The 55976-nt window shown below is 60.0% G+C and carries 54 protein-coding genes and 2 pseudogenes (1 of these 56 cut by a window edge); 26 read left to right on the forward strand and 30 right to left on the reverse strand.

Annotated elements, in window-relative coordinates; all coding sequences use genetic code 11:
- Positions 1–93: 93 nt before the first annotated feature.
- A complete protein-coding gene (ppk1, locus tag ICA16_RS11605) occupies positions 94–2319 on the reverse strand; it encodes a polyphosphate kinase 1 (RefSeq protein ID WP_210700651.1) in 2226 nt (741 codons plus the stop codon).
- A gap of 18 nt (positions 2320–2337) precedes the next feature.
- Positions 2338–3351, reverse strand: coding sequence for a porphobilinogen synthase (hemB, locus tag ICA16_RS11610; protein WP_210700652.1), 1014 nt, complete (start codon positions 3349–3351; stop codon positions 2338–2340).
- Between the two features lie 207 nt (positions 3352–3558).
- Here hemB and ICA16_RS11615 point away from each other — a divergent pair, with 207 nt between their 5' ends.
- Complete coding sequence (locus ICA16_RS11615) at positions 3559–4209, forward strand: DedA family protein (RefSeq protein WP_150616821.1); 651 nt, start codon at positions 3559–3561, stop codon at positions 4207–4209.
- 30 nt (positions 4210–4239) lie between these two features.
- On the opposite strand, the pseudogene ICA16_RS28435 reads toward ICA16_RS11615, so the two are convergent.
- A pseudogene (locus ICA16_RS28435) lies at positions 4240–4400 on the reverse strand (sterol desaturase family protein); the annotation flags it as partial.
- 96 nt (positions 4401–4496) lie between these two features.
- Here ICA16_RS28435 and elbB point away from each other — a divergent pair.
- Positions 4497–5165 (forward strand): isoprenoid biosynthesis glyoxalase ElbB, encoded by a 669-nt coding sequence (gene elbB / locus ICA16_RS11620; protein WP_042561688.1) that lies wholly within the window; start codon positions 4497–4499, stop codon positions 5163–5165.
- Positions 5166–5307: 142 nt separating this feature from the next.
- Here the strand turns inward: elbB and ICA16_RS11625 are convergent, their stop codons facing one another.
- Both ICA16_RS11625 and ICA16_RS11630 read right to left on the reverse strand, forming a co-directional pair.
- Complete coding sequence (locus ICA16_RS11625) at positions 5308–5763, reverse strand: YaiI/YqxD family protein (RefSeq protein WP_150604779.1); 456 nt, start codon at positions 5761–5763, stop codon at positions 5308–5310.
- Positions 5764–5898: 135 nt separating this feature from the next.
- Positions 5899–7797: an FTR1 family protein gene (locus ICA16_RS11630; protein ID WP_210553404.1), complete on the reverse strand. Its 1899-nt coding sequence runs from the start codon at positions 7795–7797 to the stop codon at positions 5899–5901.
- Between the two features lie 167 nt (positions 7798–7964).
- Between ICA16_RS11630 and ICA16_RS11635 the strand changes: the two genes are divergently transcribed.
- From ICA16_RS11635 to ICA16_RS11655, 5 genes are all read left to right on the forward strand, one after another.
- Positions 7965–9338 carry a COG3014 family protein gene (locus ICA16_RS11635; protein WP_150604781.1) on the forward strand — a complete coding sequence of 458 codons (1374 nt, stop codon included), beginning with the start codon at positions 7965–7967 and terminating at the stop codon, positions 9336–9338.
- A gap of 203 nt (positions 9339–9541) precedes the next feature.
- Positions 9542–10936, forward strand: coding sequence for a COG3014 family protein (locus tag ICA16_RS11640; RefSeq protein ID WP_150616824.1), 1395 nt, complete (start codon positions 9542–9544; stop codon positions 10934–10936).
- 15 nt (positions 10937–10951) lie between these two features.
- Positions 10952–11326, forward strand: a complete 375-nt coding sequence (locus ICA16_RS11645) for a YcfL family putative periplasmic lipoprotein (RefSeq protein ID WP_042561692.1) — start codon at positions 10952–10954, stop codon at positions 11324–11326.
- Between the two features lie 36 nt (positions 11327–11362).
- Entirely contained in the window at positions 11363–11950 is a 588-nt protein-coding gene (gene lpoB, locus ICA16_RS11650) for a penicillin-binding protein activator LpoB (protein ID WP_007911129.1), read from the forward strand.
- Between the two features lie 3 nt (positions 11951–11953).
- On the forward strand, positions 11954–12697 hold the full coding sequence (locus tag ICA16_RS11655) for a penicillin-binding protein activator LpoB (protein ID WP_150616825.1): 744 nt from the start codon (positions 11954–11956) through the stop codon (positions 12695–12697).
- Between the two features lie 114 nt (positions 12698–12811).
- On the opposite strand, the gene rhtB is transcribed toward ICA16_RS11655, so the two are convergent.
- The 3 genes from rhtB to ICA16_RS11670 all read right to left on the reverse strand — a co-directional run bounded on the left by rhtB (position 12812) and on the right by ICA16_RS11670 (position 16061).
- Entirely contained in the window at positions 12812–13444 is a 633-nt protein-coding gene (rhtB, locus tag ICA16_RS11660) for a homoserine/homoserine lactone efflux protein (protein WP_150604785.1), read from the reverse strand.
- A 125-nt stretch (positions 13445–13569) separates the two neighbouring features.
- Positions 13570–14151: a mechanosensitive ion channel family protein gene (locus ICA16_RS11665; RefSeq protein WP_150593492.1), complete on the reverse strand. Its 582-nt coding sequence runs from the start codon at positions 14149–14151 to the stop codon at positions 13570–13572.
- On the reverse strand, positions 14151–16061 hold the full coding sequence (locus ICA16_RS11670; protein ID WP_150616827.1) for an ATP-binding cassette domain-containing protein: 1911 nt from the start codon (positions 16059–16061) through the stop codon (positions 14151–14153). The genes ICA16_RS11665 and ICA16_RS11670 overlap by 1 nt, the downstream gene beginning before the upstream one ends.
- A 50-nt stretch (positions 16062–16111) precedes the next feature.
- Between ICA16_RS11670 and ICA16_RS11675 the strand changes: the two genes are divergently transcribed.
- The gene (locus ICA16_RS11675; protein ID WP_150616828.1) at positions 16112–16573 is read left to right on the forward strand and encodes a TIGR02444 family protein; all 462 of its coding nucleotides are present in this window, start codon (positions 16112–16114) and stop codon (positions 16571–16573) included.
- On the opposite strand, the gene ICA16_RS11680 is transcribed toward ICA16_RS11675, so the two are convergent.
- Complete coding sequence (locus tag ICA16_RS11680; RefSeq protein WP_210700653.1) at positions 16570–17727, reverse strand: AlgP family protein; 1158 nt, start codon at positions 17725–17727, stop codon at positions 16570–16572. The two genes, ICA16_RS11675 and ICA16_RS11680, sit on opposite strands and share 4 nt — an antisense overlap.
- Before the next feature lie 192 nt (positions 17728–17919).
- Between ICA16_RS11680 and ICA16_RS11685 the strand changes: the two genes are divergently transcribed.
- On the forward strand, positions 17920–18585 hold the full coding sequence (locus ICA16_RS11685) for an FKBP-type peptidyl-prolyl cis-trans isomerase (RefSeq protein ID WP_150604789.1): 666 nt from the start codon (positions 17920–17922) through the stop codon (positions 18583–18585).
- Between the two features lie 57 nt (positions 18586–18642).
- Here ICA16_RS11685 and ICA16_RS11690 read toward each other — a convergent pair whose 3' ends face one another.
- The 8 genes and pseudogenes from ICA16_RS11690 to ICA16_RS28440 form a co-directional block, all read right to left on the reverse strand.
- On the reverse strand, positions 18643–19101 hold the full coding sequence (locus ICA16_RS11690; protein WP_042561701.1) for an Rsd/AlgQ family anti-sigma factor: 459 nt from the start codon (positions 19099–19101) through the stop codon (positions 18643–18645).
- Positions 19102–19284: 183 nt separating this feature from the next.
- Positions 19285–19836: a disulfide bond formation protein B gene (locus ICA16_RS11695; RefSeq protein ID WP_210553399.1), complete on the reverse strand. Its 552-nt coding sequence runs from the start codon at positions 19834–19836 to the stop codon at positions 19285–19287.
- A gap of 218 nt (positions 19837–20054) precedes the next feature.
- On the reverse strand, positions 20055–21293 hold the full coding sequence (locus tag ICA16_RS11700) for a heme biosynthesis protein HemY (protein WP_210700654.1): 1239 nt from the start codon (positions 21291–21293) through the stop codon (positions 20055–20057).
- Positions 21290–22432 (reverse strand): uroporphyrinogen-III C-methyltransferase, encoded by a 1143-nt coding sequence (locus tag ICA16_RS11705; RefSeq protein WP_210700655.1) that lies wholly within the window; start codon positions 22430–22432, stop codon positions 21290–21292. Before ICA16_RS11705 ends, ICA16_RS11700 begins: the two co-directional genes overlap by 4 nt.
- Positions 22433–22448: 16 nt before the next feature.
- Positions 22449–23234, reverse strand: coding sequence for a uroporphyrinogen-III synthase (locus ICA16_RS11710; RefSeq protein ID WP_210700656.1), 786 nt, complete (start codon positions 23232–23234; stop codon positions 22449–22451).
- Positions 23231–24172, reverse strand: a complete 942-nt coding sequence (hemC, locus tag ICA16_RS11715) for a hydroxymethylbilane synthase (protein WP_210553396.1) — start codon at positions 24170–24172, stop codon at positions 23231–23233. The genes ICA16_RS11710 and hemC overlap by 4 nt, the downstream gene beginning before the upstream one ends.
- 138 nt (positions 24173–24310) lie before the next feature.
- On the reverse strand, positions 24311–25057 hold the full coding sequence (locus tag ICA16_RS11720; RefSeq protein ID WP_042561707.1) for a LytR/AlgR family response regulator transcription factor: 747 nt from the start codon (positions 25055–25057) through the stop codon (positions 24311–24313).
- Positions 25054–25194, reverse strand: a pseudogene (locus ICA16_RS28440) (sensor histidine kinase); the annotation flags it as partial. The pseudogene ICA16_RS28440 and the gene ICA16_RS11720, both read right to left, overlap by 4 nt.
- Positions 25195–25528: 334 nt before the next feature.
- On the opposite strand from ICA16_RS28440, the gene argH reads away from it, so the two are divergent.
- Positions 25529–26923, forward strand: coding sequence for an argininosuccinate lyase (gene argH, locus ICA16_RS11730; RefSeq protein WP_210700657.1), 1395 nt, complete (start codon positions 25529–25531; stop codon positions 26921–26923).
- 118 nt (positions 26924–27041) lie between these two features.
- Here the strand turns inward: argH and ICA16_RS11735 are convergent, their stop codons facing one another.
- Positions 27042–27701: a glutathione S-transferase family protein gene (locus ICA16_RS11735; RefSeq protein WP_150593482.1), complete on the reverse strand. Its 660-nt coding sequence runs from the start codon at positions 27699–27701 to the stop codon at positions 27042–27044.
- A gap of 123 nt (positions 27702–27824) precedes the next feature.
- On the opposite strand from ICA16_RS11735, the gene ICA16_RS11740 reads away from it, so the two are divergent.
- The 3 genes from ICA16_RS11740 (at position 27825) to ICA16_RS11750 (ending at position 31590) form a co-directional block, all read left to right on the forward strand.
- The gene (locus ICA16_RS11740) at positions 27825–28109 is read left to right on the forward strand and encodes a hypothetical protein (RefSeq protein WP_150604797.1); all 285 of its coding nucleotides are present in this window, start codon (positions 27825–27827) and stop codon (positions 28107–28109) included.
- Between the two features lie 207 nt (positions 28110–28316).
- Positions 28317–28562, forward strand: a complete 246-nt coding sequence (locus tag ICA16_RS11745) for a TIGR02647 family protein (protein ID WP_150604798.1) — start codon at positions 28317–28319, stop codon at positions 28560–28562.
- A 184-nt stretch (positions 28563–28746) separates the two neighbouring features.
- The gene (locus ICA16_RS11750; RefSeq protein WP_210700658.1) at positions 28747–31590 is read left to right on the forward strand and encodes a class I adenylate cyclase; all 2844 of its coding nucleotides are present in this window, start codon (positions 28747–28749) and stop codon (positions 31588–31590) included.
- Positions 31591–31596: 6 nt separating this feature from the next.
- Here ICA16_RS11750 and rnk read toward each other — a convergent pair whose 3' ends face one another.
- The 3 genes from rnk to cyaY all read right to left on the reverse strand — a co-directional run bounded on the left by rnk (position 31597) and on the right by cyaY (position 32819).
- Positions 31597–32007, reverse strand: coding sequence for a nucleoside diphosphate kinase regulator (gene rnk, locus ICA16_RS11755; RefSeq protein WP_042561713.1), 411 nt, complete (start codon positions 32005–32007; stop codon positions 31597–31599).
- 257 nt (positions 32008–32264) lie between these two features.
- Positions 32265–32483 (reverse strand): DUF1289 domain-containing protein, encoded by a 219-nt coding sequence (locus ICA16_RS11760; protein ID WP_150604800.1) that lies wholly within the window; start codon positions 32481–32483, stop codon positions 32265–32267.
- Between the two features lie 3 nt (positions 32484–32486).
- Entirely contained in the window at positions 32487–32819 is a 333-nt protein-coding gene (gene cyaY, locus ICA16_RS11765) for an iron donor protein CyaY (RefSeq protein ID WP_042561714.1), read from the reverse strand.
- Between the two features lie 303 nt (positions 32820–33122).
- On the opposite strand from cyaY, the gene lptM reads away from it, so the two are divergent.
- The 6 genes from lptM to ICA16_RS11795 are packed head-to-tail and all read left to right on the forward strand — an operon-like array spanning position 33123 to position 37732.
- Positions 33123–33296 carry an LPS translocon maturation chaperone LptM gene (lptM, locus tag ICA16_RS11770; protein WP_150616837.1) on the forward strand — a complete coding sequence of 58 codons (174 nt, stop codon included), beginning with the start codon at positions 33123–33125 and terminating at the stop codon, positions 33294–33296.
- 9 nt (positions 33297–33305) lie between these two features.
- Positions 33306–34553: a diaminopimelate decarboxylase gene (gene lysA / locus ICA16_RS11775; RefSeq protein ID WP_150616838.1), complete on the forward strand. Its 1248-nt coding sequence runs from the start codon at positions 33306–33308 to the stop codon at positions 34551–34553.
- 3 nt (positions 34554–34556) lie between these two features.
- Positions 34557–35387 (forward strand): diaminopimelate epimerase, encoded by an 831-nt coding sequence (gene dapF / locus ICA16_RS11780; RefSeq protein ID WP_210553394.1) that lies wholly within the window; start codon positions 34557–34559, stop codon positions 35385–35387.
- A gap of 13 nt (positions 35388–35400) precedes the next feature.
- Positions 35401–36126 carry a DUF484 family protein gene (locus ICA16_RS11785; RefSeq protein WP_150604803.1) on the forward strand — a complete coding sequence of 242 codons (726 nt, stop codon included), beginning with the start codon at positions 35401–35403 and terminating at the stop codon, positions 36124–36126.
- A gap of 2 nt (positions 36127–36128) precedes the next feature.
- Positions 36129–37028, forward strand: coding sequence for a tyrosine recombinase XerC (gene xerC, locus ICA16_RS11790; RefSeq protein WP_042561719.1), 900 nt, complete (start codon positions 36129–36131; stop codon positions 37026–37028).
- On the forward strand, positions 37025–37732 hold the full coding sequence (locus ICA16_RS11795; RefSeq protein ID WP_150604804.1) for an HAD family hydrolase: 708 nt from the start codon (positions 37025–37027) through the stop codon (positions 37730–37732). Before xerC ends, ICA16_RS11795 begins: the two co-directional genes overlap by 4 nt.
- A 233-nt stretch (positions 37733–37965) precedes the next feature.
- Here the strand turns inward: ICA16_RS11795 and sutA are convergent, their stop codons facing one another.
- The 4 genes from sutA to glnK all read right to left on the reverse strand — a co-directional run bounded on the left by sutA (position 37966) and on the right by glnK (position 40747).
- Positions 37966–38292: a transcriptional regulator SutA gene (gene sutA, locus ICA16_RS11800; protein WP_042561721.1), complete on the reverse strand. Its 327-nt coding sequence runs from the start codon at positions 38290–38292 to the stop codon at positions 37966–37968.
- 100 nt (positions 38293–38392) lie between these two features.
- Positions 38393–38818 carry a secondary thiamine-phosphate synthase enzyme YjbQ gene (locus ICA16_RS11805; protein ID WP_042561722.1) on the reverse strand — a complete coding sequence of 142 codons (426 nt, stop codon included), beginning with the start codon at positions 38816–38818 and terminating at the stop codon, positions 38393–38395.
- Between the two features lie 215 nt (positions 38819–39033).
- The gene (locus tag ICA16_RS11810; protein ID WP_210553385.1) at positions 39034–40371 is read right to left on the reverse strand and encodes an ammonium transporter; all 1338 of its coding nucleotides are present in this window, start codon (positions 40369–40371) and stop codon (positions 39034–39036) included.
- Between the two features lie 37 nt (positions 40372–40408).
- Positions 40409–40747, reverse strand: coding sequence for a P-II family nitrogen regulator (glnK, locus tag ICA16_RS11815; protein ID WP_002555808.1), 339 nt, complete (start codon positions 40745–40747; stop codon positions 40409–40411).
- Positions 40748–41161: 414 nt separating this feature from the next.
- On the opposite strand from glnK, the gene ICA16_RS11820 reads away from it, so the two are divergent.
- The 4 genes from ICA16_RS11820 to ICA16_RS11835 all read left to right on the forward strand — a co-directional run bounded on the left by ICA16_RS11820 (position 41162) and on the right by ICA16_RS11835 (position 44198).
- Positions 41162–41422: an accessory factor UbiK family protein gene (locus ICA16_RS11820; RefSeq protein WP_008086041.1), complete on the forward strand. Its 261-nt coding sequence runs from the start codon at positions 41162–41164 to the stop codon at positions 41420–41422.
- Positions 41423–41792: 370 nt separating this feature from the next.
- Positions 41793–42329, forward strand: a complete 537-nt coding sequence (locus ICA16_RS11825; RefSeq protein ID WP_210700659.1) for an N-acetyltransferase — start codon at positions 41793–41795, stop codon at positions 42327–42329.
- Between the two features lie 34 nt (positions 42330–42363).
- Positions 42364–42534 (forward strand): hypothetical protein, encoded by a 171-nt coding sequence (locus ICA16_RS11830; protein WP_191624026.1) that lies wholly within the window; start codon positions 42364–42366, stop codon positions 42532–42534.
- Positions 42535–42704: 170 nt separating this feature from the next.
- The gene (locus ICA16_RS11835; RefSeq protein ID WP_150604808.1) at positions 42705–44198 is read left to right on the forward strand and encodes a YifB family Mg chelatase-like AAA ATPase; all 1494 of its coding nucleotides are present in this window, start codon (positions 42705–42707) and stop codon (positions 44196–44198) included.
- On the opposite strand, the gene ICA16_RS11840 is transcribed toward ICA16_RS11835, so the two are convergent.
- The 3 genes from ICA16_RS11840 to ICA16_RS11850 all read right to left on the reverse strand — a co-directional run bounded on the left by ICA16_RS11840 (position 44195) and on the right by ICA16_RS11850 (position 48713).
- A complete protein-coding gene (locus tag ICA16_RS11840; RefSeq protein WP_210700660.1) occupies positions 44195–45409 on the reverse strand; it encodes an aldose 1-epimerase family protein in 1215 nt (404 codons plus the stop codon). The genes ICA16_RS11835 and ICA16_RS11840 overlap by 4 nt on opposite strands.
- A gap of 219 nt (positions 45410–45628) precedes the next feature.
- Entirely contained in the window at positions 45629–47605 is a 1977-nt protein-coding gene (locus ICA16_RS11845) for a methyl-accepting chemotaxis protein (protein WP_210700661.1), read from the reverse strand.
- A gap of 187 nt (positions 47606–47792) precedes the next feature.
- Complete coding sequence (locus ICA16_RS11850) at positions 47793–48713, reverse strand: LysR substrate-binding domain-containing protein (protein WP_150604811.1); 921 nt, start codon at positions 48711–48713, stop codon at positions 47793–47795.
- A gap of 158 nt (positions 48714–48871) precedes the next feature.
- Here ICA16_RS11850 and ICA16_RS11855 point away from each other — a divergent pair, with 158 nt between their 5' ends.
- Positions 48872–50266: a NorM family multidrug efflux MATE transporter gene (locus ICA16_RS11855; protein WP_210700662.1), complete on the forward strand. Its 1395-nt coding sequence runs from the start codon at positions 48872–48874 to the stop codon at positions 50264–50266.
- Positions 50267–50336: 70 nt separating this feature from the next.
- Here the strand turns inward: ICA16_RS11855 and ICA16_RS11860 are convergent, their stop codons facing one another.
- Positions 50337–52007 carry a putative bifunctional diguanylate cyclase/phosphodiesterase gene (locus ICA16_RS11860; RefSeq protein ID WP_210700663.1) on the reverse strand — a complete coding sequence of 557 codons (1671 nt, stop codon included), beginning with the start codon at positions 52005–52007 and terminating at the stop codon, positions 50337–50339.
- A gap of 265 nt (positions 52008–52272) precedes the next feature.
- On the opposite strand from ICA16_RS11860, the gene rep reads away from it, so the two are divergent.
- On the forward strand, positions 52273–54282 hold the full coding sequence (gene rep / locus ICA16_RS11865; RefSeq protein ID WP_150604814.1) for a DNA helicase Rep: 2010 nt from the start codon (positions 52273–52275) through the stop codon (positions 54280–54282).
- A 53-nt stretch (positions 54283–54335) separates the two neighbouring features.
- A complete protein-coding gene (locus tag ICA16_RS11870; protein WP_042561733.1) occupies positions 54336–54908 on the forward strand; it encodes a xanthine phosphoribosyltransferase in 573 nt (190 codons plus the stop codon).
- A 131-nt stretch (positions 54909–55039) separates the two neighbouring features.
- Here ICA16_RS11870 and ICA16_RS11875 read toward each other — a convergent pair whose 3' ends face one another.
- On the reverse strand, positions 55040–55976 hold the end of the coding sequence (locus tag ICA16_RS11875; protein WP_210700664.1) for an acetyl-CoA hydrolase/transferase C-terminal domain-containing protein. 986 nt of this gene lie beyond the right edge of the window; the window shows 937 of its 1923 coding nt (coding positions 987–1923); its start codon lies beyond the right edge, outside the window; it ends in the stop codon at positions 55040–55042.

Consider the following 55976-nt stretch of genomic DNA (forward strand, 5'->3'; position numbering starts at 1 on the left):
GATCGCAGCCTCGTTTCACTCGACAGCTCCTACAGGGGATTTTGGCTACAAAAAAGGCGATCCCGTGGGATCGCCTTTTTATTTGGCTGAAAGTCAGCTGCTCACCGGCAAAATCGGGCTACCCAACCGCTCCAGCAACGTTGCCTGCGCACTGCGCGGGTTCTGGTTGCCGGTTGGTGTGTTGCGAATGTAGCGGCCATCCGACTGCAGGCTCCAGCTGTGGGTGTTGTCGGTCAGGTACAGCTCCAGCTCTTTCTTGACCCGGGTCAGCAGCTTCTTGCCCTCCACCGGGAAGCAAGTCTCGACGCGCTTGTCGAGGTTGCGCTCCATCCAGTCGGCGCTGGAGAGGAACATCTGCTCCTCGCCGCCATTGAGGAAGTAGAACACTCGGGTGTGTTCCAGGAAGCGACCGATGATCGAGCGCACGTGAATATTGTGCGAAACCCCGGTAATGCCCGGACGCAGGCAGCACATGCCACGCACCACCAGATCGATGCGCACACCGGACTGGCTGGCCTTGTACAGCGCGCGGATGATCTTCGGATCGGTCAGCGAGTTGAACTTGGCAATGATGTGCGCCGGTTTGCCTTCGAGGGCGAACTGGGTCTCGCGGGCAATCATGTCGAGCATGCCCTTTTTCAGGGTGAACGGCGCGTGCAGCAGCTTCTTCATGCGCAGCGTCTTGCCCATGCCGATCAACTGGCTGAACAGTTTGCCGACGTCTTCGCACAAGGCGTCGTCAGAGGTCAGCAAGCTGTAGTCGGTGTAGAGCTTGGCGTTGCCGGCGTGGTAGTTACCGGTACCCAAATGCGCGTAACGCACAATCTCGCCCTGCTCACGACGCAGGATCAACATCATTTTGGCGTGGGTCTTGAAGCCGACCACGCCATAGATCACCACCGCACCGGCCGTTTGCAGACGGCTGGCCAGTTGCAGGTTGGACTCTTCGTCGAAGCGTGCGCGCAGCTCGATGACCGCAGTCACTTCCTTGCCGTTACGCGCGGCGTCCACCAGCGCATCGACGATTTCCGAGTTGGCGCCGGAGCGGTACAGGGTCTGGCGCACGGCCAGAACGTGCGGATCTTTCGCCGCTTGGCGCAGCAGGTCGACCACCGGGGTGAACGACTCGAATGGGTGCAGCAGCAGGATGTCCTGCTTGCTGACCACACTGAAAATGTTCTCGCTGTTCTGCAGCAGTTTCGGGATCTGCGGGGTGAACGGCGTGTATTGCAGCTCCGGATGGCTGTCCAGACCGGTGATGCTGAACAGGCGCGTCAGGTTGACCGGGCCGTTGACCTGATACAGCTCGTTCTCGCTCAGGTTGAACTGCTTGAGCAGGTAATCCGAAAGCAGTTTCGGGCAGGTGTCGGCAACCTCAAGACGCACCGCATCACCGTAACGACGGGAGAACAGCTCGCCACGCAGCGCACGGGCCAAGTCTTCGACGTCTTCGGAATCGAGCGCCAGGTCAGCGTTTCGGGTCAGACGGAACTGGTAGCAGCCCTTGACCTTCATGCCCTGGAACAGGTCATCGGCGTGAGCGTGGATCATCGACGACAGGAACACATAGTTGTCGCCAGCGCCGCCAACTTCTTCCGGCACTTTGATAATCCGTGGCAGCAGACGCGGCGCCGGGATGATCGCCAGACCGGAATCGCGACCGAAGGCGTCGATGCCTTCCAGCTCGACGATGAAGTTCAGGCTCTTGTTCACCAGCAACGGGAACGGGTGCGTCGGGTCGAGGCCGATCGGGGTGATGATCGGCGCGATCTCGTCGCGGAAATAACGGCGCACCCAGGTCTTGATCTTGGTCGTCCAGTTACGGCGACGGATGAAACGGACCTGATGCTTTTCAAGCTCGGGCAAAAGAATGTCGTTGAGAATCGCGTATTGGCGATCGACATGGCCGTGCACCAATTCGCTGATACGGGCCAAGGCTTGATGCGGCTGCAAGCCATCGGCACCAGCCTGTTCGCGGGCAAAGGTGATTTGCTTCTTGAGACCGGCGACGCGAATTTCGAAGAATTCGTCGAGGTTGCTCGAGAAGATCAGCAGGAACTTCAGCCGCTCGAGCAACGGATAGGACTCGTCCAGCGCCTGTTCCAGCACGCGGATATTGAACTGCAATTGCGAGAGCTCACGGTGGATGTACAGGCTGCTGTCATCCAGGCCGGGAATGGCGATCGCCGGCACCGCCGCAGCGGTTTCGGTGACCGGCGCGGGTGGCGCTGGCTCCAGTTCCGGCGGGGTTTCGGTGATTTGTTCGACCACCGGCTGAGCTTCTTTTACGGCAACTTCAGTGAGTCCTTCGGTATTCATGGAATGTTCCTGGGAGGGCTATTTCTGCTCTCGTAACAATTGAGCGGCGCGGACAGCAAAGTAAGTCAGGATGCCATCAGCGCCGGCACGTTTAAAGGCGGTCAGTGATTCGAGAATCACCGCTTCGCTCAACCAGCCATTCTGGATCGCCGCCATGTGCATGGCGTATTCGCCACTGACCTGATAGACGAACGTCGGCACCTTGAAGGCATCTTTTACCCGGAAAAGAATGTCCAGGTATGGCATGCCTGGTTTGACCATGACCATGTCCGCGCCTTCAGACAAGTCCGCACCGACTTCGTGCAGCGCTTCGTCGCTGTTGGCCGGGTCCATCTGATAGGAGACCTTGTTCGCCTTGCCGAGGTTCGCGGCCGAACCCACGGCATCGCGGAACGGGCCGTAATAGGCGCTGGCGTACTTGGCCGAGTAGGCCATGATGCGTACGTTGACGTGGCCGGCAATTTCCAGCGCTTCACGAATCGCCTGGATGCGCCCGTCCATCATGTCCGATGGCGCAACAACCTGCGCGCCGGCTTCGGCATGGGACAGTGCTTGCCTGACCAGCGCATCGACAGTGATGTCGTTCTGCACATAGCCGTCTTCGTCGAGGATGCCGTCCTGACCGTGGGTGGTGAACGGATCGAGGGCGACGTCGGTGATTACGCCCAGCTCCGGGAAGCGCTCGCGCAGAGCGCGGGTTGCGCGCTGGGCAATGCCCTGCGGGTTCCAGGCTTGCGCAGCGTCGAGAGATTTCAGTTCCGGTGGCGTCACCGGGAACAGGGCCAACGCCGGAATCCCCAGCTCGACCCATTTGCCAGCTTCTTCAAGCAGCAGATCAATCGTCAGCCGCTCAACACCCGGCATCGACGCCACGGCTTCGCGGCGGTTTTCACCGTCGAGCACGAACACCGGCAGGATCAGATCATCGACCGTCAGCACATTTTCCCGCACCAGCCGACGCGAAAAATCATCACGACGGTTGCGACGCAGGCGGGTTGCAGGGAACAGACGATTGGCGGGGGTAAAGCTCACGGCGGACTCCTGAGCCCGCGCAAACGGGCGAGCGTGACAGTTATAGACGGCCATTATGACGAACAGATGACAGTTATGCGTACCCCGTGACATGTAGCCGCATTCCATTGTCTGTGTAGGAATTGTTCACGTCGAGACACATTTGGACACTTTCATGAATGTGTCCGAAGGGTTAGGCTGCGCGTTCATTTCGCCAGCACCCAGACAATGCTCCAACAATTTCTGCATGACTTTGGCTACTTCGCCCTGTTTCTCGGGACGTTCTTCGAAGGCGAAACCATTCTGGTGCTCGCGGGTTTTCTCGCGTTCCGTGGTTACATGGACATCAATCTGGTGGTGGTCGTGGCGTTCTGCGGCAGCTATGCCGGTGATCAGCTGTGGTACTTCCTGGGGCGCAAGCACGGGCGCAAATTGCTCGCGCGCAAACCGCGCTGGCAATTGATGGGCGACCGGGCGCTGGAGCACATTCGTAAGCATCCTGACATCTGGGTCCTGAGCTTCCGCTTCGTTTATGGCTTGCGCACGGTGATGCCGGTGGCGATCGGCCTGTCGGGGTATCCGCCGGGGCGTTATCTGTTGCTGAACGGCATCGGCGCAGCCATCTGGGCCACCGCGCTGGCGGCTGCGGCTTACCATTTCGGCGCAGTGCTGGAAGGTATGCTCGGCAGCATCAAGAAATACGAACTGTGGGTCCTCGGCGCCCTGCTGGTATTGGGCGTTGGCCTGTGGCTGCGTCGCCGCTTCAAGAATGCGCGTCTGGCGAAGAAAATCTACGCCGACGAGCAAGCTGCGAAAGCCGCGCAGTTGCAGCAAGCCGAACTGGCCAATCCCGCCGAACCCAAGACACCAGCCGAGTAACTCGCTGGCGGGCGGCGCTCGCCATCCCACACTGCGCACAGCAGTGTGGTCCCCCGAAATCATCAGTTCATCGTCGCCCTCTTCCTGGCACGAGTCGAACAGTCGCCCCAAATAATGAACACCCCGCCGTCGTTGCGATCCATGTAGAGAGCGCTCCGTGCATGCTGTGTCCGATGATTGGACGGCGTGAGTCCTGAGACTGACCGTAGGGGTCGCCACCCATAAACCCTATGGCAACGCGCGATAAATTAGTGGACATTTAGCGCTATGAATCTGGAGAGAAAACCATGAGCAAAAAAGTTGCAGTGATCCTGTCCGGCAGTGGCGTTTACGACGGCGCCGAGATCCATGAAAGCGTCATTACCCTGCTGCGCCTCGATCAACGCGGCGCGCAGGTGCAGTGTTTCGCCCCGAACATCTCGCAATTGCATGTGATCAATCACCTGACTGGCGAAGAAATGCCCGAGTCGCGCAACGTGCTGGTGGAATCGGCGCGCATTGCTCGCGGCAACATCAAGGACATCCGCGAAGCCGACGTCGAAGACTTCGATGCGCTGATCGTGCCCGGCGGTTTTGGCGCGGCGAAGAACCTCTCGAACTTCGCCATCGAAGGCGCTGGCTGCACCGTGCAGCCAGACGTGCTGGCCTTGGCCGAAGCGTTTGCCGAAGCGGGCAAACCGGTGGGGCTGATCTGCATCTCGCCGGCACTCGCGGCGAAAATCTACGGCCCGGGCGTAACCTGCACCATCGGCAACGATGCCGACACCGCCACGGCGATGAACAAGATGGGCGCGACCCACGAAGACTGCGCCGTGACCGACATCATCGAAGACAAGGCGCGCAAACTGGTGACAACCCCGGCGTATATGCTGGCGCAGAACATCAGCGAAGCGGCTTCGGGGATCAACAAACTGGTCGACCGTGTGCTCGAATTGACTCACGAGAACGACGCCTGACCCGGTCTTGCTGCCAAGCTTTTGTGGCGAGGGGATTTATCCCCGATGGGCTGCGAAGCGGCCCTGTTTTTTTACTGAAACGCCGGGGCCTGCTGCGCAGTCCATCGGGGATAAATCCCCTCACCACAGGATCCGCGTTGAATCACGGTTTGCGAGTAAGGCGAGTCAGGATGCGGTCCAGCGCATTGGCAAACGCCTGTTTCTCGCGGTCACCGAATGGCGCAGGGCCGCCGCTCATCTGGCCCTGTTCGCGCAGATCGGTGAACAGGTTGCGTACTGCCAACCGGTCACCCATGTTCTTCTCGTCGAACTCCTTGCCACGCGGATCCAGCGCTGCCACGCCCTTCTTCACTAGCCGATCGGCCAGCGGAATATCGCTGCAAATCACCAGTTCACCGGGCACCGCGTGCTCGACCAGATAATCGTCCGCCGCATCCGGGCCGCTCGGCACCACGATCAACTTGACGATGGCCAGCCCCGGCTTGATCTGCGGCTGCCCGGCCACCAGCACCACTTCGTACTGTCGCTTGAGGGCAAACTTCACCACCAGATCCTTCGCCGCCCGCGGACAGGCGTCGGCATCGATCCATACACGCATTTTGTTTACCTCTTAAAAGCAAAAGATCGCAGCCTTCGGCAGCGCCTACAGGGTTTTCGGTGGTCACAAACAGTGTGATCACCTCAATCCCCTGTAGGAGCTGCCGCAGGCTGCGATCTTTTCAGGATCACACAATCAAGCAGCAGAAACCCGCTTCTTCTCCGCCACCCAACTACGCCCATACAACACAACAATCGCCAGAATCGCCACTGCCTGCGCCGCCAGCGAATACGCGTCGGCGTGAATCCCCAGCCAATCGAAATCGAAGAACGGCACTGGCCGTGTGCCGAAGATCCCGGCTTCTTGCAGCGCCTTGACGCCATGCCCGGCAAACACCACCGACAGCGCACACAGCAGCGCCGCGTTGATGCTGAAGAACAGCGTCAGCGGCAGTTTCGCCGAACCGCGCAAGATCACCCATGCAAGCCCGACCAGCAGCACCAGCGCAGTCGCGCCGCCGGCCAACACGGCGTTGTGCCCGGCAGGACCGGCCTGCAACCAGAGGGTTTCGTAGAACAGGATCACTTCGAACAGCTCGCGGTACACCGAGAAGAACGCCAGTATCGCGAAGCCGAAACGCCCGCCGCCGCCAACCAGACTGCTTTTGATGTAATCCTGCCAGGCGGCGGCGTGCCGACGGTCGTGCATCCACACGCCCAGCCACAGCACCATCACGCTGGCGAACAGCGCCGTGGCGCCTTCGAGCAATTCGCGCTGCGAGCCGCTGACGTCGATCACGTACGCCGCCAGCGCCCAGGTGGCGAGGCCGGCCAGCAACGCCAGGCCCCAACCGACGTTGACGCTGCGCACGGCCGACTGCTGGCCGGTGTTGCGCAGGAACGCGAGGATCGCTGCCAGCACCAGAATCGCTTCAAGACCTTCACGCAGCAAAATAAGCAGGCCGGAGATGTAGCTCAACGACCAGCTCAAACCATCGCTGCCGAGCAACCCGGCGGACTCTTTCAGCTTCGCCTTGGCCGCATCCAGACGCTGCTCGGCTTGGGCAACCGGCAGGCCATCCTGCAACGACTGCCGATAGGCCATCAGGGATTTTTCGGTGTCCTTGCGTACGTTGGCGTCGACGTTATCCAGCGAACTCTCGACCAGCTCGAACCCTTCCAGGTACGCCGCCACCGACAGGTCGTAGGCCTGATCGTGCTCACCCGCGCGGTAGGCCGCGAGGCTCTTGTCCAGCGTCGCAGCGGTGTAGTCGAGCAACTGCGCGGGGCCACGTTTGACCTGCGGCGGCTGCGCACGCTGGGCGCGGAAGGTCGCGGCGGCTTGCGCGCCTTCGGCGGCCTGCACTTCCGTCGGTGTCTGGCGCGCCAGATCTGCGATGTTGTAACTCTTTTCGGATTTGGCCGCCGCTGCATCGGCACTGAACCCAGCGATGTAAGTGGCCAGATCCCAACGCTGGCGATCATCGAGCTGATCGGCAAACGCCGGCATGTCGGTGCCTTCGACGCCTTGGCCGAGAGTGCTGTAGATCGCGTACAGGCTCAGGTGATCCATGCGCACCGCATCACGCAGATTGGCGGGCGCAGGCGTCAGTCCGACACCTGCCGGGCCGTCACCGGCGCCTGTGTCGCCGTGGCACACCGAGCAATTCTGCGCATAGAGCGGCGCACCACGGATCGGGTCCGGGGTGATGATCGGCGCCTGGCTCACTTCATACGCCACCGCCAGTTTTGCACCCAGTTGCCGTGCCTGACGGGCCACTTCGGCGCCGTCCTGCTTGGCACTGATGGCTGCATGCAACGCAGCGACGCCCTGCTCCAGCGCAGCTTTTCCGGGCTTGGCCGGCAGGTTGGCGATCAAGCCTTGCAGCGCTTGGGTGAATTCCAGCTGTTCGCGGTATTCGGAGTCATCCATGACTTTGCCCGCGGCTACCGTTGGCGGGTAGTCAGCGCTGATGTAATCAAGCAGGTGCAGCGCTTGCGGCGCGCCTTCCACGGTATCGGCCAGCAGGTTGGAGCTGCTCAGGGCGAACAACGGGAACACCAGCCAGGCCAGGAATCGGGACGAGGCAGTCATGAATGAGTCTCAAATGGTAATACGAAGTTACATATTGTTCACTTCGAAACCGATTCACTCAAGCTTTCTCGCAGATTTGCGCGGCGCCAACCTCTGCTCAACGCCAACACTCATCCCTATAATGCCGGCGCGCTACGCCCTTTGAGCTCAAGGAAGAACCGCTGCCCATGCGTCGATATCTGCTGTCTTCAGTGCTACTAATCGCCGTCCTGCACCTGAGTGGATGCGCCGCTTACCGCAATTACGATCAGGAAATGCAGCAGACCAATGACCAGTTGATGCGCGGCAACTTTCAGGGCGCGCTGGATCTGCTGAATTGGAACAACCCGTGGGAAGACAAGGATCTGCTCTATTACTTCGAAAAAGGCGCGATTTTCAGCTTCGCCAACGTGCTGCCGCAGAGCCAGACCGCTTGGCGCAGCGCCGACCAAATGGTCTTCCAGCGCGAAGAGGCCGTCCCCTCCGGCGCCAGCAAGCTGCTCAACCGGTTCGCCTATGAAATGGGCACCATGCTGGTCAACGACAAGCTGAGTCGCTACGAAGGCTACGACTACGAAAAAGTCATGCTGACCACGCAGATGGCTCTCAACCAACTGGCCGAGAGTGATTTCGACGGCGCCCGGGCCGACATCAAAAAAACCCACGAACGTGAAGCGCTGATTGCCCGCCAGCGAGAACGCCAATACGAAGAACTCGAAGCGCAGGCCGGCGCTCAGGGCATCAAGGTGCAATACAAGGATCTGCAAGGTTATCCGGTCACCACGCTGGATGCCCCGGCGGTGATCGAATTGAAAAACGGCTACCAGAGCGCGTTCAGCCACTATCTGGCCGGTTTCACCTATGAAGCACTGGGCGAACGGGACCTGGCCGCCCCGGGCTATCGGCAGGCGATCGAATTGCGCCCGGACCTGGCTTTTCTCCAGCAGGCGCTGCGCAATCTCGACAAGTCGCCCGCCAAAGCGGATGAAAGTGATGTCCTGATCGTCGTCCAGACGGGCCTGGCACCGGCCCGCAGTTCGGTGAGCGTGCCGATCCCGGTACGGCTGAATGAAAACCTGGTGATCGTCGCACCGATCTCCCTGCCGATTATGGTGCCGGACACCGTTACACCCGCGTTCGACCACATCGTGGTGGATGGCCGAAAACGCCCCCTGACCGTCGTCAACAGTGTCACCGACATGGCGTTTCGTACGTTGCGCGATGACATGCCGGCGATCATTTCCCGGGCGATGTTTCGCGCGAACATGGCCGCGATATCCCAGGCTCAGGAAAACGAACGCAATCCGGCCAAAGCCTCGCTGGTGGTCACCCAGCACGATCCTTTCGAAGAGGCCGACACCCGAACCTGGCGCACGTTGCCGGACAAGACACTGGTCGCACGAGTCCGTCTGAAAAAGGGCGAGCATCTGTTCAGCGCCCCGAATGTCCCGGGAGCGCCGCCGCTCGCCTGGCGTATCGACCGCGATCACCAGTTGGTCTACCTGCGTGCGCTGGGCGACATCGCCAACCTTGTCGGTAACGGGTATGTGCCAACCAAGTAATGGCACGTAACTATTCCGCGCAATTAAAAAGCTATTACATAGCCATCACTGCGCGCCTATAATGCCGCGCCCTCGCTAAGGCGAAACGGCATAAAAGCTCCTCTTGTTATGAGGAATTGGCAGGAGGCCAGTGCCACTGTCGATCGGTCCCACCAGCCCGACCCGCACACGAGGCTGTCGTTACTCATGGAAGAAGTACCCCCATGGCATTCCGCGCTCCCACTCTGATCGCGCTCAGCGCCGTCACTCTGCTGTCCGGCTGTTCGGCGTTTCGCAACTACGATTCCGAACTGGCACAGACCAACCAGCAACTGGCTTCCGGCAATGTCGATGCCGCGCTGACCCTGCTGGAAAAGAACAACACCAGCCCCGACAAAGACCTGCTCTATTACTTCGAGAAAGGTGAGTTGCTGCGCGCCAAGGGCGATCTGTCGGGCAGCCAGAATGCCTGGACCAGCGCTGACAAGGTCGTCGGTCAGTGGGAAGATTCGGTCAAGCTCGACACCGGCAAATACCTCGCCCAGTTCGGCAGCTTCGTGGTCAACGACAAGGTTCGCCGCTACGAAGGCTACGACTATGAAAAAGTCATGCTGACCACGCAGATGGCCCTGAACCTGCTGGCGGTCAACGACTTCGATGGCGCGCGCACCGCGATCAAACGCACTCACGAGCGCGAAGCAGTGATCGCCGACCTGCGTGACAAGGAATACCTCAAAAGCGAGGAAGAGGCCGAGAAAGAAGGCGTCAAGACTCAGTACAAGGATCTGCAAGGCTATCCGGTCGCCAGCCTCGACGCACCGGAAGTGGTCAGCCTGAAAAACAGCTACCAGAGCGCGTTCAGCCATTATCTGGCCGGTTTCGTTTACGAAGCCCTGGGTGAAAAAGACCTGGCTGCACCGGGCTACCGCAAGGCTGTCGAACTGCGCCCGAACACGCCGCTGCTGGAACAGGCACTGGTCAACCTCGACAAGCCGAGCAAGAGCGATGACAGCGACATCCTGATCGTGGTGCAAAGCGGTCTGGCGCCAGCACGCGATTCGATCCGCGTGCCACTGCCGTTGCCGATTTCCAACAACGTGGTGATCACTCCGCTGTCGTTCCCGATCATCAAGGCCGACACCTCCACCGCGCCGTTCGCGCAGATCGGTGTCGATGGCCAGCAAGTCAACCTGACTGCCCTCAACAGCACCACCGCCATGTCCCGTCGCGCCCTGCGTGATGACATGCCAGGCATCATCCTGCGCACCACCGTGCGCGCGATCACCAAAGGTGTCGCGCAGAAGCAGATCAACGAAACCAACCCACTGGCCGGTCTGGCGGTAGGTATTTCTTCAGCCGTGCTCGAAGGTGCCGATACCCGTACGTGGCGCACCCTGCCGGACAACACCCAAGTGGTGCGTCTGCGCTTGAAGAAAGGTGAACACCAAGTCACTCTGCCGAGCGCCGTGGGCGGGTCGGTGGTCAAGGTCACCGTCGATCAGCGTTATCAGGTGATCAGCCTGCGCGCCGTAGGCAATCAGGTATTCGCTGGCGGTATCGCCGCCCACGTGATCCCGAGCGCCAGTGCGACCAACGTCGCCAGCCTCAAACAACCTTAAGAACGGAGTCTTTGCATGCGCTTCAAACTCATCGCCGTCGCCGCCCTCGCCTTGCTGGCCAGCGGCTGCGCCACCCCGCCACCTCCTGAGCCGGGCAGCGCCGCGAGCAAAGTCGTGGCCATGGGCCCGCAGAAACACATCGTCGTCGGCGCCATGCGCGTCGCCCGCGAAAACGGCTTCATGACCGTCAACGTGCAGTTGAGCAACACCCTCAACAGCAACAAGATTTTCTACTACCGCTTCGCCTGGCTCGGCGCGGAAGGTTTCCCGGTTGCTGAAGAAGAAGTCTGGAAAAGCCAAATGATGTACGGCGCCCAGACCAGCTTCATTCAGGCGATCGCCCCTACGCCTAAAGCCGTGGACTTCCGTCTGGAAATCAAGACGCCTTAAGCCCGCCACCCTATTCCTGTTTTAGAGAGCACTGACATGTTTGTACGCTTTTCCTGCATCGCCGTTATCGCCCTGCTGGCCTCCGGTTGCGCCAACACCTCGCCGACCTTGGGCAGCAAGAACATCAGCTACGGCGACACCAAGGCTGTTGAAACCGTCACCAACGAGTTCGGTTCGACCGACCTGCAAATGATCGCCGAGTCGATGACCCGCTCGCTGGCTCAGTCCGGCATTCTGCAGGGCCGTCCGGTGGTTCAGGTCTACGACGTGAAGAACAAGACCAGCGAGTACATCGATACCCGCGAAATCACCACCAGCATCAAGACTCAGTTGATGAAGACCGGCGTTGCCCGCTTCGCCAGCGACAACAACGCGATGCAGAGCCAGGTTGACCAGCTCAAGCTGCAAAACCAGAGCGGCCTGTACAAGAAGAGCACCGTGGCCAAGACCGGCAACATGGTGGCTGCCAAGTACCGCATCGAAGGCTCGATCAGCTCGATCGTCAAGCGCAGCAGCGATTACAAGGACGTCTTCTACAAATTCAGCCTGCAATTGATCGACGTTGAAAGCGGTCTGGCCGAGTGGATGGACGAAAAAGAGATCCGCAAAACCACGGAGCGTTAATCGATGCGCACATGGATTGGCATCATGGCCCTGGCTTGCGCGTTTGGCGCGCAAGCGGCCCCGAAAGTCGCGGTGACGGATCTGGCGTATCAGGAACGTGTGGAGCAATACATCCACATCGTTTCGGCGCAGAGCAATTATCGTGAGGGTTATTACAGTGCCAGTGGCTCTTCGAGCTATAACGAGATCGAAGCCACCACCAGCTACATCGAACAGGGCGAACTGCGCAAATTCACCGGCGACATCAAGGGTGAAATCCTGCGTACCGGCATGTTCCAGCTGGTGCAGGGCACGCCGTACACCGCATCGTCCAAGGGTGACGTCTACGACGTGATCAAGCGGATCAAGGCCGGCAACTTCAAGGGCGCCGACTACGTGCTGTTCGGCACCGTGTCGGACATCGACTTCACCCAGGACATGAACGAGCTGGCGCACACCGACAGCTATTCGGCAGTACTGGGCCTGACGTTGGTGGCGGATTTCAGCCTGATCAACACCAAGACCTTCGAAATCACTTCGGCCTTCACGGCGATGGGTGAAGCGCAGGACACCAAACTGGTGAACGGCCGCGACATCAAGATCTCGCTGAACCGCCCACGGGTGGTGCGCGAGGTATCGAAGGCGCTGGGCGAGGACGTGGCCGGGCAACTGAGCCAACAACTCGGTGGTGGCGGTTACGAGCAGCCGCGCGAGCCGCAGCAGCGCAACAATCTGCCGCGCGATACGGCGCCAGTAATTTTGCGCTGAGTATGGTCTGAGGGCTCTTGTGGAGAGGGGATTTATCCCCTCTCCACAGGTAAGTGCGACACAGAGCAATAAAAAAGGCGACCTCGTGGGGTCGCCTTTTTTGTGTCTGGCGGTTTAGACCGCCGCTTTGCGCAACGTCGCCATGAACGCTGCCGCGCCAATGAATAACCCGGCAAACGTGCGGTTCATGCGTTTCTGCTGCTTGGGCGTGCGCAATGCTCGCAGAACCTTGGACGCCAGACCGGTGTAGCCGGCCATGACAATCAGGTCGACAAACACCATCGTCGCGCCGATCACCAGATACTGGATCAGCAGCGGCGCGTGGGGATTGATGAACTGCGGCAGCACCGCCAGCATGAAGATCAAGGCCTTGGGGTTACTCATGTTGACCAGGAAACCACGGAAGATCAGAACCAACGGCTTGCCAATCGGGCGAATGGCCGCGTCATCGCTCATGTCGCTGGGCAGTGCGCGCCATTGCTTGATCCCGAGGTAGACGAGATAGGCGACGCCGAACCATTTGATGGCATAGAAGGCGGTAGCGGAAGCCGCGAGGATCGCGCCGACACCGGCGCCGACAATCGCGATTTGCAGGGCCAGCCCCAATTGCAAACCCAGCGCGTTCCAGTAACCACGCCAGAACCCGTATTGCAGACCGCTGGACATCGACGCAATGGCGCCAGCGCCCGGAGAAAGACTGATCAACCAGCAGGCGGCAAAAAATGCCAGCCATGTTTCAAGCTCCATCGCACACCTCGACTTTGACTCGTGACAGACGTCTAAGCTAATGCGACTTGGCGCCGCTGACTATCGATTTTTTGTAGGAAAAGGGGACTACAGAAAACCCAAAACAAAGGATCCTGCTTTAAACGCTACTTCTCGAATCCGCTCGAAGGAAACACATCAGTCCCCCGCCAACGTCGTACCGAACGCTGGAAGAACAGGCTGTTCGGCACCTGCACCATCGCGCTACCGGTGCCCAATTCCTCAGCCTCGATCAACGTGGTGTAGAGCAGATTGATCGCCACCACCCGGCCTTTGACCCCAGGCTTGTCGGTGGTGTCGACCAGTTCGACCACATCGCCCAACCGAAACGGGCCAACGGTGAAAATCAGAATCGCGCAGAGCAGGTTCGACAGCACGCTCCACATGGCGAAAAACGCCACCGCCGCCACCGCGACGAAACCCGACAGCGCCGTCCACAACACAGTGGCCGACACGCCGAGGCGCTGCAGTACAAAGATCACCGCGCTGCCCATGATCAGCCAGCGCAGCACACCACGCAGCGGCATCAGCAGTTGCGGCGGAAACGGATAGCGTTCGCCCAGACGGGTCAGACATTTGGCCACAAAGCGCTGGGCCAGATAACCGGCCAGCAGGATCAGCAGAATCTGCACGCCGAGCCAGATCGGCTCGACCCACATCGCCGGCAGCGGCAGCTTGAACGCTTCCATCAGGACAGCGCCTCCAACTCCGCTTGCATGCTTTCCAGCGTCTCCAGCGCTTCCATCCACGCCTCTTCCAGCTCGCCTTCGCGCACTTTCAATTTCGCTTGCTCGGCCAGCAGATCACGCAATTCGTTCTTGCGCGCCGGCTCGTAGATGTCGCTGTCGCCGAGGCTGGCGTCAACCTTGGCCAGTTTCTCGTGAAGCTTGCCCAATTCGGCTTCGAGCTTGTCGGCCTCACGCTTGTGCGGCGCCAGTTGCTGACGCAACGCAGCAGCAGCCTGACGCTGAGCCTTCTTGTCGGTTTTGTCCGGGTTGACCGGGGTGTTACTGACCGGCGCATTGCGCTGACGGTATTCCACCAGCCAACGAGCATAGTCTTCGAGGTCGCCATCGAACTCTTCTACTTTGCCATCGGCAACCAGATAGAAGTTGTCGGTGGTGCTCTTGAGCAAGTGCCGATCGTGAGACACCACCAGAACCGCGCCGCTGAATTCCTGCAACGCCATGGTCAGCGCCAGGCGCATTTCCAGGTCGAGGTGGTTGGTCGGTTCGTCGAGCAGCAAGAGGTTCGGCCGCTCCCAGGCGATCAATGCCAGGGCCAGACGCGCCTTTTCGCCACCGGAGAAATTCAGCACAGGCTCATCAAGCCGCGCCCCACGGAAGTCGAAACCGCCGAGGAAGTCGCGCAACGCTTGTTCACGCTCGGTCGGCGCCAGACGCTGCAAGTGCAGCAACGGGCTGGCCTTGGCGTCCAGAGAGTCGAGTTGATGCTGGGCGAAGTAACCGACCACGGTGTTCTCGCCACGGGTCAGTCGCCCGGACAGCGGTTCGAGCTCGCCGGCGAGGTTTTTGATCAGTGTCGATTTACCCGCGCCGTTAGGGCCGAGCAAACCGATGCGCGCGCCAGGGGTCAGTTGCAGCTTGACCTTCTCCAGCACGGTTCGGTCGCCGTAGCCCAGGTTCGCATCGGACAGATCGATCAGCGTGCTGGAGATCTTGCTCGACTCGCGGAACACGAAATCGAACGGCGAATCGACGTGGGCCGCCGACAGCTCTTCCATGCGCTCCAGCGCCTTGATTCGGCTCTGCGCCTGACGGGCCTTGGTCGCCTGCGCCTTGAAGCGGGCGATGTAGCTTTCCATGTGCGCACGCTGCGCCTGCTGTTTCTCGTAGGCTTGTTGCTGTTGGGCCAGACGCTCGGCACGGGCACGTTCGAACGCGGTGTAGCCGCCGCGATACAGGGTGATTTTGCGCTGATCGACATGGGCGACGTGATCGACGACTTCGTCGAGGAAATCGCGGTCGTGGGAAATCAGCAGCAAGGTGCCGGCGTAACTTTTCAGCCAGTCTTCAAGCCAGATGATGGCGTCGAGGTCCAAGTGGTTGGTCGGTTCATCGAGCAACAACAGATCCGACGGGCACATCAATGCCTGCGCCAGGTTCAGACGCATCCGCCAGCCACCGGAGAAATCTCCGACCTGCCGATCCATCTGTTCGTTGGTGAACCCCAGACCGGCCAGCAACTTGCGGGCACGGGCGTCGGCGGTGTAGCCGTCGGCGCTGTCGAGTTCGACGTGCAGACGCGCCAGGGCTACGCCGTCGTGCGCTTCCTCGGCCACGGCGAGGTCACGTTGCACCTCGCGTAGACGCAGGTCGCCATCGAGCACATAGTCGACCGCAAGGCGTTCGAGCGTGTCGACCTCTTGGCGCATGTGTGCGATCCGCCAGTCGGCCGGCAGCAGGCAATCGCCCGAGTCCGGGTGCAATTCGCCGCGCAGCAAGGCAAACAGGCTGGATTTGCCGGCGCCGTTGGCACCGATGAGGCCAGCTTTGTGGCCGGCGTGCAGGGTCAGCTCGGCGTCTTCTAGCAGACGTTGCGGGCCACGCTGTAAAGTCAGGTTCTGAAGTCGGATCATAATGGCGGCGGAGTCTACCAGCTTCGCTCACAACTAGCGCGAGTAGCACGATGTCCTCTGACCTGTGGAGCTTTGCCCTTGCCACCTACGCCCGTCCGGGCGTGGAAGACGCATGCCTGCAACTGCAAACGGCGGGGGTCAATGTGTGCCTGTTGCTGTGCGGTTTGTGGCTGGAGCAACGCGGCGCGAGCTGTGATGAACAGCGTGCGGGGCAGCTTCAGGCGCTGACCGGGCCTTGGGACATCGAGGTTGTGCAGCCGCTGCGAACCCTGCGCATGCAATGGAAAGCGCGGGCTTTGGATGATGTGGTGTTGAAGGGTATACGCGAACAAGTCAAAGCGCTGGAGCTGGAAGCCGAGCGCACATTGCTGTCGCGGCTGGAGGGTATTGCTCAGTTGTGGGGGCGAAACGGAGCGGGATCAGTTGGCTGGCTGGAAGCGCTGGCTGGCTCGGCGGCCAACCTGAACCGCGACGCGCTGCAAGTGCTGCGCGTCGCGGCGATCAGCACTTAGGAAGCGCTGGTCGGGTTGCTGCTGATGCTCGACGCAGCGGCTGGCGATGGCGCAGTCGAAGTGGTCGAGGTAGTGGCGGCGGCAGGTGCAGTTGGCGCAGCCGGGGTTGCCGGTGCGGCAGGCTTGGCAGCTTGCGCGGTAGCCGGTTTGGCAGCGGCTGGCTTGGCGGCCACTGGTTTTTTCGCGGCAGGCTTAGCGGCAGGTTTTGCCGCTGGCTTGGCTGCAGGCTTGGCTGCGGCAGTTGCCGGCTTGGCGGCGGCGGCTGGCTTCGCGGCTGACTTGGCTGCCGGTTTGGCGGCGGCTTTCACTGCTGGTTTCGCAGCTGGCTTGGCGGCCGGTTTTGCAGCAACTTTCGCCGCTGGTTTTGCTGCTGGTTTAGCAGCAACAGGTTTGGCGGTCGATTTGGCTGCAGGTTTCGCAGCGGCAGTTTTAGCGGCAGGTTTCACTGCAGTCCGGGCCGCAGGTTTTGCCGCCGCGGTTTTCGCTGGAGCAGCTTTGGCCGCGGCTGATTTGGCAGCAGCAGTTTTGCGTGCGGCTGGTTTGGCAGCGGTGGTTTTAGTTGCCGGTTTCGCAGCGCTCGCCGCAGCAGCCGGTTTTTTCACCGCAGGTTTTGCAGCAGCTTTTACAGGTGCTTTGGCAGCCGGTTTCGCGGCAGCTTTCGCAGCGGGTTTGGCAGCAGCGGTTTTCGCCGGTGCCTTGGCAACAGCAGGTTTCGCTGCGGCTTTCTTCGCCGGTGCCGATGCAGGTTTAGCGGCACGGGAGGTCAACACTTTGCCCACGGCTTCTTGCACGCGACCAACACCCTGGGCCAGTTTCAGGCTTTCCTGAGCATCGCGCTTGAGTTGCAGAATGTAGCTGCGGGTATCGGACTGGCGATCCTTCAAGGCATCGAGCAGCTCTTCCAGTTCTTTCACTGCGCCTTTGGCTTTGGTCTGTGCCTTGGCTTTACCGGCGGCAGCTGCGTCCTGCAATTTGGTGCGGGACTTGTGCAGTTTTTCTTGCGCCTTGCCACGTTGCTTTTCAAGTTTGGCGAGCAGTTTTTCAGCATCAGCCAAGGCTTGCGAGCAAGCGTTTTCCAAATGCTCGAGCAAGCTGCCCGAGAGTTGTTGGAGTAAGTGCAACGGAGTATTTACAGGCTTCTTGGTGGCCGACATGGTTTACCTCCTGGCTGACGTGAGTGCGGCTCATACTAGACCTCTGCTGCTACCGCCGCTAGGTCATCTTGACAGTATCAATTGCGTTGCGTTGCACCGGGTTGAAAATGTTCTGCCCGCAGTCAAAAGCAGTTCACCGTTGCAGACGTTCGCGCTGGCATAATCCACCGCATCTCAGGACGGAGAGTGCCCATGTCGCGCTACCTTTTTTTATCCCTCTGCATGATTTTTTCCAGCGCCCACGCCGACGAAAAAACCACCGCGAACGACGCTCATGATCTGGCCTATAGCCTGGGTGCCAGCCTCGGTGAACGGCTACGCCAGGAAGTCCCGCAATTGCAGATTCAGGCACTGATTGATGGCTTGCAGCAGGCTTATCAAGGCAAGCCGCTGGCTCTGAGCGAAGCGCGGATCGAACAGATTCTGGCCGATCACGAATCGCAAAATGCCGAACACAACGCGCAGCCTTCGAGCGAGGCCGCGATGGAAAACGAACAACGTTTCCTCACTGCGGAAAAAGCCAAACCGGGAGTAAAGGAACTGGCCGACGGCATCCTGCTTACCGAGCTTGCACCTGGCACGGGCACCAAGGCCGGGCCCGATGGAAAAGTGCAGGTGCTGTATATCGGTCGCTTGCCGGACGGCACCGTGTTCGATCAGAACAGTCAGCCGCAGTGGTTCAACCTCGACAGCGTGATTGCCGGTTGGCGCACCGCACTGCAAAACATGCCGGTGGGAGCGAAATGGCGACTGGTGATTCCATCGGATCAGGCTTATGGCGCCGACGGTGCCGGGGACTTGATCGCGCCATTCACGCCGCTGGTATTTGAAGTTGAATTGCGCGGCGCGACGAGTTGATCAGGCATAAAAAAACGGTGCGCTTGAGGCGCACCGTTTTTTGTTGAGCAAAGCCAATCAGGCCTGAACTGAATCTTCTTCCTTGTGCGCCGTATGCAGCACTTCAATCAGGCAATCTTCGAGTTCGAAGCGCTCGTGAAGCAGGCCGCCGAGCTCTTTGAATTTCTCGACAACGCATTTGCCTTCATCGCAAAGATCGTTGAACGCGAGAAGCTTTTCGGTGATGACGTCGATGCGCGGGTAGATCGTCTCGGCGAGTTCCAGTCCACGCTTGTCGTTGAAGGCCTTGGCTTCGCCCGTCAGCTGTTCATAGATTTCGAAGTGCCCCGCCGATACGTAATCAACCAGCACGCCGCAGAATTCCTGCAAGGGCTTGCGACTCTCAGACAGGGTCTGAGGCTCCGCGCCGAGATTATCGTAGGCATCGATCAGCTCCTTGCGTTCCTGGAGCCAGCGGTCGATCAGCAGATGAACTCCACCCCAACGTTCCTGAGCATTCTGACAACTTTCGAGCATGGCGATCTCTCTTCCCTTGTGGGTCATGCTGCTCTACACCCGCGTCCCGCTTTAGGTTTTGGCATGGGGGACGGTCGGGCAGAGTGTCATCGAGCAACATAAATCCAATGACACGTGCGGGCCAGATTATGCCCGCACGCCTATGGCTTCAAGGTACGCAGGAGATAAAGTTCATACAAGTGTTTAATCCCGCAGCAGCTCATGGTGCGACGCTTCGCCGCTGAGCGGTCGCTGTAGAGCACTCCAGCCCATTCTCAACAATTGATACACGGCAAGAATCGACACCGCGACAAAGAACAACAGGCTCCACTCCGGGATAGTCAGGTCAAACAATGTCCAGGAGATTTGCGCGCAGTCATTGCCGCCGTTAAACATCTTTTGCAACGCACAGATCCACGACTTTCCGCTGAACAGCGCCTCCGAGGTCGGCGCACAATGGATCAGTTGCAGCACCGGATCACTCTGGATCAAGATCTGCCGCCAGGCCGCCGTGATACCGCCCAGACTCGCGCCCAGTGCAGACAACCAGTAAAGCCACAGGCCGACACGCTTGGGGCCATGTACCGACGCCAGACCACAGCAAACACACAGTAACGTGAGGAACAGCCGCTGCACCAGGCACAAGCTGCACGGCGTCAGACCCACCGCGTATTCAAGATAATAGGAAGCTCCCAGAGCAAAGGCACTCGCAGTGAAAGCCATGAAGAACAAGGAGCGTGAGCAGGCCAACGACATGGCTTTTCCGTAACAGTAGAGACAGATGGTTACGGTAGAGGAAAGCGTGTCAGCCTTTCAAGGCAAGGCCCTGCCGACAGTTCACCAGAGGTGTAGGGAAAACCCGACAGCGTCGAGAGGATTCGGCGTAGCTCGCTGTAGGACTTTGCCCTAAAGGCTCACTGAAGGTGAATTTTCGCTCGGCAAAGGTGTGCGAGGGAGCTACCTCCCTCGCCAATTCAGACGCGAGCCAGAGCCGGCAGTGGCGCGGCCAACAGGCGCTCATCGAGCAGGCCGAGGCCTTCCTGGAACAGCTGATTGCTGCGTTCGGTATCGCCAAGCTGTGCGAGCAAGCGCGCCAGTTCCGCACAGGCTTCCGGATTGCGCTGCACACGCAGGCTGCTTTCCAGATAATCCCGGGCCTTGCCCCACAGACTGGATTGCAGGCATAGACGGCCCAGGGTCAGCAGCAGACTCGGATCGTTCGGATGATCCTTGAGCCAGCTCTCGGCGGTTTGCAACTGACGCGCCGGATCACTCCCGCGCACCAGGCCATACAGGCGCGCCAGATGGCTGTCGTACTTGCGCTTGAGGGCCGTGCGCAGCACTTCTTCCGCCTCGACCTGGGCGCCCAACTGACGCAGCTGTTCGGCATAAGCCAGCACCAGCGGCGGCTCCTGACGTTGCGCCGAGGTGAGCTGTTGCCAGGCGCGAGTCAGCGACTGCAAACCAACCGCGCCGTCCTCTTCGCGCTGCGCGGCCAGCGACAGGTTTTCACCCCAGGCGCGACGCTCAAGCTCAGCCAGTTCGGCGGGCGGCAAGACTTTATCCTTGCGCAACTCCGGCAGCAGACGAATCACCGCCGACCATTCGCCGCGCTGTTGATACAAACGCTGCAACTGACGCAGCGTCTGCACGTTATGAGGATGACGCTCGTGCATCGCCTGCAATGTCACCAATGCGCCGTCGGTGTCGCCACGGTCGGTCTGCAACTGTGCGTGGTTCAAGGCGATGGCCAGCTCAGCCTGAGGCTGGCGCTCCAGCGCACGCTCAAGCAAACGATCGGACTCTTCGTAATTACCCTGCTCGTTCGCCGCACGGGCAGCGCCGAGGTAGTACAGCAGCGGCTGGCGCTCGGCTTCAGCGGCCCGATACAAATGACGCTGGGCACTGGCCCAACGACCTTCGGCCAGATCCAGTTGGCCGTGTTCGATCGCCACCTGCACCCGACGGCTGCGGTTGCGCCGCGACCATGGATTGACCACGCCGCTGGACGCCATCACCAATTCGATCAGAGCCTTGATGCCCCAGACCAGCAACCACAACACTGCGATCAGCGCCAAAGTCGCCCACAGGCTCGACTCGTAACGGAAGGACTTGTAAGCAACCAACACGTAACCGGAATGCTCGGCAATCGCCAGGCCCAGCGCCGCTGTCGCTGCGATCACCAGAAACACGATCACATAGAGGCGCTTCATGGCGTGGCCTCCTGCGCGGTGTTAGCGGCAGGTTTGGCGAACGGTTTCACCGATTCTTCTGCGTTGACGTTACGCCGCTCGAGATAGGCTTGCACCGCACTCAGGGTGCCGGTCAGATCCGGCGTCTTGACCGAGACCGGTTCCTTGCTCAGCTCGCCGACCTGTTCCAGCATCACTTTGCTTTGCGGATTGTCCGGGTTGAAGTTGCCTTTGAGCACGTCACGCGCCTCGGCCAACGCTTGGGTGTACACCGCAGCCTGACCATTGAGGGCCGCCCATTGCGCCTGTTCCAGGGCAAGGCTCAGGGCCAGACGCACCTGGCTCAGACTCTGCCCGGCCAACAGCGGCTTCACATTCTTGTCAGCGTTGAAATCGATACGGATGTAGTGCGAAACCTGATCCCACCACTGCGCCCAGCGACTGGCGCCGTCACCATCGGCGGTCAGGCCCAGCAGCGATTCGCCACGATCCTTGTACTCCGGCGCCAGTTCGGTGAGGTCGATGACCTGATCACGCAGGGCCCCCAACCGCAGGAACAACCCGGTGCGATCCGGCTGCTCGGTGCTGCGCAGCGCAACCAGGGTTTTGGCCACTTGCTCGCGGGCGGCAAAAGAGCCCGGATCGTTCTGTTCGCGGAGGATTTCGTCGGCACCCTGCACCAGTGCCTGGGCGCTGCTGATGTCCTGCAACGCGGAAAGGCGCAGGCTGGCCAGACGCAGCAAGTGCTCGGCCTCGGCCAGACGCCAGTCCTTGCGGCTGGCGCCGAGGACGGTTTCCAGACGTTGATTGAGGCGCTGCTGATCACCCTGAAGTTGCGACACGAGACGCTGGCGCTCGGCAAGTTCATCGGCACCGGGCAACTGCGCGAGACGTTCGGTCAGACGTTGCTCGTTGAGCTTCAGGCTCTGCGCCTGATCATTCAACGCCTGCACCTGACCCGACTGTTGCTGAGTGTTGGTTTGCAGGTGTCGCACCTGCCAGACTCCCCAGCCACCAATCGCGACCCCGGCCGCACCGAGCAACAGGGCGACGATGGCCAGGCCATTGCCTCGGCGCGGCTCTTGGGCCGGCGGTGGAGTTTCAACTTGTGAATCAATCACAGGCTGGACGTCATCTTTTGGCAAGGCTGTTTCGCTCACGTATCCATCCTTTGCATTAGAAAACGGGTACGGGATGCTCCCGTAACGCCGTCAGCAAAGCCGCGGCACTCGCGCCGCGGCAATCCACAACTGTTTGAGCCCCGGCGGCACGTGCCAGCTCGGCGACTCTTGGGCTTGGAACAAACAACGGCAACCGCGCAATCGACGGCCAGGCATCGCCGGCCATTTGGCGCAGGTGCTCGAAACCCTGTCCACTGCTGACCACCAGCCCGTTCAAGCGTTCCGCTGCGATCCGCTGCGGCAGTACTTGCGCTGCATAGGTCGGCAGTTCGCGTCGATACAATTCCAGATACTCGACACTAGCACCAAGCTCACGCAGACGCTCGGCAAGCAGTTCGCGGCCGCCCTCGCCGCGCAGGATCAACACCTGCGAATTCGGCTGGGCGACGGCCTCTTGCAGACGCGGCAATTGCAGCAACGCTTCGCTGTCATCGCCATCGGCCGGACAATGTACGTCGAGGCCGCGCTCCTGAAGAATCTGCGCCGTTGCCGCACCGACACTGAACCACGGCATCGTCAACGACTGCGACTGCGACTGCGACTGCGATCCTTGGGCATCGAGCAGCTCCAGCGCAATACGCGCCGCTGGCTTACTGACCACAATCACTGCGCTGCAATCGGGCAATCGCGCCATCGCCAGACGCATGTTCTCAGAGACCGGCAGCGGGGCAATTTCCAAAAGCGGCAGACAACTACCGAAAATCCCCTGCCCGGCCAACGTCTCTGCAAGCGCCGCGCAATCATCCGCAGGGCGCGTCAGCAGCAGGCGCCAGCCAGTCACTCGTGACCTGCCTCGCCGTAGACTGCTTTGAGAATCTCTTCGGCACCTTGGGCGAGCAGATCTTCAGCGACTCTCACACCCAATGCTTCGGCGTCAGCGCGAGGGGCCCGCGCTTCGGCGCTGATCAAACGGCCGCCACTCGGCTCGCCCACCAGGCCACGCAACCACAATTGCTCGCCTTCAAGCACGGCGTAGCAGGCGATCGGCACCTGGCAGCCGCCATTCAAATGTTTGTTGAGGGCACGCTCAGCGGTAACCCGCGAAGTGGTATCAGCATGATGCAGCGGTTCCAGCAGAGCGTGGATTTCGCTGTCGGCGCTACGGCACTCGATACCGACCGCGCCCTGGCCGCCGGCGGGCAGACTGTCATCGACACTGATTGCCGAAGTGATGCGATCCTCGAAACCGAGGCGGATCAAACCGGCAGCCGCGAGGATGATCGCGTCGTACTCACCCGCATCCAGCTTGGCCAGACGAGTGTTGACGTTGCCGCGCAGGAAACGGATTTCAAGGTCCGGGCGGCGGGTCAGCAGCTGTGCCTGACGGCGCAGGCTCGACGTGCCGACGATGCTGCCGGCAGGCAGCGCCTCAAGGCTTGGATAGGTATTGGAAACGAAGGCATCACGCGGATCTTCGCGCTCACAGATGCAGAACAGACCAAGGCCTTCAGGGAAGTCCATCGGTACATCTTTCATCGAGTGGACGGCGATGTCGGCTTCGTTTTCCAGCAGCGCGGTTTCCAGTTCCTTGACGAACAGGCCCTTGCCGCCGATTTTCGACAGCGGCGAATCGAGCAGCTTGTCGCCGCGACTGACCATGGGCACCAGTGTCACCAGCAAACCGGGATGGGCCGCTTCCAGACGGGCTTTGACGTATTCGGCCTGCCAGAGGGCCAGCGCACTTTTACGGGTGGCGATGCGGATTTCGCGAGAGGACATGGATCAATCCGTACTGAATAGATACGGCGGATAATAACAGCTCAGCCAAATCCACTTTGACTTGAATCAGAAACGGCGCGGCCTCCCTGGCCTGCAATGCCCGCTAACGAGAAAAATGAGCCCCCGGAAAAGACCGGGTTAAAGACCCTGCATCATTTTGCGCACACCCGCCACATGCCGGCGACTGACAATCAGCGCATCGCCATTGAGGCCTTTGAGGAATAGCTGGAAATGCCCCAGCGGCGTGCGTTGCAGACGCTCGATGCGGTCGCGGGCGACCAGCGCGTTGCGGTGGATGCGCACGAAGCGCTCGCCAAATTCGTCTTCGAGGGCTTTGAGCGGCTCGTCCAGCAGCACTTCGCCGCCTTCGTGGCGCAAGGTCACGTATTTGTGGTCGGCAATGAAATAGACCACCTGATCCAGCGGGATCAGTTCGATGCCTTTACGGGTGCGGGCACTGATGTGGCTGCGCGGGCCGGTGCCACTTTCGGCAGCGGGGCGGGTCAGGGCCGAGAGTTGCGCCCGATTGGGACGTTCAGCCCGTTTCAGGGCGTCATGCAGGTGTTCGGTTCGCACAGGTTTCACCACATAGCCCACGGCGCTGGCCTGCAGGGCTTCCACGGCAAATTCATCGGGACTGGTGAAAAACACCACGGCGGGCGGTGTTTCTCGCTCGCACAGACGGGCAGCAACCTGCAGGCCGTCGAGGCCTGGCATGCGGATATCGAGCAGCACGATATCCGGCTTGTGGCTGTCGATCAGTGCCAACGCCTCTTCGCCATTCGTGGCGCTGGGCTCCAGGACTGTATAACCCTCGAGCTCGCTCACCATACGGCTGAGGCGCTCGCGAGCCAGTGGTTCGTCATCAACGATCAGGACATTCATATTGCGCTGGATTCCTGCGTGAGTCTCGCACAAGGATAGCGTAGACAGGTGAAGTGACGTCCGTCACCGCGATCCACGCTAAGACTAGCCCGAGCGCCAAAAAGTGCCGTACGTCGGCCAGCAATATTTGCCAGTGTCCGGGTCGTACTGCTCAAAGCCCGCTGTTTCCTGCGTTTCTCGCGGGGTTTGCCGAAGGACAAAACACCCACCTCCACTTCTTATAGTCGGCGGCCAGACCTTTACGCGATCTGCAGTCGCGCCGACCCTTATGTCCTACTGTAGACGCTCGTCGGGCCGATATTGCTCAATCGAAAAATATCGTTGCGCAAATTCCCGGCACGGCACGCCGACTATGCATGACACGTTGCGAAAAAAACGTATCGACCGGTGTCAACGACAGGATTGGCAACCCTGTTATTATCCGCGCCAGCGTTTCACGCCTTTTTTCTTCAAGCCGATACGAGCGAATTCATGAGCACTGACAAGACCAATCAGTCCTGGGGCGGCCGCTTCAGTGAACCCGTCGACGCCTTCGTCGCCCGCTTCACCGCCTCCGTCACTTTCGACCAGCGCCTGTATCGCCACGACATCATGGGCTCGATCGCCCACGCCACCATGCTGGCCAAAGTCGGCGTGCTGACCGATGCCGAGCGCGACACCATCATCGATGGCCTGAACACCATTCAGGGCGAAATCGAGGCCGGCCAGTTCGACTGGCGCATTGACCTCGAAGACGTGCACATGAACATCGAAGCGCGTCTGACCGACCGCATCGGCGTCACCGGCAAGAAACTCCACACCGGCCGTAGCCGCAACGACCAGGTCGCCACCGACATTCGCCTGTGGCTGCGCGACGAGATCGACCTGATCCTGGCCGAAATCACCCGTTTGCAAAAAGGCCTGCTGGAACAAGCCGAGCGCGAGTCCGGCAGCATCATGCCCGGCTTCACTCACTTGCAGACCGCGCAACCCGTAACTTTCGGGCACCACATGCTGGCCTGGTTCGAAATGCTCAGCCGTGACTACGAGCGTTTGGTCGATTGCCGCAAGCGCACCAACCGCATGCCATTGGGCAGTGCCGCGCTGGCCGGCACCACCTACCCGATTGATCGCGAATACACCGCGCAACTGCTGGGTTTCGATGCCGTTGGCGGCAACTCGCTGGACAACGTTTCCGATCGCGATTTCGCCATCGAATTCTGCTCGGCCGCGAGCATAGCGATGATGCATTTGTCGCGTTTCTCCGAAGAGCTGGTGCTGTGGACCAGCGCGCAGTTCCAGTTCATCGATCTGCCGGATCGCTTCTGCACTGGCAGCTCGATCATGCCGCAAAAGAAAAACCCGGATGTGCCGGAGCTGGTACGTGGCAAGACCGGCCGCGTGTTCGGTGCTCTGATGGGCCTGCTGACCCTGATGAAAGGCCAGCCACTGGCCTACAACAAGGACAACCAGGAAGACAAGGAACCGCTGTTCGACGCCGCCGACACCCTGCGCGATTCGCTGCGCGCGTTTGCCGACATGATTCCGGCGATAAAACCCAAGCACGCGATCATGCGTGAAGCGGCTCTTCGCGGCTTCTCCACCGCAACCGACCTGGCTGACTACCTGGTGCGCCGTGGCCTGCCGTTCCGTGATTGCCACGAAATCGTCGGCCACGCTGTGAAGTACGGCGTCGACACTGGCAAGGACCTGGCTGAGATGAGCCTGGAAGAACTGCGTCAGTTCAGCGATCAGATCGAGCAGGACGTGTTTGCTGTGCTGACCCTGGAAGGCTCGGTAAATGCCCGTGACCATATCGGCGGCACTGCGCCAGCGCAGGTCAAGGCCGCCGTTGTGCGCGGTCAGGCCCTGATCGCAAGCCGCTAAAAGCATCGCTGGCAAGCCAGCTCCCACAGGTTCTGCGTCGAACACGTATTCGTGTTTCAACCCAGAATCCTGTGGGAGCTGGCTTGCCAGCGATTACTGACTTCAGACTGCTAAAAACTCACTTCTTGGCAGCGATCATCGCTAAAAACGCCGGCATCGCCGCATCTTTATCCGCCGCAATCTTCTGCACATGGGGATTCTGCTCAAGCCGCTCCAGCAGCGCCTTCGCCTGCGGCATTTCTGCCAGCAAATCGATCCCGAACAGCTTCTGCCCCACCGCACAGGCCAGCGGCACGCTGTAGAGGAAATACAAATCCGCGATGCTCAGACTGTCGCCCGCCACATACGGGGCGAACTTGCCGTGCCGGCCGAGCGCCGCAAAGCCCAGCAGCAATTCTGATTGGGTCTTTTCCTTGATGGCGTCCGGCAAAGTCATGCCAAAAAACGCTTCGCCATAACAGGCACGTCCCGGCAGCTCGATGTACAGCTCGATTTCCTTGGCGATTGCCAGCACCTGCGCCCGTTCGAAAGGATCGCTGGGCAGCAGCGGCGTGCCTTTTTGGGTCAGCTCGAGGTATTCAAGGATGATCGCTGTTTCGTTGATGTAACCGCCATCAACGCCCAGCACCGGCACTTTGCCGCGCGGGCTGATAGCCAGTGATTCAGCGGTCTGCGCGGGATAGAACGTGACCTCTTCGAACGGCAGGCCTTTTTCCAGCAGTGCCAGTTTGACCATGTTGTAGTAATTGCTGACAGAGAATCCGTAGAGCTTGAGCATCACATAGCCTCCAGGCCGTGCGGGGTGGGCAGTGCCTGTTTATAGATCGCCGAGGCAATTCCCGCCAGCAGCATCACGCCGCTGAATGCGGGTAAACTGGCGCCTTTCCTTGAGGAGCCTGCCATGAGCGAGCCGACAGACATCGATAACGACGAAGAAGAGTTCACCGAGAGCACGCTGATCGAAGCGATCGAGAACCAGATCGAAAGCGACAACCCGCCTGCGGCCAAGGCTACGCTCAACAAGCTGACCCTGGTCGGCGTTGAACGCGAAGAAATCCTCAATCTGATGGCGCATGTGCTGGCCTACGAGATTGACGCGATGCTGGATGAAGATCGCCCATTCGATACCGCATGGTATGAAGCAGCACTGCGTGCGCTGCCAGAGTTGCCACCGGAAAAGTCTTAAGATCAAAAGATCGTCCGATCGCGGCCCGAGCCTTCGGCAGCTCCTACACTCTCCTGTAGGAGCTGCCGAAGGCTGCGATCTTTTTTATGCGGACTACACTGGAATCCGCCCCCAGACAAAAACCCTGACGCGCACACTGGACAGTCCGCGCCGGCAGGTTCACCTTAGGGGCGCTGCGTTCCAATTCCTAGAAAGTCTGGAGTCCTTATGTCGCTTACCCCTGAGTTGGTTGCCGAACTGGAAGTCCTCGCACTCTTCAACCTGGACAGTTCCCAGGAAGGTTTGAAAATTCATCAAACCGCTGCCCCGAAACACATTGCCGCCGCCAAACGCCTTTTCGAGAAAGAGCTGACCGATCAGCCCGATGGCGGATATCTGACCAGCCTGGGGCGTGATGCCGCGCAGAATGTGCAAACCTTACTGACGATCCTGAACGAGCAAGAAACCGCCTGATTCTCCCCGACTTTGCCCACGGGAACTCCTGCCACGGGATTTCCGCGGGCCCACCTGGTCACCTCACGATAGAAATCTGGCGTCAAAAAACAAATTCAGCTTAAAACTCCCGCCGCGCAAAGGCTAAACTGCCCCTCATTCCGAGACCCTCTACGTCCGAGCTTGCGAGCCGGTTTGAGCTGACATGACGCGCACCCATGAAATCCGCCCCGACCTGGACGAAGGAATCGACCGCAAGGTGCTCAGCCAACTGCGCGCGCGTTTCCTCAAACTCAACGAAGGTCGACTGGGCCGCGCACTGGAAGGCTTGTCGACGCGCCAGCAAAGTGTGCTGACGCTGCTGCCGCTGTTCTTTCACGTCAACCATCCGCTGCTGCCGGGTTACGTCTCGGGCAGTACGCCGGCCGGCCTGTCGAATTACGAGCCGGACACCAATACCCTCGCAGAAGCCCAGCGCCTGACCCGTTCGTTCTCCTACAAGCCGCGCCACGGCAGCAATCCGCCGCGACCGATTCATGGCCTGTTCCTGATGGGCAGTCTCGGTACCCTGGCCCAGGCCGATCAAAGCGACATGGATGTGTGGGTGTGTCACGCGCCGGATCTGAGCGAAAACGAGCTCGCTGAACTGGGCAAGAAATGCCAGCTCCTCGAAACCTGGGCCGCGAGCCAGGGCGCCGAGGCGCATTTCTTTTTGATCGACCCAGTGCGTTTCGTCAAAGGCGAGCGCGACACCCAGCTCAGCTCCGAAAACTGCGGCAGCACTCAGCACTATCTGCTGCTCGACGAGTTTTATCGCACCGCGATCTGGCTGGCCGGGCGCACGCCGATCTGGTGGCTGGTGCCGGTATACGAAGAAACGACCTACGACAGCTACACCCACACGCTGCTGTCCAAGCGCTTCATCCGCGCCGACGAGACCCTCGACCTTGGGCATTTGGCGACGATTCCACCGGGTGAGTTCATCGGCGCCGGGCTGTGGCAGTTGTTCAAGGGCATCGAGTCGCCTTACAAATCGGTGCTCAAACTGCTGCTGACCGAGGTTTATGCCAGCGAACATCCGCAGGTGCGGTGCCTGAGCCTGCGCTTCAAAAAAGCCGTGTTCGCCAATCAGCTCGATCTGGATGAACTGGACCCTTACATGGTCGTGTATCGGCGCATCGAGGAATACCTCATCGCTCGCAACGAACCGGAACGTCTGGAGCTGGTGCGACGTGCGCTGTACCTCAAGGTCAATCGCAAGCTCACGGGCAATAGCCGCACGCAGAGCTGGCAACGCTCGCTGCTGGAACGACTGGCCAACGAATGGCACTGGGATCAGCGGCAACTTGCCCTGCTCGATAGCCGCAGCCAGTGGAAAGTCCGGCAGGTCAGCGCCGAACGCCGCGCGCTGGTCAACGAACTCAATTACAGCTATCGCTTCCTGACCCAGTTCGCCCGCACCGAGCAGACCGTCAGCCTGATCAACAAGCGCGATCTCAACGTGCTGGGCCGCAGGTTGTACGCGGCATTCGAGCGCAAGGCCGACAAGGTCGAGTTCATCAACCCCGGCATCGCTCCGGATCTGGCCGAAGACACCCTGACCCTGGTGCAATCGCGCAACAAGAAAGAACCGGGACAAACTCAGTGGGGCCTGTACAACGGCAGCCTCACGGCGCATGAGTGGGAACATTTCGCGCCGATCAAACGCAGCCGCGAGCTGTTGGAACTGTTGACCTGGTGCCACCGCAACGGCGTGATCGACAGCAGCACCCGCCTGGCCCTGCATCCCGGCAACAGCGACTTGAGCGAGTTCGAGCTGTTCAACCTGCTCGGCAGCCTGCAACAGTGCATCGCCCTGCCCTTGCCCACCGTTGCCGAAGAGCCGCTGCTGCGCGCCGCCGTACCGAGCGAAGTACTGATGCTGGTGAACGTCGGCGTCGATCCGCTCAAGCATCATCGCGACCTCAACATCCTCATGACCACCGAGCGCACCGACTCGCTGAGCTATGCCGGCGTGCGCGAGAACCTCGTGCTGACCCTCGATCAGGTCACGCTCAACAGCTGGAATGAAGTGCTGGTCAACCGCTTCGACGGACCTCATGCCCTGCTCGATTGCCTGCGCGACTACCTCAACAATTTGCCGCGCGGACCGTTACAGCCGTCGCTGAAGGTGCGCTGTTTCTGCCATAACCGCGCGCAGTTCATCGCCCGGCGCGTGGAAGAAATCGTCGACACCGCGCAGAACCTGTTGCTCAGCGAATTGAATCACCGCTACCTGATTCAGGTGCAACAGCACTATCACGTGCTGGAGCTGGTGCCCGGACAGGTCAACCACGTCGCGCTCGCCACCCTGCCGGCACTGCTCGATTACCTTGGCGAGGAGCAGGCGCGCTACAGCCCGCTGCACCTTGATCCGATGGCACTGGAAGATCACGACCTTGCGCTGATCCTGCCAATGGGCCAGCCAGAATGCATTCAGGTGTTCTACCGGATCACCGAGCAGCACGCCGAGGTCTGTGTTCTGGATGAATTCAATGCGCTGTGGCAGCAGCACTTGCCGTATCACGACGAGCAAAGCCTGCTGGCGCCGCTGCAACGTTTCCTGCAATCGATCCAGTATCGGCGCGAGGCGCTGCTGCCAATGGAGGCCGCTCCCTCCGCCAGCCTCGAAATCCTGTATTACCAGTTATTGCCTTCAGGCCAGGGACGGGCACGGCGCGTCGAAGCGCGGCCAATGCCGCAGACGCCAGCCAACAAACCGTTCTACGACGTGCAGGCGATCATCGGCAAAGCCGCACCGGGGGAAGTGCAGGTCACGCTGTATTGCAATCAACGGGAGTTCAGCGAGCTGGAACACGGCGACCAGCTGTTCAGCGTGGTCGCCCGGGAGATCGTCGGGCAGCGCCGTGAGACCGAACGCTATCGTTGCTACATCACCGACCTGGACCTGTCCGGTCTGCTCGGTGACGGGCAAAGCTCAAGCAATCTGTATCTACGCTACAAGGCTGACCTAGAGCGCGCCCTGAACGAGGCACTCGAACAGGTCTGAGTGAATTTACTCGGGGAACGCGCCACCGTTGGCCGGTTGCGATTCGACTTCAAGCAGGGTCAGTTTCAGGGTCTTGCCGCCCGGAGCCGGCCAGTCGATGTGCTGACCAACCTTCAGGCCCAGCAGCGCGCTGCCGACCGGTGCGAGAATCGAAATCTTGCCTTCATCGGCATTGGCATCCTTGGGATAGACCAGCGTCAGATGGTAATCCTTGCCACTGCCTTCTTCGCGGCAGTGCACGCGGGAATTCATCGTCACGACATCGGCAGGCACTTCATCGTGGCTGACGAGGGTGTCGGCGCGGTCCAGTTCGGTTTGCAACGCAATCACGCCCGGCAGCGTGTCATCCAGGCTGTCGATCAGGCGCTCCAGACGTTGAACGTCCAGACGGGTAAGGGTGATGGAAGGTGCGGTCATGATCCGGGCAGACTCCTTTCTTCTGCGCAAAAAAAGCAAAAAACCCCGCCAAAAAAGGCGGGGTTTTCACCAGGCCTCGATGGGTTGAGGCGTTCCCGGACACTATCACAGCTCAAAAAATATACAAGCCATGCCCACAGGCTGAACAAAAACCCTGTGGTGAGGGGATTTATCCCCGATGGGTCGCGCAGCGGCCCCAAGCTTTTGAGACTGCTGCGCAGTCTGTCGGGGATAAATCCCCTCACCACAGGACCGGGTCAGGCTTGGGATTTGCGTGCAGCGGCTTGGGTAACGATCACTCGCCGCCGCTCATCATCCGCAGAGCGCCACTCACGAATATCTTCAACATGCCGGAAGCAGCCGAGGCAGACCTTTTGTTCGTCCAGCCGACACACGCCGCTGCACGGCGAAGGCACCGCCGGGCTGATATTGCTGTAGAGCGGCTTGGGCGGACGAACGGGGGCGGTGTCAGTCACGAATCACAGGCCTTCGAAATCGAATTCGGCGCCAGCCTGCTGCTTGACGATGCGTTCAAGCATCTCGCCCAACTGCTCTTCGCTCTTGTCACACATCCAGCGCTCGCTTTCTTCGTCGTAATCGAAGTGGAAACCACCCGAGACGGCCGCCAGCCACAGCTGACGCAGCGGCTCCTGACGGCTGAAGATCAGCTGCGAGCCGTTTTCGAACTTGACGGTCAGCACACCGGCCGAACTTTCCAGATCGATATCCAGATCGCTCTCGTCAAAGATGTCTTCCAGTTTTTCCTGGGTGTCATCGACCAGATCGTGGAAACGGGCTTCGGACAAACTCATTGTGGCAACCTCAAAAAATGTCTGATCAGGCTCAAGCGCCGCAAGATACGGACGCTGCTGGCTGATTGCAAAGGATAACGACCAAGTGCCTGCACCGCCCCTGTGAGAGCTGGCTTGCCAGCGATGAGGCCGGCAAATTCACCATCGATGGCGACTGAACCACCGCTATCGCGGGCAAGCCCGCTCCCACAGGGTTTTGTGTGTAACCAATCAGCCCCGCCGGACGGGAGGCCCGTCGCATAGGCAAGCTGCCGGGTGGCCGGTATACTCCGGCGCAATTAACGTATTTTCAAGGATTTCGCCATGAAGCGCCTGATCTCTTCCCTTGCTGCGCTCGTCGCGGTTGCCTGCCTTGTCTCGGCCTGCGGTCAAAAAGGCCCGCTTTATCTGCCCGACGACAGTCAGGACCCGGCCGAGCAAGCCCAGTCGTCGCAAAAGCAGCCTGCTTCCAAAGCACACAAGCACGACGTTTACTAAGGGATCGCCATGGACGCTTTTAACTACCGTGGCGGGGAGCTGTTCGCGGAAGGTGTGGCGTTGTCCGCCATCGCCGACCGCTTCGGCACACCGACCTACGTTTACTCGCGCGCACACATCGAAGCCCAGTATCTGGCCTACGCCGATGCGCTGGCCGGCATGCCGCACCTGGTGTGCTACGCCGTCAAAGCCAACTCCAACCTCGGCGTGCTGAATGTCCTGGCCCGTCTCGGCGCCGGTTTCGACATCGTTTCCCGTGGCGAGCTGGAACGCGTACTGGCCGCTGGCGGTAGCGCCGACAAGATCGTGTTCTCCGGCGTCGGCAAGACCCGTGACGACATGCGCCGTGCGCTGGAAGTCGGCGTGCACTGCTTCAACGTCGAATCCACCGACGAGCTGGAACGCCTGCAAGTCGTCGCCGCCGAACTGGGTGTTCGCGCACCGGTTTCGCTGCGTGTGAACCCGGACGTCGATGCTGGCACCCACCCGTACATTTCCACCGGTCTCAAAGAGAACAAGTTCGGCATCGCCATCGCCGACGCCGAAGACGTGTATGTGCGCGCTGCGCACTTGCCGAACCTGGAAGTGGTTGGTGTCGACTGCCACATCGGTTCGCAACTGACCACGCTGCCACCGTTCCTTGATGCACTCGACCGCTTGCTGGATCTGGTCGACCGTCTTGGCGATTGCGGCATTCACCTGCGCCACATCGATCTCGGTGGTGGTTTGGGCGTGCGTTATCGCGACGAAGAGCCGCCAATGGCTGCCGACTACATCAAAGCCGTGCGCGAACGTCTGGACGGTCGTGATCTGGCATTGGTGTTCGAACCGGGCCGCTTCATTGTCGCCAACGCCGGCGTGTTGCTGACTCAGGTCGAGTACCTCAAGCACACCGAACACAAAGATTTCGCCATCGTCGACGCGGCGATGAACGACCTGATTCGCCCGGCGCTGTATCAGGCGTGGATGGACGTCACGGCGGTCAAACCACGCGACACCGCCGCGCGCATGTACGACGTTGTTGGCCCGATCTGCGAAACCGGCGACTTCCTCGCCAAGGATCGCGAGCTGGCCCTGGCCGAAGGCGACCTGCTGGCGGTGCATTCGGCCGGCGCCTACGGTTTCGTCATGAGCTCCAACTACAACACTCGCGGCCGTGCGGCCGAAGTGCTGGTGGACGGTGATCAAGTATTTGAAGTGCGTCGCCGCGAAACCGTGGCCGAGCTGTTTGCCGGCGAAAGCCTGCTGCCGGAGTAACCCATGCTGCTGCGTTTTACTAAAATGCACGGCTTGGGCAATGACTTCATGGTTCTCGACCTGGTCAGCCAGCACGCGCATATTCAGCCCAAGCACGCCAAGCAATGGGGCGATCGACACACCGGCATCGGTTTTGACCAGTTGCTGATCGTCGAAGCGCCGAGCAATCCGGACGTCGATTTCCGCTATCGGATCTTCAACTCCGATGGCTCGGAAGTTGAGCAGTGCGGCAACGGTGCACGCTGCTTCGCGCGTTTTGTGCTCGACAAGCGTCTGACTGCCAAACGGCAGATCCGTGTCGAGACCAAGGGCGGCATCATCGAGCTGGACGTGCGTAACGATGGCCAGATCGGCGTGAACATGGGCGCCCCGCGCCTGGTGCCAGCGGACATTCCGTTTGAAGCATCGGCGCAGGCCCTGAGCTATCAGTTGGAAGTCGACGGCACCACGGTCGAGCTGGCCGCCGTGTCGATGGGCAACCCGCATGCCGTGTTGCGCGTGCAGGACATCAACAGCGCTCCGGTGCATGAATTGGGGCCGAAAATCGAGCACCACCCGCGCTTCCCGGCGCGGGTCAATGTCGGTTTTATCCAGATCATCGACCGTAGCCGTGCACAACTGCGCGTCTGGGAACGTGGCGCCGGGGAAACCCAGGCCTGCGGCACCGGCGCCTGTGCGGCGGCCGTCGCTGCAATCAGTCAGGGGTGGATGGATTCGCCGCTATTGATCGACCTGCCTGGCGGGCGTCTGTCCATTGAATGGGCAGGCCCTGGCCAACCGGTGCTGATGACCGGTCCGGCAGTGCGTGTATATGAAGGACAAGTGCGTCTTTGAGTGAGCAAAAGCCATGACCGATAAGCCTCAGGTACCCGCCCGACAGTCCGACGAATCAGCGTCCGAGAGCCTGGAGGCGGCAGCGGTTGCCGCGTACCTGGAGGCTCATCCGGAATTTTTCGTCGAGCACGAAGAACTGCTGCCAGCCATGCGCATTCCGCACCGACGTGGCGATACCGTATCGCTGGTCGAGCGGCAGATGACCATCCTGCGCGAACGCAACATCGAGATGCGTCATCGCCTCTCGCAATTGATGGACGTCGCCCGCGACAACGATCGCCTGTTCGACAAGACCCGCCGCCTGATCCTCGCCCTGATGGACGCGACCAGTCTGGAAGACCTAGTCATCAGCGTCGAAGACAGCCTGCGTCAGGATTTCCAGGTGCCCTTCGTCAGCCTGATCCTGCTCGGCGACAACCCGGCACCGGTCGGCCGCTGGGTCACTCACGCTGATGCACAAGTCGCTATCGGCGGTCTGCTCACCGAAGGTAAAAGCGTCAGCGGCACCTTGCGTGAGCATGAGCTGGACTTTCTGTTCGGCGAAGAACAACGCAAGCAGATCGGCTCCACCGCCGTGGTCGCCATCAGTCATCAGGGCATTCACGGCATTCTGGCCATCGCCAGCCGTGATCCGCAGCACTACAAGAGCTCGGTCGGCACACTGTTCCTCAGCTACATCGCCGAAGTCATGGGCCGCGTGCTGCCACGGGTCAACAGCTCGCTGCGCTCGGTACGCTGACCATGGAACGACAACTGGACGCTTACTGCGAACACCTGCGCAGTGAGCGACAGGTGTCGCCGCACACGCTGTCGGCCTACCGCCGCGACCTCGATAAAGTCCTCGGCTGGTGCGTCAAACAGAACATCGGCAGTTGGGCCGCGCTGGACATCCAGCGCCTGCGCAGCCTGATCGCGCGCCTGCATGCCCAGGGCCAGTCCTCACGCAGCCTCGCCCGCTTGCTCTCGGCAGTGCGCGGGCTCTACCACTATCTGAACCGTGAAGGCCTCTGCGATCACGATCCGGCCACCGGCCTCGCACCACCGAAAGGTGAACGTCGCCTGCCGAAAACCCTCGACACCGACCGCGCGCTGCAGTTGCTTGAAGGCGCGGTCGAGGATGATTTTCTTGCGCGACGTGATCAGGCAATTCTGGAGTTGTTCTATTCCTCCGGCCTGCGTTTGTCGGAGCTGACCGGGCTCAATCTCGATCAACTAGACCTCGCCGACGGCATGGTTCAGGTGCTCGGCAAGGGCAGCAAAACCCGTCTGCTGCCGGTCGGCAGAAAGGCCCGCGAAGCCCTCGAACAATGGCTGCCGCTGCGGGCCATGACCAACCCGGCAGATGACGCCGTTTTCGTCAGCCAGCAAGGTCGGCGCCTCGGCCCGCGAGCCATTCAGGTGCGGGTCAAACTGGCCGGCGAGCGTGAATTGGGGCAGAACCTGCATCCGCATATGCTGCGGCATTCCTTCGCCAGTCACTTGCTGGAATCCTCGCAGGACCTGCGCGCGGTGCAGGAGCTGCTCGGCCACTCGGATATCAAGACCACGCAGATCTACACCCATCTGGACTTCCAGCACTTGGCGGCGGTCTACGACAGCGCCCACCCACGGGCCAAACGCATGAAAGGCGATGATTCATGAGCATCCAGTTGATCACCTTCGACCTCGATGACACCCTTTGGCACACCGCCCCGGTGATTGTCAGTGCCGAAGCCGTATTGCGCGAATGGCTGAGCGAACACGCGCCGAATTTGGGCGCGGTGCCAGTGGAGCATTTGTGGTCGATCCGCGAGCGGGTGCTGGCCAACGAGCCTGGGCTCAAGCACCGCATCAGTGCGTTGCGCCGGCGGGTGTTGTTCCACGCCTTGGAAGAGGCGGGTTACGCCCATGGCGAAGCGTCGGAGCTGGCGGACAAGAGTTTTGAAGTGTTCTTGCATGCGCGGCATCAGATCGAGGTGTTCCCCGAAGTCGAACCGGTACTGGAAATTCTCGCCAACCATTACGCCTTGGGCGTGGTCACCAATGGCAACGCCGACGTACGCCGGTTGGGGCTGGCGGATTACTTCAAGTTTGCCCTCTGCGCCGAAGACATCGGCATCGCCAAACCGGATGCGCGACTGTTTCACGAGGCGTTGCAGCGCGGCGGCGTGAGCGCCGAAGCCGCGGTGCATATTGGCGATCATCCGGGCGATGACATTGCCGGGGCGCAGGAGGCAGGGTTGCGCGCAGTCTGGTTCAACCCGGCGGGTAAAGTCTGGGAAGCGGAGCGCTTGCCGGATGCTGAAATCCGCAGCCTGACTGACCTACCCGCCGTGCTTGCCCGCTGGAATGCCACATCCATCTGATACACAACCGCCTTTTTGTGGCGAGGGGATTTATCCCCGATGGGCTGCGAAGCGGCCCCAAATGCAGCACACGCAACAGTCCTGAGACACCGCGCAAGCTGACTTCACGGCTGCTGCGCAACCGATCGGGGATAAATCCCCTCGCCACAGTGACCGCAGCGGTCGTGCATTTTCTAAAGGCATGAAAAAGCCCGCAGCGACGGCGGGCTTTTTCAGCAAGCAAGCGGCACGCCTCAGATAGGGCGGCTGCCGTACTTGTTGTCCGGCTTCTTGGGCGGATCGGCGACCACATTGGCCTCCACTTCCTGCACTTTTCCGCCTCGCGACAGGAACTCTTCCATGGCCTTGGCCAGGGCATCGCGCTCCTTGTTCTTGGCTTCAATGCTCGGCAAATCGTCTACCGACACCGCAGCCTTGGCTTTGCCTTTGGCAGCCGGGGCCGGCGTATCTTCGCCGCCATCGTCGTCAGCAACGTCTTCCGCTGCTGCTTCCAGGCCTTCCTCGGCCTCGTCTTCGTCGCCTACTTCGAGGTCGTCGTTTTCCAGATCATCGTCGCTCATGTTCTACCTCATGACTTGCGAAAAGCAGATTAGTTATAGACCAGCTTTGGCAACTGTCGAAGTCGCCGTTAAAAAATCGTTCGCCGCTGCTGACCAGCGGCTATGCCCCTTCACCGTGCAAGGTGGCGAGGACTTTACGAGCACCGCCGTGATCACGGTGCTCGCCCAGATAAACACCTTGCCAGGTACCCAGTGCCAATCGACCTGCCGAAACCGGCAGACTGATCTGGCAGCCAAGCACGCTGGCCTTGAAGTGCGCCGGGAGGTCGTCCAGGCCTTCGTCGTTATGCTCATAGCCGTCTGCTCCTTGTGGGATCAGACGATTGAAAAATCGTTCGAAGTCGCGACGGACCGCCGGATCGGCGTTCTCGTTGATGGTCAACGATGCCGAGGTGTGCTGCAGCCACAAATGCAACAGACCGACCCGACACTCCCTGAGTTCAGGCAAGCCATGAATCAACTCGTCCGTTACCAGATGAAAGCCCCGGGGCCTTGCCCGCAGGGTAATCAGAGTCTGTTGCCACATACAGTTCTCCGCACGTTCGGGGCGCATTCTAGCGCGCTCTGGGAAAAAACAAAGGCCCTAATATTCCTGCAATGATGTAAGCCTTTGGCCGTAGAAAAACGCTCGTCGTAAACACGACTAAAGGCGTACGAAAAATCCTTTCAGCTGTTCCTTTAACGACAAATCCCGGACAAAAAAATGCCCGGCAAGCCGGGCAATTTTTTTACTGCGCGTACTTACAAGTTGTAGCCGCGTTCGTTGTGTTGTGCCAGATCGAGGCCAACCGACTCTTCTTCCTCGGTCACACGCAGACCCATTACGGCGTCCAGGACCTTGAGGATGATGTAGGTGACGATCGCGGTGTAGATGACCGTGAAGCCGACGCCTTTGATCTGAATCCACACTTGCGCACCGATGTCGGTGACAGTGCCGAAGCCACCCAGAGCAGGAGCGGCGAAAACACCGGTGAGGATCGCGCCGAGGATACCGCCGATACCGTGTACGCCGAAGGCATCCAGGGAGTCGTCGTAACCGAGTTTGCGTTTCAGGGTAGTGGCGCAGAAGAAGCACACCACGCCTGCCGCCAAACCAATCACCAGTGCGCCCATCGGGCCGACGGTGCCGGCAGCCGGCGTGATCGCCACAAGACCGGCAACCACACCCGAAGCAATGCCCAGTGCGCTTGGCTTACCGTGAGTGACCCACTCGGCAAACATCCAGCCCAGTGCAGCAGCAGCGGTCGCGATCTGGGTGACCAGCATCGCCATGCCCGCGGTGCCGTTGGCCGCCGCAGCAGAGCCAGCATTGAAGCCGAACCAGCCGACCCACAGCATCGCCGCGCCCATCAGGGTGTAACCGAGATTGTGCGGAGCCATCGGGGTGGTCGGGAAGCCTTTGCGCTTGCCCAGTACCAGGCAGGCAATCAGACCGGCCACACCGGCGTTGATGTGCACCACGGTGCCGCCCGCGAAGTCGAGTACGCCCCAGTCCCACATCAGGCCGCCGTTACCGGACCAGACCATGTGCGCGATCGGCGCATACACCAGAGTGAACCAGATGCCCATGAAGATCAGCATCGCGGAGAACTTCATCCGCTCGGCGAACGCACCGACGATCAACGCCGGAGTGATGATCGCGAAGGTCATCTGGAAGGTGATGAACACCGCCTCAGGGAACAGCGCCGCAGGACCGGTAATACTCGAAGGCGTGACACCGGCGAGGAACGCCTTGCCCATGCCGCCGAAGAACGAGTTGAAGTTGACGACGCCCTGCTCCATGCCGGTGGTGTCGAACGCAATGCTGTAGCCATAAATGACCCACAGGATGCTGATCAGACCGGTAATGGCGAAGCACTGCATCAACACGGAAAGAATGTTTTTCGAGCGAACCATGCCGCCGTAGAACAGCGCCAGGCCGGGAATGGTCATGAACAGCACGAGGGCCGTCGAGGTGAGCATCCAGGCAGTGTCGCCGGAATTGAGGACTGGGGCCGCCACTTCGTCTGCCGCCATTGCAAGGCTTGGCATTACGATGGACAACAGGGCTCCTAGCCCTGCGAATTTACGCAGAGTCATATTGTTTTCTCCTGGGGCGTTGGGTTTGTGGCGGCTTTTAAATCGCGTCGGTATCGGTTTCGCCGGTACGGATGCGAATCGCCTGTTCCAGATTGACCACGAAGATCTTGCCGTCACCGATCTTGCCGGTGTTGGCCGCCTTGGTTATCGCTTCGATAACCCGATCCAGATCCTTGTCGTCGATGGCCACGTCGATTTTCACCTTGGGCAGAAAATCGACCACATATTCCGCGCCGCGATACAGCTCGGTGTGACCCTTCTGCCGGCCGAAGCCTTTGACTTCAGTAACGGTAATGCCCTGCACGCCGATTTCGGACAGCGACTCGCGCACGTCGTCCAACTTGAACGGCTTGATGATGGCAGTGACTAGCTTCATGAAAACTCTCTCCCGAATTGGTGGACTTGCCCCAGGAAAACAAACCCGACTCAAGTCTAAGCGCAGTGCCTGGCTTTGTAACGCATCGTCGGCCTTACCTGCCCGACTGACGCCAGCTAACCGCTGCTGACGAAACTCCCCGCTTCGTCTGCCGCACTGCATTCGTCACAGCGACTGCATCAGTGCATGGGTCAAGAGTGACTAAGCAGAAACCTTGCCATCTCGGCAAAAACCTCTGATTTCAATCCCTTGGCCGCTACCGCAAGCACTTGCGTGCAAAACGCTTAGCGGATACGCACAACAACGGTGCGTCGCCGTCCGTCCGCCTGCGCGAAAAGCGTGCATCCCTGGCGACGAGATTGACTATAGACACTGCGTGATACACTGCCGGCCATTGTTTCCAGGACATTTCCCATGCTCGCGCCCAAAGACTTCCTCGACGCCCTGAGCGGCACCGCTTCCCGCCTGTTCAACGGCGACACCCCGCTGCCAAAAGCCGAAATCGAAAGCCAGTTCAAGATGCTGCTGCAAAGCGCCTTCAGCAAACTCGATCTGGTGAGCCGGGAAGAGTTTGATAGTCAGATGGTGGTGCTGGCCCGTACACGCGCTCGCCTCGAAAGTCTCGAAGCGAAAGTTGCCGAGATGGAAGCGAAGCTGACGCCGCCCGCCGAGTAACACTAAATCCCCCTGTAGGAGCTGCCGAAGGCTGCGATCTTTTGATCTTCAGCCTTTCAATCATCTCGGCTACGTCCTACAACCTGAATGACCGCCGTCCGAAGGATTCTCAGGCCTTGGCCTCACTGTGGCCTGCAAACTGAAAGCGCCTCCTCTAGGAGGTTTTTTTCATCTCGATTTTAATTGGGCGCACTCCTTTCTCACATCTATCTCATGGCGCGTGGCGCCTGCCACCAACCATGAACTAGCCAGCTCCAATGTCCTTCACTTACGTAAGCAGCGTCCTACAACGCCTGTCCCCTACGTCTGATTACGTAACCACTCCTGCCTTGGATACTGTCTACTGCCTGATACATACAGAACACAAATAATGCGAAGACAAGGGAAAGGCACCGAGCTCCGAAACCAGACATACAAATCTGAAGCCCGCAAACTTGCACATCAAACAATGTCGATGGACCTTGAGGCATTGGCAGCCGGAATTGATGCTCTATCACTCAGGATCGATCCCATTACTCCATTGGCAATCAATGCATATCACCAGTGGATTGGACCCGTTGGATATCCATGGGACGCCGTGCAGGACTGGAAGATTAAAGATCCAAAAGGCTTGGATCTGGCTTTTTGGTACGAAGAAGAACTGTGCGGCTTGTGCTACGCAACGCCGCGAAGAAGCAGGATCTGTATGAAAATCGTTCTTTTGCAGGGACGCACTTGTAACGCGCATCCCTTGCGGGGCTGGATCGCTCCGATGGCATTGCTGACAACGGAGTTCTACGCCCGGAAGCTGGGATGTACGCAAATCGAAGTACAAGAGCCAGACTCAGGCGCTATTCCTTACTATCAAACGCTGGGATTTTATTTTGATACAACCGGCAGCCTTGTCTTTGCATTGGACGACCAATAAGATCGAATCAAGCATCCCGGCACGTGAGGTGTCCATGAAACAGAAGAAGCAAAAAGCCCAACCGGCACCGGCTTCGAAACCTGGTACCGAGGCACTCGGTTTGCCGGACAGAGTTTCAGCCAGTCAGCGGCATTTTCTGAAAGTGGCCGCGACCTATGGCAAGGAAATGGAGCCCGATGGTTGGCTCGCCGGTGGTGGAACCTGAGTACCGCCAAATGACCGCCTGATGGGCGGTTTTTTATGCCTGAGGATTAATGTCTCCTGCAACATCCAGTGAAAATTCGATCTCAAAACCATCCCACCAACACCCTCTCCCAAGACTACCCTTCAAAAACCCGCAGGAAGCGGCTCCCCGATTCAGCTCAAGGAACGACCATGTCCCTCTCCATCGTCCACAGCCGCGCCCAGATTGGCGTGGATGCTCCCGCCGTCACCGTCGAAGTTCATCTCGCAAACGGTCTGCCCTCCCTGACCATGGTCGGCCTGCCCGAAGCGGCGGTGAAGGAAAGCAAGGACCGGGTCCGCAGCGCGATCATCAATTCCGGGCTGCAGTTTCCGGCGCGGCGGATCACCTTGAATCTGGCGCCGGCGGATTTGCCCAAGGATGGCGGGCGGTTTGATCTGGCCATTGCCTTGGGGATTCTGTCGGCGAGTGTGCAGGTGCCGTGTCTGACGCTGGATGATGTGGAATGCCTCGGCGAACTGGCGTTGTCCGGCGCGGTGCGGCCGGTACGCGGGGTGTTGCCAGCGGCACTGGCGGCGCGCAAGGCCGGGCGGGCGTTGGTGGTACCGCGAGCGAATGCCGAGGAGGCCTGCCTGGCGTCGGGGTTGAAGGTGTATGCGGTTGATCATTTGCTGGAAGCGGTGGCGCATTTCAATGGGCATACGCCGGTGGAGCCCTACGTATCGGACGGTTTGATCCATGCCGCCAGACCCTATCCCGATCTCAATGAAGTACAAGGGCAGATGGCCGCCAAACGAGCGCTGCTGATTGCTGCAGCAGGTGCGCATAACCTGTTGTTCAGCGGGCCGCCGGGGACGGGCAAGACGCTGCTGGCCAGTCGACTGCCGGGTTTGCTGCCACCGTTGTCCGAATGCGAAGCGCTTGAGGTGGCGGCGATTCAATCGGTCGCCAGCGGCGTGCCACTGACCCATTGGCCGCAGCGCCCCTTTCGCCAGCCGCATCACTCAGCATCCGGCCCGGCACTGGTCGGCGGCAGTTCGAAACCACAACCCGGCGAGATCACCCTCGCCCACCACGGCGTGCTGTTTCTCGACGAGCTGCCGGAGTTTGATCGCAAGGTGCTGGAGGTGCTGCGCGAGCCGCTGGAGTCCGGGCATATCGTGATTGCCCGGGCCAAGGATCGCGTGCGTTTTCCGGCGCGGTTTCAGTTGGTGGCGGCGATGAATCCATGTCCCTGTGGATATCTTGGCGAGCCGAGTGGCAAGTGTTCGTGCACGCCGGACATGGTGCAGCGCTATCGCAACAAGCTCTCGGGGCCGTTACTGGACCGGATCGATTTGCACCTGACGGTGGCGCGGGAAGCAACGGCGTTGAATCCGCAAGTAAAACCGGGAGAGGACAGCGCCAGCGCGGCGGCTCTGGTAGCCGACGCTCGTGAACGACAGCAAAAGCGTCAAGGCTGTGCCAATGCATTTCTGGATTTGCCTGGATTGAAAAGGCACTGCAAGTTATCCACAGCCGACGAAACCTGGCTGGAGTCAGCCTGTGAAAGGCTGACTTTATCGCTTCGCTCGGCACATCGGTTACTCAAGGTTGCCCGGACACTGGCAGACCTCGAGCAAGTCGATGCAATCAGACGTGAGCACCTGGCCGAAGCGCTGCAATACCGGCCGGCGACGCCTTAATGCTCGGTCAGATCAACCAGCGGCGCTTGCCGCACTTCGGTTTCACGCCCGGCCTGGATTTCGGTTACTCGCTTCAAGGCGTTATCCACGGCAGCTTTGTCCGCGAGCAGGCTGTAGCTGATCTGGAACTGTTTGTGTTCCTTGGGCGCAATGGTCGGCACCAGATTCAGCGGACGCTGATAGCGGCGGTTGTAGGAAAAACTGGTGCCCGGCTCCAGTCCCGTGACATAGCCCTGCCCTTGGGTGTCAGTATTTTTCCACAGGGAAAACACTGGCAACTGCTGGGTATTGAAGCCAACAGAAACACCGAGGCTGCCCGCCTTGTTATGCAGAACAGTCAGGGTTTCGCCTTTGGCATCCGCGTAGGGCACGACGTTGTAGACGGTTTCGTCGTAATCCTTGGTCGGGGCGCGGTAGGTCTGCCAGTCGGGCAAATCGCCCTTGGCCTTGTCGTTGAAAGGCGACACCTGTTTTACCGGTGCAGCAAAGCGTGCGCCCTGCTCGAGGAATGGCGTACTGAAGTTGCTGTGATACAGCGCCTGATATTCCTTTGGATAATCGCCGTTGTTGGTCAACGTATCGTTGAGTGCGAAGCGCACGCTGCCTGGCACGGTGACCAGTTCAGTGACGACCGAAAAGTCGACTTTCTTGAACGCCTGCTCTTTCAGCTCGCCGCGCAAACTGATGGCGTAGGGTGGTTTTTCATCGATGTGCAGCGTGACAGTACTGGCCGGGATGTTGGCGGCGCGTCCGTGCAGGGTCAGCAGTTCACCATTGTCCATGCCGGGATGGCCGACCCATTCGTAACCACAGCGGGTCACCAACTCGTTGAAACCTTCCAGCCAACCCAGACCACCGCGCCCATTGAGCTCAATGAATGCCGGGTTGACCACATCCTTGACCGGCGAATCCCAGCCCATTCGCACGCTGCCAACGGAAGCGTGCAGGACATTCATGCCACGGGTTGGCACCACCGAGAGTTTCATCGTGCCGTTATCGATGTCGACAATACTGACGCCTTCCTGCCGCCCACCATGCAAGGTTCGCAGGCTCACAGAAAACGGCTTTTCGGTTTTCACGCCGAGCTGCTCACTGGTGACAGTCCAGTTTTGCGCAGGTTTGTCAGTATCGAGGAGGACATAATCCCAAGCCATTGCGTGGGAGGCAGCGGACAGTGCGCCGAGTGCGGCGACAAGTTTGAGCGGGGTCATGGCAGCAGCCTTTATTGGAGTTGTGCCATTTTTATAGCGCTGCGGAAACGATTCAGCAAGTGTAAAAGCAGTGATAGCGCTGCAATGAATCCGCGATCAGCGGTGATGCAATCGCGGGCAAGCCCGCTTCCACAGGGCTCAAAGGCGAACACAATTTTTGCGCACACCCGATATACCTGTGGGAGCGGGCTTGCCCGCGATTGCTATTTCAGTGGCGCATCAACGGAAGCGATCAACCTCGGAACGCAAGTCCGCCGCCAGCTTCTCCAGCTCTTTTGCGGTCACCGCCAGGTTCGAAACCACCTCACGCTGCTCACTGTTAGCCAATGCAATGCTTTGCAGGTTGCTGCTGAGCAAGGTCGCCGTACTGCTCTGCTCTTGGGTCGCCGTCGTGATCGCCGCAAACTGCTGCCCCGCCGAGCGGCTCTGCTCGTCGATGCGCGCCAGTGCCGAAGCAACATTGGCGTTACGCGACAAGCCTTCCTGCATCAGCACATTGCCCTGCTCCATGGTGCTGATCGCGTTGCCGGTTTCCTGCTGGATGCTGTGAATCATGCTGGAAATTTCATCCGTCGCCTGACGGGTGCGCGAGGCCAGGCTGCGCACTTCATCAGCCACCACGGCGAAGCCGCGACCTTGTTCACCGGCACGGGCCGCTTCAATCGCAGCGTTGAGTGCCAGCAGGTTGGTCTGTTCGGCAATCGAGGTAATCACGCCAACGATGCCGCCAATTTCCTGGGAGCGCTGGCCGAGTGTATTGATCACTGTCGCGGTACTGTTCAGGGCGCCGGCAATTTGCTCCAGAGAAGAAGAAGCTTCTTCCATCGAGCTGCGTCCGATCTGCGTCTGCTGAGCATTTTCCTGCGCCAGGCGCTGGGTCGCTCCCATGTTGTCGGCGATGTCCAGCGACGTCGCGCTGAACTCTTCAACCGCGCCGGCCATGCTGGTGATTTCGCCGGACTGCTGCTCCATGCCTTCGTACGCGCCGCCGGACAAACCGGACAGCGCCTGGGCACGACTGTTGACCTCTTCCGAGGCGCGGCGGATGTGTTCAACCATGGTCGACAGCGCTTGGCTCATCTGATTGAAAGCGCGAGACAGTTGACCGATTTCATCGTTACTCGACACGTTCAGACGCACGCTCAGATCACCCGCACCCAAGGCCTCGGCCTGACGCACCAGGTCACCCAACGGCGCCAATTTGCTGCGCAGCAACCAAACCACAGAGCCAACCGCCAGCAACATCGCCAGCAAACTGCCAATGGCCAATTGCGTGCCTACACTCCAGGTCACTGCACGAATCTCGGTTTTCGGCATACTCGCCACCACCGACCACGGTCCGTCCTCGAAAGGTACGGCAACGCTGTAGAAGTCTTCGGACGAGTCACTCCAGAACTGGCCCTTTCCTGGCGCTTTCACCATGCCGTTGATGACAGGGGCAGCTTTATCCAGTGCATCGACGCCAGCGATCGGCACCAGCCATTTGTTCTGCTCATCGAGCAACGCCAGAGAACCGGTCTGACCGATACGGAAGCGCTTGAGGTTGGCGAACTGCGCATTCTGCGCATCGGTGTAATCGAAACCTACATACAACACGGCAATCACCTTGCCGCTGCCGTCGCGCACCGGGGTGTATTGCGACATGTAGTAGCGCTCGAACAGCAGAGAACGACCGACGTAGCTCTGACCCGCCATCAAACGTGCGTACGCCGGGTTAGCGTGATCAAGCACTGTGCCGATGGCGCGGCTGCCGTCCTGCTTGCTGACGTTGGTACTGACGCGAATGAAGTCCTCGCCACTGCGCACGAACAACGTGGCCACGCCGGCGGTCATCTGCTTGAATTCGTCGACTTGCTTGAAGTTGTTGTTCAACACCTCATCGCCCAGGTGCAAACCCGGTGTCTGGGTGCCAGCTACGGTCACTGGTTCATCCGGGTGAACGCTCAGACCGCTGCCAAAACGCTTTTCAAACAACCCGCTCAGACGCAGCGTGCTTTCACGCAACGTGCCGTGGAAGGTGCTCAATTGGTCGGCCAGAAGCCGCGCCTCACTGGCCAAATGCTCTTCACGGGTGGCGAGGTTGGCAGTATCGAGCGAACGCAGAGCAAAAACTGTACTGCCGCTGATGACAATCGCCAGTATCACAGCGAGCGCGAGGCCCAGCTGCGAGGCGATCCGAGCGCGAGGTTGAGACATGGACAGCTCCTGGCCGAGCTACCGGATCCTCCTTGATCGCAGCCATGCTCGGAAATTTTTTAATAATGGGGGTGAATCGTGAAACCGGCACGACAGTTCCACCTGCTCGTAGTCGGCGGTAAAACCGAATACTTGAGCGAAAAGCGGGGTTATGGCACAAGGCCGGCATTGTGACGGCTCTAACGTTTCAGCTCAAGCGCGCGACTGCGGGCAGTTCCATGGCGCGGACCTCGCCTTGCAGGAAGTCGCTGAGACGACGCAAACGTTCACCTCCCGGACGGGTTTTGGGCCACACCAGGTAGTAATTCAGGCCGCTGGCGACAGCCGTCGGCCACGGCAGGCTCAAGCGGCCTTGCGCCACATCTTCGGCCACCATCAACAAATCGCCCATCGACACGCCGTAACCCCGCGCCGCGGCGATCATCCCCAACTCCAGCGTATCGAACACCTGCCCGCCCTTGAGCGACACCTGGTCGGCCAAACCCATGTGCTCCAGCCAACTGCGCCAATCGCGGCGATCCGGGGTTGGATGGAGCAACTCGGCGGCAGCAAGTCGCGCCACGTCCCAAGGTTGATCGTGCAGCAGATTGGGTGCGCCAACGGGGATCAGTTCTTCGGGAAACAACAGGCTGGTCTCCCAGTCCGGCGGGAAATGGCCGTCGCTGAGCAACACCGCGCAATCGAACGGCTCATCGTTAAAGTCCACCGAGTCGACGTCCATCCACGCACTGGTCAACTGCACTTCGTTACCCGGCTGCAAATGCCGGAAGCGGCTCAGGCGCGCCAGCAACCAGCGCATGGTCAGGGTCGACGGCGCCTTCATGCGCAGGATGTCGTCCTCGGCGCGCAAGGTGTTGCAGGCGCGCTCCAGCGCTGTGAAGCCTTCGCGAATGCCCGGCAACAGCAGGCGCGCCGCTTCGGTTAGTTGCAAATTGCGTCCGCTGCGATGAAACAGTCGACAGGCGAAATGATCCTCAAGCGTTCGAATGTGCCGACTCACCGCACTCTGGGTGATCGACAGCTCTTCGGCTGCGCGAGTGAATGAGCTATGCCTCGCCGCCGCTTCAAATGCGCGCAGGGCATACAACGGAGGAAGTCGACGGGACATGCATAAAGCTCCTGTAGCGGGATGCGGCCAACTTAACAGAATCTTTTCAGGATGAGTTTTAATCATGCCACCCATCCTTTTTATCCCTTTGTGCAATCCCTTCCAAGCGCCGAGAATCGACGCTCTCTTGTTCCCTCTATTAATGACGGGTGATGACCATGCAACATCCTGTGCGTACAGAACTCTGGGCCATTCTGCGGCTGGCGGGGCCGTTGATTGCCTCACAGTTGGCGCACATGTTGATGGTGCTGACCGACACTTTGATGATGGCGCGCCTGAGCCCCGAAGCGCTGGCCGGCGGTGGCCTTGGCGCGGCTACTTACTCGTTCGTGTCGATTTTCTGCATTGGCGTGATTGCGGCGGTCGGCACACTGGTTGCGATCCGCAAGGGCGCCGGCGACATCATTGGCGCCGCACGCCTGACCCAGGCCGGGTTGTGGCTGGCGTGGCTGATGGCGCTCGCCGCAGGGCTGCTGTTGTGGAATCTGAAACCGGTGTTGCTGCTGTTCGGCCAGACTGAAACCAACGTCAATGCCGCCGGGCAATTCCTGATTGCCCTGCCGTTCGCCCTGCCCGGCTACCTGAGCTTCATGGCCCTGCGCGGCTTCACCAGTGCCATCGGCCGGGCGACGCCGGTCATGGTCATCAGCCTGATCGGCACCGTGGCCAACTTCCTGCTCAATTACGCGCTGATCACCGGCATGTTCGGCCTGCCGAAACTGGGCTTGATGGGCATCGGCCTGGTCACGGCGATCGTTGCCAACTGCATGGCGCTGGCCTTGGCCTGGCATATTCATCGGCATCCGGCGTACGACGCTTATCCGTTGCGCGCAGGGCTGTCGCGGCCTAATCGGCAATACCTCAAGGAGCTGTGGCGCCTCGGTCTGCCGATTGGCGGCACCTACGCGGTGGAAGTCGGGTTGTTCGCCTTCGCCGCGCTGTGCATGGGCACCATGGGCAGTACGCAACTGGGCGCCCATCAGATTGCTTTGCAGATCGTGTCGGTGGCATTCATGGTGCCGGCGGGGATGTCGTACGCCATCACCATGCGTGTCGGTCAGCATTACGGCGCTGGGCAATTGGTCGATGCGCGAATGTCCGGGCGAGTCGGGATCGTCTTCGGCGCAGTGGCGATGTTGGGTTTTGCGATGGTGTTCTGGCTACTGCCGAATCAGTTGATCGGCTTGTTTCTCGACCATAACGATCCGGCATTTGCCGAGGTGATCCAACTGGCGGTGAGCCTGCTGGCGGTAGCGGCGTGGTTCGAGCTGTTCGACGGTACGCAGACGATTGCCATGGGCTGCATTCGTGGGCTCAAGGATGCGAAGACCACGTTCCTGGTCGGACTCGGCTGCTATTGGCTGATCGGTGCGCCGGCGGCGTGGTGGATGGCGTTCCACCTGAACTGGGGGCCGACAGGTGTCTGGTGGGGTTTGGCGCTGGGGCTGGCGTGTGCGGCGGTCAGTCTGACGCTGGCGTTCGAGTGGAAGATGAAGCGGATGATTCGGCTTGAGCCAGCTACACAGCGTTTCGAAGCAGTTGGTGCAGATTAAGATCAAAAGATCGCAGCCTGCGGCAGCTCCTACATGAGTCGGTGTAGGAGCTGCCGCAGGCTGCGATCTTTTAAACGGCCTCCACAGAAACCTGCTGACTCGATCCAAACGTCAAATACTCAACCAACTCCGCCAACGGCAACGGCTTGCTGATCAGATACCCCTGCACCTGATCGCAACCAAACCCGCGCAGCAGTTCAAGTTGCTCCGTGGTTTCCACGCCTTCAGCCACCACTTCCAGATGCAGGTTGTGCGCGAGGTTGATCATCGCGTGCACCAGTTTTCGGTTCTCTTCGCGTTGTTCCATGCCGCCGACGAAGCTCTTGTCGATCTTCAGCAAAGTGATCGGCAGGCTGTTGAGGTGCACGAACGATGAGAAACCAGTGCCAAAGTCATCCAGCGAGAAGCGCACACCGAGGCGACCGAGGGCGTCCATGGTCTGTTTGACCAGATCACTGCGGCGCATCACTGCGGTTTCGGTCAGTTCAAATTCCAGCCACTGCGCCTCGACGCCACGTTCGGCGATCAAACGGCTGAGCGTCGGCAGCAACTGGCTGTCCTGAAACTGACGGAACGACAGATTGATCGCCATGTGCAGCGCCGGCAAACCGCGCTCGCGCAAGGCCTGCATATCGCGCAGAGCCCTGGAGATTACCCAGTAACCCAGCGGCACGATCAAGCCACTCTGCTCGGCCAGCGGCACGAATTCACTGGGTGGCAGCAGCCCACGCTCACCATGGCGCCAACGCACCAAGGCTTCGAGGCCGACGATCTGGCCGTCTGCGATATTCAGGCGCGGCTGGTAATGCAGCTCCAGCTCGTCGCGACGCAAGGCCCGGCGCAGTTCGCTTTCGAGGTCGGCCATGCTCCGCGCGTTGCGGTTGATGCGTTCGTTGAAGATATGAAAGGTGCAGCCCTGCGTGCTTTTCGCCTGCTGCATGGCGATGTGCGCATGCCACATCAGCGGGTCGGCGCCACCCTGCGCGCGGGCATGGGCGATACCGAGGCTGGAACCGATCAACAGGCTTTCGCCGTCGACCCAGTAGGGTTCGGCCAGGGCTTCGGTGATGCGTTCGGCCATCCACTCGGCGCGTTGCGGCGCGCGACGGGTGTCGATCAGCAAGGCGAATTCGTCGCTACCCAGGCGCGCCAGTTGATCACCGGCCTCCAGCTGACTTTTCAGCCGCGCAACGACTTGCAGGATCAAGCGATCGCCAGCCTGATGGCCGAGGGCATCGTTGGCGTGACGGAAGTTGTCGAGGTCAAGATGCCCGAGGGCCAAACCCCGACCGTCGTTTTCCGCGAGGCGCGCGGCGAGCAAGGTCTGGAAGCCCTGACGGTTGGCGATACCGGTCAACGGATCCTGTTCGGCGAGGCGTTGCAGAGTGTTTTCCAGTACGCCGCGTTCGCGTACGTGGCGCAGGCATCGACGGAGCATGCCGGCATCAAGGGCATCGAACACCAGCCAGTCGCTGACGCCAACGGGCGCGCTGACCGGTTCGTGCTCCAGCAACAACACCGTCGGCAGGCTGCAACGGCCCGGCGCCGGTTGTAATGCAGGGAGGGTCAACAACACCGCGTTGCGGTTGTCTTCGAACAAACGGCTGACCGACTCCCAGTTCGGCGCGCTGATCAGTACCGCCGCGCTCCCCATTGGCGCCAGACACTCGCGCAATAACGCTGTCCACGCTGGCTCTTCGGCCAGTAACAGCAAACGCAAGGGTTCGACAGGCGTAGTCAAGCTGACTCCCTAGACTCTGCAATGATGTGGGCGGCGGGCATTATGCCGTTGCGCAGACCAATGTCCAAATGACAACGGTTATCAAAAACCGAAATGTGTGTCATGAACGAGAACATTAGCCGCAAAATCACCATGCATCCTGCGTGAAAGTAACAAAACCGGCAAATTTGAATCGCGTGGTGCGTCACAAGTCGGACAGAGCAGCACAAATCGCTGAGCCTGTTAAAATGCCGGCCCATTTCGTCAACGACTCCCGAATTTTCGTATGTCCCGACTCAATCCCCGGCAGCAAGAAGCCGTGAGCTACGTCGGCGGCCCTCTTTTGGTGCTCGCCGGCGCTGGCTCCGGCAAAACCAGTGTGATCACGCGCAAAATCGCGCACCTGATCCAGAACTGCGGCATCCGCGCCCAGTACATCGTCGCCATGACCTTTACCAACAAGGCTGCGCGCGAGATGAAGGAGCGGGTCGGCACCCTGCTCAAGGGTGGCGAGGGCCGTGGCCTGACCGTGTGTACATTCCACAACCTGGGCCTGAACATCATCCGCAAGGAACACGTGCGGCTGGGCTACAAACCGGGCTTCTCGATCTTCGACGAGACCGACGTCAAGTCCCTCATGACTGACATCATGCAGAAGGAATACGCGGGCGACGACGGCGTCGACGAGATCAAGAACATGATCGGCTCGTGGAAAAACGACCTGATCCTGCCGGCCGAAGCGCTGGAAAACGCGCGCAATCCCAAGGAACAGACCGCCGCCATCGTCTACACCCACTATCAGCGCACGCTCAAAGCGTTCAACGCAGTGGACTTCGACGACCTGATCCTGCTGCCGGTGAAGCTGTTCCAGGACAACGCCGACATTCTCGAAAAGTGGCAGAACAAAGTCCGCTACCTGCTGGTGGACGAATATCAGGACACCAATGCCAGCCAGTATCTGCTGGTAAAACTGCTGATCGGCACGCGCAACCAGTTCACCGTGGTGGGCGACGACGACCAGTCGATCTACGCCTGGCGCGGCGCGCGGCCGGAAAACCTGATGCTGCTCAAGGATGACTATCCGTCGCTGAAAGTGGTGATGCTCGAGCAGAACTACCGCTCCACCAGCCGCATCCTGCGCTGCGCCAACGTGCTGATCTCGAACAACCCGCACGAATTCGAAAAACAGCTGTGGAGTGAGATGGGCCACGGCGACGAGATCCGCGTGATCCGCTGCCGTAACGAGGACGCCGAAGCCGAGCGCGTGGCCATGGAAATCCTCAGCCTGCACTTGCGCACCGACCGCCCGTACAGCGATTTCGCCATCCTCTATCGCGGTAACTATCAGGCCAAGCTGATCGAGCTGAAGCTGCAGCACCATCAGGTGCCGTATCGCCTGAGCGGCGGCAACAGCTTCTTCGGCCGCCAGGAAGTGAAGGACCTGATGGCCTACTTCCGCCTGATCGTGAACCCGGACGACGACAACGCCTTCCTGCGGGTGATCAACGTGCCGCGCCGCGAGATCGGCTCGACCACGCTGGAAAAACTCGGCAACTACGCCACCGAACGCAAAATCTCGATGTACGCCGCCACCGATGAAATCGGCCTGGGTGAGCATCTGGACAACCGCTTCACCGATCGTCTCTCGCGCTTCAAGCGCTTCATGGACAAAGTGCGCGAGCAATGCGCCGGCGAGGACCCGATCTCCGCCCTGCGCAGCATGGTCATGGACATCGACTACGAGAACTGGCTGCGCACCAACAGCTCCAGCGACAAGGCTGCGGACTACCGGATGAGCAACGTCTGGTTCCTGATCGAGGCGTTGAAAAACACCCTCGAGAAGGACGAAGAAGGCGAAATGACCGTCGAGGACGCCATCGGCAAACTGGTCCTGCGCGACATGCTGGAACGTCAGCAGGAAGAAGAGGACGGCGCCGAAGGTGTGCAGATGATGACCCTGCATGCGTCCAAGGGTCTGGAATTCCCCTACGTGTTCATCATGGGCATGGAAGAGGAAATTCTTCCGCACCGCTCCAGCATCGAAGCCGACACCATTGAAGAAGAGCGCCGCCTGGCTTACGTGGGCATCACCCGCGCCCGCCAGACCCTGGCCTTTACCTTCGCCGCCAAGCGCAAACAGTACGGCGAGATCATCGATTGCGCGCCTAGCCGCTTTCTTGATGAACTGCCGCCGGACGATCTGGCCTGGGAAGGCAACGACGATACACCGACCGAAGTCAAAGCCGTGCGTGGCAACAGCGCATTGGCCGATATACGCGCGATGTTAAAGCGCTAGAATTGACCACTTTTTTAGATTAAGGCGCGCATGCGCCGAACGAGGAACGCTTCATGGAAGCACTGCACAAGAAAATCCGCGAAGAAGGCATCGTGCTTTCCGATCAGGTCCTGAAAGTCGACGCCTTTCTGAACCACCAGATCGACCCGGCCCTGATGAAGCTGATCGGCGACGAATTCGCCTCGCTGTTCAAGGACTCGGGCATCACCAAGATTGTCACCATCGAAGCCTCGGGCATTGCCCCGGCGATCATGACCGGTCTGAACCTTGGCGTGCCGGTGATCTTCGCCCGCAAACAACAGTCCCTGACCCTGACTGAAAACCTGCTGTCGGCGACCGTTTACTCGTTCACCAAGAAGACTGAAAGCACCGTGGCCATCTCCCCGCGTCACCTGACCAGTAGCGACCGCGTGCTGATCATCGACGACTTCCTGGCCAACGGTAAGGCATCCCAGGCGCTGATCTCGATCATCAAACAGGCTGGCGCTACCGTCGCCGGTCTGGGCATCGTCATCGAGAAGTCGTTTCAGGGCGGCCGTGCCGAGCTGGACTCGCAAGGCTATCGCGTTGAGTCGCTGGCCCGCGTGCAATCGCTGAAGGATGGCGTTGTAACCTTCATCGAATAAATCAGCCACACCGCAGATCCCCTGTAGGAGTGAGCCTGCTCGCGATAGCGTTGTGTCAGTCGACATATTCTTGCCTGATACACCGCCATCGCGAGCAGGCTCACTCCTACAGTTGGTTTTGCGGTAGACAGTTACTGCGCGGTGGCTTTAAGGCCCGTGAGCAGCAAGCGTTGAAATAAATCTTCCTTCAACCCTTCCGGATTCGCCAGCTGCATCCGCTCCAGATGCTCCGGATACAGCGAAGCCTGCGGCGCATCCAGCGCTGCCTTGCCCAGTTCCAGAATCTCGGTCAGCTTGAACTTGCTCTTCAGCCAGTTCAACGCCCGCAACAAATCCCGCTCGATCGCAGTGAAATCACAGCCCAACGGATATTCCGGAAACAGATTCGGATGGCGTGCGGCAATCGCCTGCAAGCGCTCTGGGGTGTTGTCGGCAAAGCGCGGATCAATACGGAAATCCTTCGGCAGTTTGCCGACCTTCTGCGCTTGTTCGATCAGTCCCGGCTGGAAGCGCGAGTCGCTGATATTCAGCAGCGCTTCGATCACTGCCGCATCAGTTTTGCCGCGCAGATCGGCGATGCCGTATTCCGTCACCACTATGTCGCGCAGATGCCGCGGGATAGTGCAGTGACCGTACTCCCAGACGATGTTCGAATTCACCTCACCGCCGGACTCGCGCCAGCTGCGCAGAATCAGCATTGACCGCGCACCTTGCAGGGCATGACCCTGGGCGACAAAGTTGTACTGCCCGCCGACGCCGCTGAGCACCCGCCCGTCTTCCAGTTGATCGGCCACACCGGCGCCGAGCAACGTCATGTTGAACACCGTGTTGATGAACCGCGCATCAATGCGTTGCAGCCGCTTGAGCTCTTCCTGCCCGTACAACTCGTTGATGTAGCTGATGCGGGTCATGTTGAATTCGAGACGCTTGCTCTGCGGCAACTCGCGCAGGCGCTCATAGAAACTGCGGGGGCCGAGGAAAAAGCCGCCGTGCACCGATATGCCGTCAGTCTGCGCCGCTTCATCAAGAGTGCCGGCGTTGGCTTGTTCTTGCGTTGGCACATCCGGG

The organism is Pseudomonas anatoliensis (genome assembly GCF_017976235.1).
Classification (GTDB): domain Bacteria; phylum Pseudomonadota; class Gammaproteobacteria; order Pseudomonadales; family Pseudomonadaceae; genus Aquipseudomonas; species Aquipseudomonas anatoliensis.

What these genes read in the sequence shown, in the direction of transcription:
- ppk1 (WP_210700651.1), bottom strand. Translation starts at nt 2,319, where the DNA reads ATGAATACCGAAGGACTCACTGAAGTTGCCGTAAAAGAAGCTCAGCCG.
- ICA16_RS11615 (WP_150616821.1), top strand. Translation starts at nt 3,559, where the DNA reads ATGCTCCAACAATTTCTGCATGACTTTGGCTACTTCGCCCTGTTTCTC.
- elbB (WP_042561688.1), top strand. Translation starts at nt 4,497, where the DNA reads ATGAGCAAAAAAGTTGCAGTGATCCTGTCCGGCAGTGGCGTTTACGAC.
- ICA16_RS11625 (WP_150604779.1), bottom strand. Translation starts at nt 5,763, where the DNA reads ATGCGTGTATGGATCGATGCCGACGCCTGTCCGCGGGCGGCGAAGGAT.
- ICA16_RS11630 (WP_210553404.1), bottom strand. Translation starts at nt 7,797, where the DNA reads ATGACTGCCTCGTCCCGATTCCTGGCCTGGCTGGTGTTCCCGTTGTTC.
- ICA16_RS11635 (WP_150604781.1), top strand. Translation starts at nt 7,965, where the DNA reads ATGCGTCGATATCTGCTGTCTTCAGTGCTACTAATCGCCGTCCTGCAC.
- ICA16_RS11640 (WP_150616824.1), top strand. Translation starts at nt 9,542, where the DNA reads ATGGCATTCCGCGCTCCCACTCTGATCGCGCTCAGCGCCGTCACTCTG.
- ICA16_RS11645 (WP_042561692.1), top strand. Translation starts at nt 10,952, where the DNA reads ATGCGCTTCAAACTCATCGCCGTCGCCGCCCTCGCCTTGCTGGCCAGC.
- lpoB (WP_007911129.1), top strand. Translation starts at nt 11,363, where the DNA reads ATGTTTGTACGCTTTTCCTGCATCGCCGTTATCGCCCTGCTGGCCTCC.
- ICA16_RS11655 (WP_150616825.1), top strand. Translation starts at nt 11,954, where the DNA reads ATGCGCACATGGATTGGCATCATGGCCCTGGCTTGCGCGTTTGGCGCG.
- rhtB (WP_150604785.1), bottom strand. Translation starts at nt 13,444, where the DNA reads ATGGAGCTTGAAACATGGCTGGCATTTTTTGCCGCCTGCTGGTTGATC.
- ICA16_RS11665 (WP_150593492.1), bottom strand. Translation starts at nt 14,151, where the DNA reads ATGGAAGCGTTCAAGCTGCCGCTGCCGGCGATGTGGGTCGAGCCGATC.
- ICA16_RS11670 (WP_150616827.1), bottom strand. Translation starts at nt 16,061, where the DNA reads ATGATCCGACTTCAGAACCTGACTTTACAGCGTGGCCCGCAACGTCTG.
- ICA16_RS11675 (WP_150616828.1), top strand. Translation starts at nt 16,112, where the DNA reads ATGTCCTCTGACCTGTGGAGCTTTGCCCTTGCCACCTACGCCCGTCCG.
- ICA16_RS11680 (WP_210700653.1), bottom strand. Translation starts at nt 17,727, where the DNA reads ATGTCGGCCACCAAGAAGCCTGTAAATACTCCGTTGCACTTACTCCAA.
- ICA16_RS11685 (WP_150604789.1), top strand. Translation starts at nt 17,920, where the DNA reads ATGTCGCGCTACCTTTTTTTATCCCTCTGCATGATTTTTTCCAGCGCC.
- ICA16_RS11690 (WP_042561701.1), bottom strand. Translation starts at nt 19,101, where the DNA reads ATGCTCGAAAGTTGTCAGAATGCTCAGGAACGTTGGGGTGGAGTTCAT.
- ICA16_RS11695 (WP_210553399.1), bottom strand. Translation starts at nt 19,836, where the DNA reads ATGTCGTTGGCCTGCTCACGCTCCTTGTTCTTCATGGCTTTCACTGCG.
- ICA16_RS11700 (WP_210700654.1), bottom strand. Translation starts at nt 21,293, where the DNA reads ATGAAGCGCCTCTATGTGATCGTGTTTCTGGTGATCGCAGCGACAGCG.
- hemC (WP_210553396.1), bottom strand. Translation starts at nt 24,172, where the DNA reads ATGTCCTCTCGCGAAATCCGCATCGCCACCCGTAAAAGTGCGCTGGCC.
- ICA16_RS11720 (WP_042561707.1), bottom strand. Translation starts at nt 25,057, where the DNA reads ATGAATGTCCTGATCGTTGATGACGAACCACTGGCTCGCGAGCGCCTC.
- argH (WP_210700657.1), top strand. Translation starts at nt 25,529, where the DNA reads ATGAGCACTGACAAGACCAATCAGTCCTGGGGCGGCCGCTTCAGTGAA.
- ICA16_RS11735 (WP_150593482.1), bottom strand. Translation starts at nt 27,701, where the DNA reads ATGCTCAAGCTCTACGGATTCTCTGTCAGCAATTACTACAACATGGTC.
- ICA16_RS11740 (WP_150604797.1), top strand. Translation starts at nt 27,825, where the DNA reads ATGAGCGAGCCGACAGACATCGATAACGACGAAGAAGAGTTCACCGAG.
- ICA16_RS11745 (WP_150604798.1), top strand. Translation starts at nt 28,317, where the DNA reads ATGTCGCTTACCCCTGAGTTGGTTGCCGAACTGGAAGTCCTCGCACTC.
- ICA16_RS11750 (WP_210700658.1), top strand. Translation starts at nt 28,747, where the DNA reads ATGACGCGCACCCATGAAATCCGCCCCGACCTGGACGAAGGAATCGAC.
- rnk (WP_042561713.1), bottom strand. Translation starts at nt 32,007, where the DNA reads ATGACCGCACCTTCCATCACCCTTACCCGTCTGGACGTTCAACGTCTG.
- cyaY (WP_042561714.1), bottom strand. Translation starts at nt 32,819, where the DNA reads ATGAGTTTGTCCGAAGCCCGTTTCCACGATCTGGTCGATGACACCCAG.
- lptM (WP_150616837.1), top strand. Translation starts at nt 33,123, where the DNA reads ATGAAGCGCCTGATCTCTTCCCTTGCTGCGCTCGTCGCGGTTGCCTGC.
- lysA (WP_150616838.1), top strand. Translation starts at nt 33,306, where the DNA reads ATGGACGCTTTTAACTACCGTGGCGGGGAGCTGTTCGCGGAAGGTGTG.
- dapF (WP_210553394.1), top strand. Translation starts at nt 34,557, where the DNA reads ATGCTGCTGCGTTTTACTAAAATGCACGGCTTGGGCAATGACTTCATG.
- ICA16_RS11785 (WP_150604803.1), top strand. Translation starts at nt 35,401, where the DNA reads ATGACCGATAAGCCTCAGGTACCCGCCCGACAGTCCGACGAATCAGCG.
- xerC (WP_042561719.1), top strand. Translation starts at nt 36,129, where the DNA reads ATGGAACGACAACTGGACGCTTACTGCGAACACCTGCGCAGTGAGCGA.
- ICA16_RS11795 (WP_150604804.1), top strand. Translation starts at nt 37,025, where the DNA reads ATGAGCATCCAGTTGATCACCTTCGACCTCGATGACACCCTTTGGCAC.
- sutA (WP_042561721.1), bottom strand. Translation starts at nt 38,292, where the DNA reads ATGAGCGACGATGATCTGGAAAACGACGACCTCGAAGTAGGCGACGAA.
- ICA16_RS11805 (WP_042561722.1), bottom strand. Translation starts at nt 38,818, where the DNA reads ATGTGGCAACAGACTCTGATTACCCTGCGGGCAAGGCCCCGGGGCTTT.
- ICA16_RS11810 (WP_210553385.1), bottom strand. Translation starts at nt 40,371, where the DNA reads ATGACTCTGCGTAAATTCGCAGGGCTAGGAGCCCTGTTGTCCATCGTA.
- glnK (WP_002555808.1), bottom strand. Translation starts at nt 40,747, where the DNA reads ATGAAGCTAGTCACTGCCATCATCAAGCCGTTCAAGTTGGACGACGTG.
- ICA16_RS11820 (WP_008086041.1), top strand. Translation starts at nt 41,162, where the DNA reads ATGCTCGCGCCCAAAGACTTCCTCGACGCCCTGAGCGGCACCGCTTCC.
- ICA16_RS11825 (WP_210700659.1), top strand. Translation starts at nt 41,793, where the DNA reads ATGCGAAGACAAGGGAAAGGCACCGAGCTCCGAAACCAGACATACAAA.
- ICA16_RS11830 (WP_191624026.1), top strand. Translation starts at nt 42,364, where the DNA reads ATGAAACAGAAGAAGCAAAAAGCCCAACCGGCACCGGCTTCGAAACCT.
- ICA16_RS11835 (WP_150604808.1), top strand. Translation starts at nt 42,705, where the DNA reads ATGTCCCTCTCCATCGTCCACAGCCGCGCCCAGATTGGCGTGGATGCT.
- ICA16_RS11840 (WP_210700660.1), bottom strand. Translation starts at nt 45,409, where the DNA reads ATGACCCCGCTCAAACTTGTCGCCGCACTCGGCGCACTGTCCGCTGCC.
- ICA16_RS11845 (WP_210700661.1), bottom strand. Translation starts at nt 47,605, where the DNA reads ATGTCTCAACCTCGCGCTCGGATCGCCTCGCAGCTGGGCCTCGCGCTC.
- ICA16_RS11850 (WP_150604811.1), bottom strand. Translation starts at nt 48,713, where the DNA reads ATGTCCCGTCGACTTCCTCCGTTGTATGCCCTGCGCGCATTTGAAGCG.
- ICA16_RS11855 (WP_210700662.1), top strand. Translation starts at nt 48,872, where the DNA reads ATGCAACATCCTGTGCGTACAGAACTCTGGGCCATTCTGCGGCTGGCG.
- rep (WP_150604814.1), top strand. Translation starts at nt 52,273, where the DNA reads ATGTCCCGACTCAATCCCCGGCAGCAAGAAGCCGTGAGCTACGTCGGC.
- ICA16_RS11870 (WP_042561733.1), top strand. Translation starts at nt 54,336, where the DNA reads ATGGAAGCACTGCACAAGAAAATCCGCGAAGAAGGCATCGTGCTTTCC.